The organism is Ruegeria sp. G5 (assembly GCF_056533365.1).
On sequence record NZ_JBQFOK010000006.1, the window covers coordinates 169,373 to 220,024 of the forward strand.

The 50,652-nt window shown below is 55.8% G+C and carries 47 protein-coding genes and 2 tRNA genes (1 of these 49 running past the window's edge); 24 read left to right on the plus strand and 25 right to left on the minus strand.

All coding sequences use genetic code 11. The features are described 5' to 3' along the window. Both ACR0BD_RS12660 and ACR0BD_RS12665 read left to right on the plus strand, forming a co-directional pair. Positions 1 to 425, plus strand: partial view of an N-acetyltransferase family protein gene (locus tag ACR0BD_RS12660; protein ID WP_480830931.1) — the 3' portion only. Its footprint begins 79 nt before the window's first position; the window shows 425 of its 504 coding nt (coding positions 80-504); its start codon lies beyond the left edge, outside the window; it ends in the stop codon at positions 423 to 425. Then, positions 419 to 721, plus strand: coding sequence for a putative quinol monooxygenase (locus ACR0BD_RS12665; protein WP_480830933.1), 303 nt, complete (start codon positions 419 to 421; stop codon positions 719 to 721). Before ACR0BD_RS12660 ends, ACR0BD_RS12665 begins: the two co-directional genes overlap by 7 nt. 2 nt (positions 722 to 723) lie before the next feature. Here ACR0BD_RS12665 and ACR0BD_RS12670 read toward each other — a convergent pair whose 3' ends face one another. Continuing rightward, positions 724 to 1,149, minus strand: a complete 426-nt coding sequence (locus tag ACR0BD_RS12670; RefSeq protein WP_480830935.1) for a VOC family protein — start codon at positions 1,147 to 1,149, stop codon at positions 724 to 726. Between the two features lie 31 nt (positions 1,150 to 1,180). Beyond that, positions 1,181 to 1,786 (minus strand): pseudouridine synthase, encoded by a 606-nt coding sequence (locus ACR0BD_RS12675; RefSeq protein WP_480830937.1) that lies wholly within the window; start codon positions 1,784 to 1,786, stop codon positions 1,181 to 1,183. A 210-nt stretch (positions 1,787 to 1,996) separates the two neighbouring features. Here ACR0BD_RS12675 and ACR0BD_RS12680 point away from each other — a divergent pair, with 210 nt between their 5' ends. Further along, positions 1,997 to 2,584, plus strand: coding sequence for an HNH endonuclease (locus tag ACR0BD_RS12680; RefSeq protein ID WP_480693637.1), 588 nt, complete (start codon positions 1,997 to 1,999; stop codon positions 2,582 to 2,584). Here the strand turns inward: ACR0BD_RS12680 and ACR0BD_RS12685 are convergent. Then, on the minus strand, positions 2,581 to 3,045 hold the full coding sequence (locus ACR0BD_RS12685; protein ID WP_480830939.1) for a disulfide bond formation protein B: 465 nt from the start codon (positions 3,043 to 3,045) through the stop codon (positions 2,581 to 2,583). The two genes, ACR0BD_RS12680 and ACR0BD_RS12685, sit on opposite strands and share 4 nt — an antisense overlap. Further along, positions 3,042 to 3,620, minus strand: coding sequence for a YqaA family protein (locus tag ACR0BD_RS12690; protein WP_480693635.1), 579 nt, complete (start codon positions 3,618 to 3,620; stop codon positions 3,042 to 3,044). Before ACR0BD_RS12690 ends, ACR0BD_RS12685 begins: the two co-directional genes overlap by 4 nt. Before the next feature lie 144 nt (positions 3,621 to 3,764). Between ACR0BD_RS12690 and ACR0BD_RS12695 the strand changes: the two genes are divergently transcribed. The 4 genes from ACR0BD_RS12695 to ACR0BD_RS12710 all read left to right on the plus strand — a co-directional run bounded on the left by ACR0BD_RS12695 (position 3,765) and on the right by ACR0BD_RS12710 (position 8,331). Continuing rightward, positions 3,765 to 3,850: transfer RNA gene (locus ACR0BD_RS12695), tRNA-Leu, on the plus strand. Between the two features lie 371 nt (positions 3,851 to 4,221). Next, complete coding sequence (locus ACR0BD_RS12700; RefSeq protein WP_480693634.1) at positions 4,222 to 5,190, plus strand: TAXI family TRAP transporter solute-binding subunit; 969 nt, start codon at positions 4,222 to 4,224, stop codon at positions 5,188 to 5,190. 103 nt (positions 5,191 to 5,293) lie between these two features. Continuing rightward, entirely contained in the window at positions 5,294 to 7,903 is a 2,610-nt protein-coding gene (locus ACR0BD_RS12705) for a TRAP transporter permease (RefSeq protein ID WP_480830941.1), read from the plus strand. Further along, positions 7,900 to 8,331 (plus strand): universal stress protein, encoded by a 432-nt coding sequence (locus tag ACR0BD_RS12710; RefSeq protein ID WP_480693632.1) that lies wholly within the window; start codon positions 7,900 to 7,902, stop codon positions 8,329 to 8,331. Before ACR0BD_RS12705 ends, ACR0BD_RS12710 begins: the two co-directional genes overlap by 4 nt. A gap of 6 nt (positions 8,332 to 8,337) precedes the next feature. On the opposite strand, the gene ACR0BD_RS12715 is transcribed toward ACR0BD_RS12710, so the two are convergent. From ACR0BD_RS12715 to ACR0BD_RS12725, 3 genes are read right to left on the minus strand one after another with little or no spacing between them, the layout of a single operon-like run. Continuing rightward, positions 8,338 to 9,378, minus strand: coding sequence for a lipocalin-like domain-containing protein (locus tag ACR0BD_RS12715; RefSeq protein ID WP_480830943.1), 1,041 nt, complete (start codon positions 9,376 to 9,378; stop codon positions 8,338 to 8,340). Continuing rightward, on the minus strand, positions 9,368 to 11,782 hold the full coding sequence (locus ACR0BD_RS12720) for an ABC transporter permease (protein WP_480830945.1): 2,415 nt from the start codon (positions 11,780 to 11,782) through the stop codon (positions 9,368 to 9,370). The genes ACR0BD_RS12715 and ACR0BD_RS12720 overlap by 11 nt, the downstream gene beginning before the upstream one ends. After that, positions 11,779 to 12,426, minus strand: coding sequence for an ABC transporter ATP-binding protein (locus tag ACR0BD_RS12725; RefSeq protein ID WP_480830947.1), 648 nt, complete (start codon positions 12,424 to 12,426; stop codon positions 11,779 to 11,781). Before ACR0BD_RS12725 ends, ACR0BD_RS12720 begins: the two co-directional genes overlap by 4 nt. A gap of 165 nt (positions 12,427 to 12,591) precedes the next feature. Here ACR0BD_RS12725 and ACR0BD_RS12730 point away from each other — a divergent pair, with 165 nt between their 5' ends. Continuing rightward, complete coding sequence (locus ACR0BD_RS12730; protein WP_480693628.1) at positions 12,592 to 13,026, plus strand: ion channel; 435 nt, start codon at positions 12,592 to 12,594, stop codon at positions 13,024 to 13,026. Here the strand turns inward: ACR0BD_RS12730 and cls are convergent. From cls to ACR0BD_RS12745, 3 genes are all read right to left on the minus strand, one after another. After that, the gene (gene cls, locus ACR0BD_RS12735) at positions 13,023 to 14,435 is read right to left on the minus strand and encodes a cardiolipin synthase (protein WP_480830949.1); all 1,413 of its coding nucleotides are present in this window, start codon (positions 14,433 to 14,435) and stop codon (positions 13,023 to 13,025) included. The two genes, ACR0BD_RS12730 and cls, sit on opposite strands and share 4 nt — an antisense overlap. 22 nt (positions 14,436 to 14,457) lie before the next feature. After that, entirely contained in the window at positions 14,458 to 15,432 is a 975-nt protein-coding gene (locus ACR0BD_RS12740) for an HAD family hydrolase (RefSeq protein ID WP_480830950.1), read from the minus strand. A gap of 61 nt (positions 15,433 to 15,493) precedes the next feature. After that, entirely contained in the window at positions 15,494 to 17,104 is a 1,611-nt protein-coding gene (locus ACR0BD_RS12745) for an arylsulfatase (RefSeq protein WP_480830952.1), read from the minus strand. Positions 17,105 to 17,303: 199 nt separating this feature from the next. Here ACR0BD_RS12745 and ACR0BD_RS12750 point away from each other — a divergent pair, with 199 nt between their 5' ends. Next, on the plus strand, positions 17,304 to 17,984 hold the full coding sequence (locus ACR0BD_RS12750) for a Crp/Fnr family transcriptional regulator (RefSeq protein ID WP_480830954.1): 681 nt from the start codon (positions 17,304 to 17,306) through the stop codon (positions 17,982 to 17,984). Between the two features lie 3 nt (positions 17,985 to 17,987). Here ACR0BD_RS12750 and ACR0BD_RS12755 read toward each other — a convergent pair whose 3' ends face one another. The 8 genes from ACR0BD_RS12755 to ACR0BD_RS12790 all read right to left on the minus strand — a co-directional run bounded on the left by ACR0BD_RS12755 (position 17,988) and on the right by ACR0BD_RS12790 (position 26,403). After that, positions 17,988 to 19,214, minus strand: coding sequence for a hypothetical protein (locus ACR0BD_RS12755; protein ID WP_480830955.1), 1,227 nt, complete (start codon positions 19,212 to 19,214; stop codon positions 17,988 to 17,990). After that, positions 19,211 to 20,716, minus strand: coding sequence for a VWA domain-containing protein (locus ACR0BD_RS12760; protein ID WP_480830956.1), 1,506 nt, complete (start codon positions 20,714 to 20,716; stop codon positions 19,211 to 19,213). The genes ACR0BD_RS12755 and ACR0BD_RS12760 overlap by 4 nt, the downstream gene beginning before the upstream one ends. Next, positions 20,713 to 21,663 (minus strand): VWA domain-containing protein, encoded by a 951-nt coding sequence (locus ACR0BD_RS12765; protein WP_480830958.1) that lies wholly within the window; start codon positions 21,661 to 21,663, stop codon positions 20,713 to 20,715. Before ACR0BD_RS12765 ends, ACR0BD_RS12760 begins: the two co-directional genes overlap by 4 nt. 29 nt (positions 21,664 to 21,692) lie before the next feature. Beyond that, entirely contained in the window at positions 21,693 to 22,166 is a 474-nt protein-coding gene (locus ACR0BD_RS12770) for a DUF4381 domain-containing protein (protein WP_480830960.1), read from the minus strand. Next, the gene (locus ACR0BD_RS12775) at positions 22,163 to 23,110 is read right to left on the minus strand and encodes a DUF58 domain-containing protein (protein WP_480830961.1); all 948 of its coding nucleotides are present in this window, start codon (positions 23,108 to 23,110) and stop codon (positions 22,163 to 22,165) included. Before ACR0BD_RS12775 ends, ACR0BD_RS12770 begins: the two co-directional genes overlap by 4 nt. Before the next feature lie 18 nt (positions 23,111 to 23,128). Continuing rightward, a complete protein-coding gene (locus ACR0BD_RS12780; RefSeq protein WP_480830963.1) occupies positions 23,129 to 24,106 on the minus strand; it encodes an AAA family ATPase in 978 nt (325 codons plus the stop codon). A 95-nt stretch (positions 24,107 to 24,201) separates the two neighbouring features. After that, entirely contained in the window at positions 24,202 to 25,314 is a 1,113-nt protein-coding gene (locus ACR0BD_RS12785; RefSeq protein ID WP_480830965.1) for an acetoin utilization protein AcuC, read from the minus strand. Positions 25,315 to 25,317: 3 nt separating this feature from the next. Further along, complete coding sequence (locus tag ACR0BD_RS12790) at positions 25,318 to 26,403, minus strand: AI-2E family transporter (RefSeq protein ID WP_480830967.1); 1,086 nt, start codon at positions 26,401 to 26,403, stop codon at positions 25,318 to 25,320. Between the two features lie 163 nt (positions 26,404 to 26,566). On the opposite strand from ACR0BD_RS12790, the gene ACR0BD_RS12795 reads away from it, so the two are divergent. From ACR0BD_RS12795 to ACR0BD_RS12805, 3 genes are all read left to right on the plus strand, one after another. Further along, positions 26,567 to 27,433, plus strand: a complete 867-nt coding sequence (locus tag ACR0BD_RS12795; RefSeq protein ID WP_480830968.1) for a YihY/virulence factor BrkB family protein — start codon at positions 26,567 to 26,569, stop codon at positions 27,431 to 27,433. Next, positions 27,430 to 29,328, plus strand: coding sequence for a multiheme c-type cytochrome (locus ACR0BD_RS12800; RefSeq protein WP_480830970.1), 1,899 nt, complete (start codon positions 27,430 to 27,432; stop codon positions 29,326 to 29,328). The genes ACR0BD_RS12795 and ACR0BD_RS12800 overlap by 4 nt, the downstream gene beginning before the upstream one ends. Before the next feature lie 98 nt (positions 29,329 to 29,426). Next, positions 29,427 to 29,615 (plus strand): hypothetical protein, encoded by a 189-nt coding sequence (locus ACR0BD_RS12805; protein WP_480830972.1) that lies wholly within the window; start codon positions 29,427 to 29,429, stop codon positions 29,613 to 29,615. A gap of 1 nt (position 29,616) precedes the next feature. Here ACR0BD_RS12805 and ACR0BD_RS12810 read toward each other — a convergent pair whose 3' ends face one another. From ACR0BD_RS12810 to ACR0BD_RS12820, 3 genes are read right to left on the minus strand one after another with little or no spacing between them, the layout of a single operon-like run. Next, on the minus strand, positions 29,617 to 30,333 hold the full coding sequence (locus tag ACR0BD_RS12810; RefSeq protein ID WP_480693612.1) for an RlmE family RNA methyltransferase: 717 nt from the start codon (positions 30,331 to 30,333) through the stop codon (positions 29,617 to 29,619). A gap of 30 nt (positions 30,334 to 30,363) precedes the next feature. Further along, complete coding sequence (locus ACR0BD_RS12815; protein ID WP_480830974.1) at positions 30,364 to 30,720, minus strand: hypothetical protein; 357 nt, start codon at positions 30,718 to 30,720, stop codon at positions 30,364 to 30,366. 13 nt (positions 30,721 to 30,733) lie between these two features. Further along, positions 30,734 to 31,846, minus strand: coding sequence for a Ppx/GppA phosphatase family protein (locus tag ACR0BD_RS12820; protein ID WP_480693610.1), 1,113 nt, complete (start codon positions 31,844 to 31,846; stop codon positions 30,734 to 30,736). Positions 31,847 to 32,086: 240 nt separating this feature from the next. Here ACR0BD_RS12820 and ACR0BD_RS12825 point away from each other — a divergent pair, with 240 nt between their 5' ends. The 5 genes from ACR0BD_RS12825 to ACR0BD_RS12845 all read left to right on the plus strand — a co-directional run bounded on the left by ACR0BD_RS12825 (position 32,087) and on the right by ACR0BD_RS12845 (position 35,503). Further along, positions 32,087 to 32,383, plus strand: a complete 297-nt coding sequence (locus ACR0BD_RS12825; RefSeq protein WP_480693609.1) for a virulence factor — start codon at positions 32,087 to 32,089, stop codon at positions 32,381 to 32,383. A gap of 26 nt (positions 32,384 to 32,409) precedes the next feature. Next, positions 32,410 to 33,336, plus strand: a complete 927-nt coding sequence (locus ACR0BD_RS12830; protein WP_480830998.1) for a methylenetetrahydrofolate reductase — start codon at positions 32,410 to 32,412, stop codon at positions 33,334 to 33,336. A 9-nt stretch (positions 33,337 to 33,345) separates the two neighbouring features. Next, positions 33,346 to 34,407 carry a methyltetrahydrofolate cobalamin methyltransferase gene (locus ACR0BD_RS12835; protein ID WP_480830976.1) on the plus strand — a complete coding sequence of 354 codons (1,062 nt, stop codon included), beginning with the start codon at positions 33,346 to 33,348 and terminating at the stop codon, positions 34,405 to 34,407. Positions 34,408 to 34,535: 128 nt separating this feature from the next. Next, positions 34,536 to 35,363, plus strand: coding sequence for a polyphosphate kinase 2 family protein (locus ACR0BD_RS12840; RefSeq protein ID WP_480830978.1), 828 nt, complete (start codon positions 34,536 to 34,538; stop codon positions 35,361 to 35,363). A gap of 66 nt (positions 35,364 to 35,429) precedes the next feature. Then, positions 35,430 to 35,503, plus strand: a tRNA-Gly gene (locus ACR0BD_RS12845). Position 35,504: 1 nt separating this feature from the next. Here the strand turns inward: ACR0BD_RS12845 and ACR0BD_RS12850 are convergent. Both ACR0BD_RS12850 and ACR0BD_RS12855 read right to left on the minus strand, forming a co-directional pair. Further along, the gene (locus ACR0BD_RS12850; RefSeq protein ID WP_480830980.1) at positions 35,505 to 36,362 is read right to left on the minus strand and encodes a class I SAM-dependent methyltransferase; all 858 of its coding nucleotides are present in this window, start codon (positions 36,360 to 36,362) and stop codon (positions 35,505 to 35,507) included. A gap of 23 nt (positions 36,363 to 36,385) precedes the next feature. Next, positions 36,386 to 38,431 (minus strand): ASKHA domain-containing protein, encoded by a 2,046-nt coding sequence (locus ACR0BD_RS12855; RefSeq protein ID WP_480831000.1) that lies wholly within the window; start codon positions 38,429 to 38,431, stop codon positions 36,386 to 36,388. A 217-nt stretch (positions 38,432 to 38,648) separates the two neighbouring features. On the opposite strand from ACR0BD_RS12855, the gene guaB reads away from it, so the two are divergent. The 3 genes from guaB (at position 38,649) to ACR0BD_RS12870 (ending at position 43,732) form a co-directional block, all read left to right on the plus strand. Beyond that, on the plus strand, positions 38,649 to 40,097 hold the full coding sequence (guaB, locus tag ACR0BD_RS12860; RefSeq protein ID WP_480830982.1) for an IMP dehydrogenase: 1,449 nt from the start codon (positions 38,649 to 38,651) through the stop codon (positions 40,095 to 40,097). Positions 40,098 to 40,178: 81 nt separating this feature from the next. Further along, a complete protein-coding gene (locus ACR0BD_RS12865) occupies positions 40,179 to 41,339 on the plus strand; it encodes an RsmB/NOP family class I SAM-dependent RNA methyltransferase (protein ID WP_480830983.1) in 1,161 nt (386 codons plus the stop codon). An 86-nt stretch (positions 41,340 to 41,425) separates the two neighbouring features. After that, complete coding sequence (locus ACR0BD_RS12870; RefSeq protein WP_480830985.1) at positions 41,426 to 43,732, plus strand: ATP-binding protein; 2,307 nt, start codon at positions 41,426 to 41,428, stop codon at positions 43,730 to 43,732. A gap of 4 nt (positions 43,733 to 43,736) precedes the next feature. Here the strand turns inward: ACR0BD_RS12870 and ACR0BD_RS12875 are convergent, their stop codons facing one another. Continuing rightward, complete coding sequence (locus ACR0BD_RS12875; RefSeq protein ID WP_480830987.1) at positions 43,737 to 44,330, minus strand: sulfotransferase family 2 domain-containing protein; 594 nt, start codon at positions 44,328 to 44,330, stop codon at positions 43,737 to 43,739. Positions 44,331 to 44,522: 192 nt separating this feature from the next. Between ACR0BD_RS12875 and recA the strand changes: the two genes are divergently transcribed. The 4 genes from recA to ACR0BD_RS12895 all read left to right on the plus strand — a co-directional run bounded on the left by recA (position 44,523) and on the right by ACR0BD_RS12895 (position 49,709). After that, a complete protein-coding gene (recA, locus tag ACR0BD_RS12880; RefSeq protein ID WP_480693600.1) occupies positions 44,523 to 45,587 on the plus strand; it encodes a recombinase RecA in 1,065 nt (354 codons plus the stop codon). A 176-nt stretch (positions 45,588 to 45,763) separates the two neighbouring features. Then, positions 45,764 to 48,433, plus strand: coding sequence for an alanine--tRNA ligase (gene alaS / locus ACR0BD_RS12885; RefSeq protein WP_480830989.1), 2,670 nt, complete (start codon positions 45,764 to 45,766; stop codon positions 48,431 to 48,433). A 1-nt stretch (position 48,434) separates the two neighbouring features. Further along, positions 48,435 to 48,722, plus strand: a complete 288-nt coding sequence (locus ACR0BD_RS12890) for a DUF1330 domain-containing protein (protein WP_480693598.1) — start codon at positions 48,435 to 48,437, stop codon at positions 48,720 to 48,722. A 363-nt stretch (positions 48,723 to 49,085) separates the two neighbouring features. Continuing rightward, complete coding sequence (locus ACR0BD_RS12895) at positions 49,086 to 49,709, plus strand: transglutaminase-like cysteine peptidase (RefSeq protein WP_480693597.1); 624 nt, start codon at positions 49,086 to 49,088, stop codon at positions 49,707 to 49,709. A gap of 130 nt (positions 49,710 to 49,839) precedes the next feature. On the opposite strand, the gene ACR0BD_RS12900 is transcribed toward ACR0BD_RS12895, so the two are convergent. After that, positions 49,840 to 50,652, minus strand: an 813-nt coding sequence (locus tag ACR0BD_RS12900; RefSeq protein ID WP_480830992.1) for a hypothetical protein, incomplete at its 5' end; no start/stop codon positions are given.

Genomic DNA, 50,652 nt, shown 5'->3' on the forward strand with positions numbered 1-50,652 from the left:
GGACGACCGCCTTTGAGACGCCATTCTCTGAGGCATTGTTTGCGCAGAGTTATCTGAACGGCGCGGATAAAATCTGTTGTCACGTCGCGCTTGACCCGCAGGGGGAAGTAGTTGGGTTTCAGTGGTTGGGAACAAATGAGGCTTTGCCCGACGATTGCGCCGATATCGCAACCTTCACCCGGCGAGATCCTGTGCTGAAAGGGGCCGGGCGCGCATTGTTCGCCGAGACATCAAAATATGCAGCCGCGGTTGGACTTACGTCGTTGAATGCAACCATACGGGCGGACAACAGAACGGGTCTGAGCTATTACGAGAAAATGGGTTTTCGCGATTTTTCAGTCTCTTACGGAGTACCCCTAAAAAACGGCACGCCGGTAGACAGAATTTCAAAGCGATTCCATCTGAGGAAGGAAACAGAATGCTAGTAGTAACTGGAACGGTTGAAGTTGCACCAGACGGCGTTGAAAACGCCATCAAAGCGGTTCAGGAAATGGTTGCCGAGACGGTGAAGGAAAATGGCTGTATCGTTTATGAGTTCAGCCAAGTTCTCGGAAAAGAAAACCTATTTCGTGTTTACGAAGAATGGGAAGACCAAGCTGCCTTAGAAGCGCATTTTGCAACGGAACACATGGCCAGGTTCCAATCTGCGTTGGGTGAGGTCGGCGTGATCGCCCGTGATGTCTATCGGGTTGTCGGTGGTGAAAAGCACCCGCTGAGGTAACCTTAGCCCCAAAGTTTGGGTTCAGCGAACTCTACCGAGTTTCCGGCGGGGTCGCGCACATAGACGGACTTTGCGCCATTGGGCCAATCGAACTCGGCGTCGATGGGAACATTCCAGTCGATCAGATGTTTGCGCATCACCTCGATTTTTGCCCGATCCATTGAGAGACAGACGTGTCCCGCACCGCGAGCACCATGAGGTGGCACCGGCAAGTCCGGATTGCCGGGCGGCTGTTCTGTTTCATCGGGGTTAAAGATCAGCAGAACGGATGCGCCGACGCGGTAAAACACGTGCCGATTTTCGACGCGTTGAATTTTGTCCAGCGCCAGAATCTCTCCGTAAAACTGTTCGGCCGCGTCAAGATCGTCGACGTATAACGCAGCTTCCAGAATGCCTTCCGGCGAAGGTATGCCCGGTGTGACTTTCATGGGGTAACCCTATCACAAAAGGGCGTTTTTGTCACCTGCGCTGGCGGCGGTCCCGCTTGCGGGGCGGTGGGGTGTTTAGCGCGGGTTCCGGAAGGCTGTCCCAATGTCCGGGCTCCAGCCCATCCAGTGACCATTCCCCGATACGAGCGCGTATCAGGCGCAGGGTCGGATGGCCGACAGCAGCCGTCATGCGGCGTACCTGCCGGTTGCGTCCTTCGCGTAGCGTCAGTTCAACCCAACTGTCCGGAACGGTTTGGCGTACGCGGATCGGGGGTGTGCGCTGCCAAAGGCCGTCAGGTTCGTCAATCAAACGGGCTTTGGCAGGGCGTGTCAGGCCATCCTTCAGCTCGATACCATCACGCAGCGCCTTCAGTGCGGCTGCATCCGGCAGACCTTCGACCTGAACCCAATAGGTCTTGGACATCTTATGTTTGGGGTCCGAAATCTGCGCTTGCAACCGCCCATTGTCGGTCAACAGCATCAGGCCTTCGCTGTCCCGGTCCAGTCGACCGGCCGGGTAAACGTTAGGCAGATCTATAAAGTCCGAGAGCGTACGGCGCGGCGAATCGGCGTTCGCGCGGTCCGTGAATTGCGGCAGCACATCGAAAGGTTTGTTGAATCGGATAAACCAGCCCATGCCTCGCCATAGCCCGAGGGACACGGTGTGTGCAACCTGTGGATATCTGTCACGATGCTGTTACGGATTCGGCTTAACCAATCCCGAGATATTGTGGAAACTCAGGGCTTGTCAGAGTTTTAACACGATATATAGTTAAGTGAAGGCCGGGGCGGGTGTTCCCCGCTCTGGTGTCATAACGGGCAGAGCAGAGCGAGGAGCGATTCAGATATGGATGGAGACTTCAGGACCGAATTTGTCAGGGAACCCGGTGCGCTAAAGCATCATCCGGCATTGGTTTTGAACGCTGATTATCGTCCCTTGTCTTACTATCCTTTGTCCCTGTGGCCGTGGCAGGAAGCGATAAAGGCGGCCTGGCTGGACAGGGTGGATATCGTGGCTGAATACGACGAAGTTGTCCGAAGCCCGAGTACCGAGATCCGAATACCTTCGGTCGTTGTACTCAAGGATTACGTAAAACCCAGAAAGCGCGTGGCCTTCACGCGCTTTAATTTATTTCTGAGGGATGAGTTCCGCTGTCAGTATTGTGGCAGTCGTGGTGATCTGACGTTTGACCATGTTGTACCGCGTGCTGCGGGTGGCGTGACCAGTTGGCAGAACGTTGTTGCTGCATGTAGCCCCTGCAACCTGCGCAAAGGGTCCAAGTCGCTTCGGCAGGCAGGAATGACACTACGCAAGCCTCCTCGCCAGCCTGCCGCTGAAGCATTGCGCAACATTGGGCGTAAATTCCCACCAAACCATCTGCACGACAGTTGGATTGATTTTCTGTACTGGGATGCAGAGCTCGACGAATTTTAACGGCTCGCCCGCCACGCGGCGAGCCAAATCAAGCACAGAACGCCCGAAATTACGGCGTTCCAGCCAGCCATTGAAAGGCCCAGCATTTCCCACGGGATGTCGTCGCAGCGGACCAATGGGGCAGACATGATCTGATCCATTAGTTCTTGTGTGGACAGCCCGCCAATGTCACCGGATGTGCAGCTTGTCGGTCCCTCCCACCACTTTTGCTCAACGCCTGCGTGGAACACTCCTATGGCAGCGGTTGCCAAAGCTGCGGCGGCCCCCAACAAGGGCAGCAGGTTTACGCGCGGCAGGGCGAGCGCGGTAGCACCGATCAAAACCGCTGCGCCGTGGGGGTAGCGTTGCCAAATGCACATCTTACACGGTGCCAGCCCGCCGATATACTGAAAGCCCCAAGCACCCAGTAGCAAAGCCGCTGAGCCTCCGGCGGCCAGCAATATCAAAGTGTTGCGTGTCATAAGTACTTCACCGCGACGAAGCCACCAAACAGCAGGATGATGAACAGGGTGAACATCAGCCCCAGTCGTTTTTCGATAAAGTCACGGATAGGCTCGCCGAACTTCCATAGCAACCCGGCCACCAAGAAGAACCGCAGTGCGCGCGCCAGAATGGACGTGGCGATGAAAGTTCCCAGCGGCATGCCTGTCCAACCGGACATGATGGTGATCACTTTGTAGGGGAAGGGCGTGACACCCGCGGCCAAAACGGCCCAGAACCCGAAATCGTTGAAGCGGGTGTTGAATTCTTCCATGGCATGCGCCTTGCCCATCGACTCCAGAATGGGCTGGCCGATGCTTTCATAAAAGAATGCTCCGATGGCGTAGCCAAACAGACCACCCAGCACCGAAGCCACCAAGGCAACCATCGCAATCAACCACGCGCGAGACGGCCGGGCGAGAATCATGGGAATCATCAGCACATCAGGAGGAATCGGAAAAAACGAGCTTTCGATAAAAGCCACAATGGCGAGCGCCCAAAGCGCGTGCGGATGTTCAGCCAGACGGATGGTCCAGTCATAAAGCGATCGCAACATAAAGCGTTTTTTCCTAATCTCTGACCGTTCCAGCCAAACCATGCGCCTGATGAGGCGTCAACCGCTCCAACCAAAACAAACTGGAATTAGGTTGGTTTTTGCCTCTGGACGTTCCCGGCTGTCGGCGCTAATCCAGTGTTCGTGGCCCAAGTGGCGGAATGGTAGACGCAGGGGATTCAAAATCCCCCGCCTTCACGGGCGTGAGAGTTCGAGTCTCTCCTTGGGCACCACATCAAGCTTTTCCGCTATCTTAGATAGATCCAAACCTCTGTATCGTAAGTTTTAGGATCTCGCTCGGAAACAAAGAGCAAACCGGATTCTGCTGTCAAAACTCAGTTGCTGTTCCCTGTGTGGCTAAGCGGTTTGCCTACGGGGAAACTTCGCAAAACACCATCAGATGTGAGGAACCGGCGCGTTCGATCCGGTGCGGGGGTTGACAAGTCGAGTATCTGAATGAAACGTCAAATGAGTTGGGAGATTTTTTAAATTCAAATGCTTGATCCTGTTGCATGACAGGCAGGCTTGCCGTACCGGCAAGGTCCCAGTTGAGGGGCCTGCAAAAGGTCTCTCATCCACAAAAAAAGTTTGGGAGTTCTCAAAAATGAAAAACAGCAGCAAGCTTAGCCTTGGCGCGGTAGTGACCGCAGCTCTGATGGCTCCGGCAGCGTATGCGGAAGAATTCATCACAATTGGTACCGGCGGCGTAACCGGCGTGTACTACCCGACAGGTGGCGCGATTTGCCGTCTGGTGAATAAGGGCCGCAAAGAGCACGGCGTGCGTTGCTCGGTCGAATCGACGGGCGGTTCTGTCTACAACATCAATACCATTCGCGAAGGCGAGCTTGAGTTTGGTGTCGCTCAGTCCGACTGGCAGTACCACGCATATAACGGCACCTCGAAGTTCGAGGATGCGGGCGCGTTTGACAAGCTGCGCGCGGTGTTCTCGGTCCACCCCGAGCCCTTTACCGTTGTGGCCCGTGCGGATTCGGGCATTTCCACCTTTGAGGACCTCAAGGGCAAACGCGTGAATATCGGCAACCCTGGCTCTGGTCAGCGCGGCACCATGGACGTTGTTTTGGAAGCGATGGGTTGGACGCTCGACGACTTTGAACTGGCGTCCGAGCTGAAAGCGGCCGAGCAGTCGGCGGCGCTGTGCGACAACCAGATTGACGCGATGATCTACACCGTTGGTCACCCGTCCGGTTCCATCCAAGAGGCAACCACTGCCTGCGATTCCGTTCTGGTTAACGTAACCGGTGACGCCATCGACGGTCTGATCGACGGCAATTCGTACTACCGCACCGCCACAATTCCCGGTGGCATGTACCGTGGGTCGGATGGTGAAACCACCACATTCGGCGTTGGTGCAACCTTTGTGACATCGGCGGATGTGTCGGATGACGCTGTTTACGCCGTGGTCAGCTCGGTCTTCGAAAACTTCGACGACTTCAAAAAGCTGCACCCTGCTTTTGCAAACCTCAAACCCGAAGAAATGATTGCGGACGGCCTGTCGGCGCCGCTGCATCCGGGTGCTGAGAAGTACTACAAAGAAAAAGGCTGGGTACAATAAGCCAGACCTGATGCAGGGCGCCTTTGGGCGCCCTGTCACTTAAGCCCGATTTGAACGGGTGCTGAATAAGGCCGCAAAGGCCAAAAAACGGGGAGACATTCCGATGAGTTCCGACACGCAATCCAATCGACCGTTATCCGAAGAAGAGCTGCAGGACCTTGTCGCGTCTTCTGATGCAGGTGGGCGAAACCCTGTTGGCAGTGTTGGGATTTTTCTGGCCGTAGTTGCCGCGATCTGGTCTATTTTTCAGGTCGTTCTGGCGTCTCCGATCTCAAATGTCGTGCTGCCGGGCAGTGTGGTTAATAACTCGCGCCAGATTCACTTGGCCTTTGCGATGTTTCTGGCCTTTGCGGCCTATCCTGCGCTGAAATCCAGCCCGCGTGACTATATTCCTATTCAGGACTGGATTATGGGGGCACTTGGGGCCTTCGTGGCGCTGTATGGGTATTTTTTCTACACCAAAATTGTGAACGCAGGCGGTCTGGCTGACGATACGGATAAATGGATCGCGCTGGGTGGCTTGTTGTTGCTGTTTGAGGCCGCGCGCCGCGCGCTTGGCCCAGCTATGGCGATTATTGCTACAATCTTTTTAGGTTACGTGTTCTTCGGGTCCTCAGAGTGGGTGCCAGAAGTCATTCGTTGGAAAGGGGCCAGCCTTAAGAAGGCGATGAGCCATATGTGGATTACATCCGAGGGCGTATTTGGCATCGCTCTGGGTGTTTCGACCAAGTTTGTGTTCTTGTTCGTGCTGTTCGGTGCGTTGCTGGATAAAGCCGGGGCCGGGAATTACTTTATCAAGATGGCCTTTGGTGCGTTGGGCCACCTGCGGGGTGGACCGGCCAAGGCTGCGGTTGTCGGTTCGGCGGCGACTGGGCTTATCTCAGGCTCTTCCATCGCGAATGTTGTAACCACCGGGACGTTTACCATCCCGTTGATGAAACGCGTGGGCTTTTCCAGCGAACAGGCCGGATCGGTCGAGGTCGCAAGCTCTGTAAACGGTCAGATCATGCCGCCAGTCATGGGCGCCGCGGCATTCTTGATGGTGGAATATGTGGGTATCTCGTATGTCGAGGTTATCACCCACGCTTTCCTGCCCGCAGCGATTTCCTATATCGCTCTGGTCTACATCGTGCACCTCGAAGCGGTGAAGCGGAACATGCCCACATTGGGTGATCGCGACGTGCATCTGGCGCGAACTGTCCTGGGTATGCTGTCTTTCTTCCTTGTCTTTGCCGGGCTCTGCTACAGCTCGCAATTTCCGGTCGAAGCAGTGACGAATTGGGCGCCATCGGCTGCCGGTATGATCCTGAGCCTGATCGTTTGCGCCGTTTACGTCGGATTGCTGTATCTGGCGTCTCAGGTGCCTGACCTTGAACCCGATGATCCGAACGCGAAAGAGGTTACGCTGCCTGTCATCGCGGATATCTACAAGGCAGGTTTGCACTATTTGCTGCCGATCATCGTGCTGGTCTATTTCCTGATGATCGAACAGAAATCGCCGGGTTTGTCTGCTTTCTGGGCGACGGCGCTGTTGTTTGTCATTCTGGTCACGCAAAAACCCCTTAAGGCTTTGTTCCGTGGTCAAAGCAACCTGTACGACAACTTCATTGATGGTGTTGCGGACCTTTGGCAAGGGTTGATCGACGGCGCGCGCAACATGATCGGTATCGCGCTGGCGACGGCGACTGCTGGCGTGATCGTGGGCACGGTGACATTGACCGGCGTTGGGCAGGTGATGGCTGACCTTGTCGAGTTCCTGTCCGGCGGCAACTTGATCCTTATGCTGGTTATGGTCGGGCTGCTCAGCCTGATTTTGGGCATGGGCCTGCCGACCACTGCGAACTACATCGTCGTCAGCTCTCTGATGGCCGGTGTTGTGGTCGAGTTGGGTGCGCAAAGCGGATTGATTGTGCCGCTGATCGCCGTACACCTGTTTGTCTTTTACTTTGGGATCATGGCCGACGTGACCCCACCAGTGGGGTTGGCCAGTTTCGCCGCCGCTGCGGTGTCTGGTGGCGACGCGATCAAGACAGGGTTCACGGCGTTTTTCTATAGTCTGCGGACCGTTGCGCTGCCGTTTGTGTTCATTTTCAACACCGACCTGCTGTTGATCGATGTCACCTGGGTCGAAGGCATCATAGTGGCGGTCTTTGCAACGATAGCGATCCTTGTCTTTACCGCAGGCACAATGGGGTATTTCCTAACGCACAGCCGTATCTATGAAAGCGTCGCGCTTATCGCTGTCGCGTTTGCGCTGTTCCGACCAGATTTCTTCATGGATCGGATTTCACCCCCATTTACGTCGGTTGAACCCGCAGCGCTCGTTGAAACGATCGGACAAACGCCACCGGGGACCGAGGTTCGAATGGTCGTGGCAGGGCCCGATTTCGACACGCTCGAGATGACAGACACAACCATCGTTGTGCCGGTTGGCAGTGAAGAAGGAGGCGAAGCGCGCCTTGAGGCTTTGGGCCTGTTGCTTCTGGAAGAAGATGGTCTGGTTAAACTCGAAGAGCCATTCCCAGGAACTCCGGTATCCGGCGATCTGGATATATTCGACTATTACGGGGATGAAGCGGTACGTCTGACCTCGGTCAGCTTACCAGCAAGCCAGCCTCCGAAACAACTGGTCTATATCCCGGCCTTGATATTGCTGGGTCTGATCGCCTTCCTGCAACGCGGCCGCGCCGCCAGACAAGAGGTGCTCGCATGACAAATTCCGTACTTTGCGCCGTAGATATCAGTAACGGTCGTCTGGACGTGCATGTGCTTGAGAAAGCCGCCGCATTGGCCGACTTAGAGAATGCGCAACTGGATGTTGTAACTGTCCTGCCGGATTTCGGTGAGAGCTGGGTATCGGGTTTCTTTGAGACGGACTTTCACGACAAAGCCCTTGAGAAAGCACAGACCGAGCTTTCTGAGCTATGCATGTCCACCTTGGGACCCGAGCGTAACGAGAAAATCCGACATGTTGTTGCGACAGGAACTGCGTATCAGGAGATTCTGAAGACTGCGGAAAGTGCCGGATCGGATCTGATCGTGATCGGCGCGCACAAGCCGGATCTAAAGGACTATCTGCTGGGGCCGAATGCGGCGCGTGTTGTACGGCACTCGAACGTTTCTGTGTACGTTGTGCGATAAACGCGGTTAGTAGCCCGTCATTTCAAGGTAGCCGCGCCCAGTGTGGCTGCCCGATACAATGACGGGTCCTTCCCAGTATTCAAAGCGCGTTGCCATCCACGCATTTGGGGTTAGGGCTGAAACCTCAACATCCACGTTGTGTTCCGGAAGAGTGACCTGCCAATGAACAGGAACTTCTCGTCCGGCGACTTGAGTCGTGTTCAGGGGCGCAATGCGCACTGAACCATCGGGCAGGGCGGTGGTTGTTCCGTCGGCGTTGATCCAGGTTGCGGCGGTAAAGTCCTGACGGTCCCCGCGCAACCGGAACGCCATCATTTTGTTGCCGTTCTCAAAGCTAAGCGAGAACCAATCCCAACCGTTTTGATCCGTTGCCAGTGGTTGTGAAGACCATTCACGATCCAGCCACCCTTGTCCCGAAACAGAAACCTCACCTTCGGGCAGACGAAGCGTTCCAGTCACTTCAAAAAACGGTTGAGAATAGTAATAGCTGGCCTGCCCATCGGCGGATTTGACCGAATATCCTGCTTCACCGTGAAACACCAAGGGACCGTTGGCGTTCAACGTCACCTGATACCCAAAATCGTCGGCATTGGCACGCAGGTCTAACTGATCTAAATCCGGGCCGCGCATGTACCAATCGTCGATCCACGCCTCAAACGGTTCGGCGTTGACACCCGCCTGACCGATCCCCCCGCGCGATAACCGTTCTGCAAAATAATGCGCTTCAGGCGTTGTGACTGCCGCGTGCCCCATCCATAGCTGAGGGCTTTGCCACCCGTCCGCTTCGTTGGGTTTGAGCGCCGAGCGAAAAAGCGTCCACTGCAGGCCATAAGATTGCCCATCATCGCCCGATAGATTTGCCGTCAGGTACCACCATTCGATCCGGTAGGCTGGGTGTGGGCCGTGATCTTGTGGAAATTGAAACTCATACCCTGCTTGCGGCACGTTGAAACCTTCGGCCGATCCACCCAATCCGGCATAGCCTTGCGCCCAGCCGAGGCCCGGTAGCATCAGGAAAAACGAAAGGACCAGCGATCTAACGTTCATTGGCAAACACTCTCAGCAAATCGGCAGGTGGAAGTTGAAGCAACCGAAGGGCGGGAACAGCAGCCGCGGCAACCCCCGCCAACAAAGTCAGGACAAACAGATACCCCCAGTCCGTCGGAAACAGATACATCGGCAAGCGCCAGCCAAAAGCCTCGACGTTAATAACCGCCAGCAAGGTCCACGCCAAAACAAGGCCAAGGGGTAGGGCAAATACTGCCGTCAGAGCGGCCAGTAGAACGCTGCGCAGCAGCTCGAGCCGCGCCAGCTGCGCGCGGGTCAACCCCAAGGCCCAAACCGGCGCAATCTGTGGCAAACGCTGGGTCCACAACGTCAAAAGGCTGGTTAGGATCGCAAACGCCGCAACGCCAAGGGTCAGAACGTTCAGGGCTGATGTCACAACAAAGGTTTTCTCAAACACGGCTTTGGACTGCGCTTTCATTGCCGCCTGTTGGATCACGGAACCGGGGGGAAGGCCAAATTCCTCCCGCAGGGCCTGTGCTAGTTCAGTGGCGCGGTTTGGATCGACCCGGACGCCAAAGCGTCGAGCCTCGGCCCCCGGTGCGATCGCATCCAGCTTTGCCATCGAAACAATCGCTTGCCCCGTGGGGTTGCCATAATCGGAATAGACGCCGGCAATGGGCAAGGTTTCATTGCTGGTAACGGCCAGAGTGTCACTGGGCCAAAGATCGGCGCGCCGTGCCAGTTGTTCATTGATAAGAATAGCGGTGCCACTCATGACCTGATCCCATACATCCGGCGCGGCAGCGATCAACGGCCAATAGTCCCGGTAGGTTTGGTCATCCACAATGCCGTATAAGAACAGCGGCCCGGTGTCGTGGCTTAGTTCGACACTACGAATGGGCAGTACCGCATCTGCGCGTGGGGTCAGCCATTGGGTGATTTCTCGGCCTTGCTGCTCGTCACGGGCCGTCAGGTAAAGCTCGGAGGTCAGGCGCTGGTCCAGCCAACCGGTGAAGGTCAGCCGAAAACTGGAAACCATTGTGCCGACGCCGATATTCGCGGCCAAGGCAAGCAGCAGAGCCATCATGGCCAGCGATAGCCCCGGTAATTGAGCGCGCATGTCGGACCAAATCCATTGCGCGACCACACCTTTGGCGCTGCGTTGCAAGAACCTGAGGGCATATGACAACAACACGGGCAGCAACAAGGCCCCTCCGATCAGCAGGCCCGCCAGCATTGCGAACCCGGCGATCAAACCTCCGAACAAGATTTGCGCCAAAGCTCCGACGATGATTGCGCCAATCCCGAGTATCGGGGTAAGCAGTCTTTCCGACGCTGCACCGCGCCATGCCTGAACGCCCGCGCCAGCTAACAGGGGCATTCTTGAAAGGCGGAACAGCGCATGTCCGCTGGCCAGCAGCGTTCCACCCAAGGCCATCGCCAGCCCTGCTGCAATCCATGTACCTTGTAAGGCGAGTTGCCCGCTAATTGATGCCCCGTACAGGCCGCGCAGGGTTGCTGCGACGTCCGGCAGCAGAGCGCCGGCGATGAAGTATCCCAGAACAAGGCCCAACATGCCTCCGATCAGGGCGAACACTGTCAACTCGGCCATGATCATCCAGACGAGGTGGCGCATGGATACGCCCAGCGCCCGTAACGTCCGGATCATCCCGCGCCGCTGCGCAAATGCCAGACCGACTGTGCCGTGCACTATGAACAAACCGACGGCAAAGGACAGCAGACCGAAAGCCGTCAGGTTCAAATGAAAGCTGTCTGTAAGTTGCGCCGTGTCCAGTTGCGAGGATGCGGCGACCCGTGTGAGCGAAGGGGTAACATCCTGCAGTTCCGGCAGGTTCGCGGGCTGGCTCGGCAATATGATCAACCGAGACACTTGCCCGGGTTGGTTGAGTAGTGTTTCAGCGACGCCGATATCGGTCAAAACAAGGTCCGGAGGCAGATTATCGGTTTCCAGAACCGGCGGCAGTCCTTCGACGTCGTTTAATACTTGCGCCAAAGCCGGGGTCGTCAGCAACCGACCCGGCGCGGTCAGGATATCCGCAGGCTCCAGAGGTGTCTCTGCTTGCTCGGCCTGAGTTACGGCGGGCAGGGCGGGGTAGGTGAGCATATCAATCCCCATCACCTGTACTGTTTGATTGCCGATGCGCAATGGACCTTCGAGAACCGCGGCAACCTGCCAACCGGCCCTGCGTAATGCAACGTATTGCTCGACCGGGAACAAACCGGAAGGATCGCGAAGCTCATCGTATTGTCCCAAGGCAAGCTGGTCATTTGCACGTTGATAGCTGGCGCGCGCCTCGGCGTTGATGGCCTGCACGGCGGACCAAAGTGCTGTGGCCAGCGCAAGGCCGATCAACAGAGTCGCCAATTGCAGCCGATGCGATCGCCAATGGGACCACAGCGCCTGAAGGATTGCCCGTGTCATGAGATCAGACCGCCTGTCAGATGCAGGCGCCTGTCTAACCGGGCCGCAATGTCTTGTGAGTGGGTCACCAGCAACAATGCGGTTCCAGATTCCTCGACCAAAGACAGCATCAGGTCCAGAACGTTTTTGCTGGCCGTTTCGTCCAGATTTCCGGTTGGCTCATCCGCCAGTAACAGTTTCGGGCGCGACGCAAGCGCACGACCTATGGCGACGCGCTGTTGTTGTCCGCCCGATAGGTTTTCGGGATACCGGTCCGTTAGCTCTGAAAGTCCCAGCCTAGCCGAAAGATGTGCATTCCAGGCTTCGTCGTCCTGTCCGGCCAAACGTGCATGAAAAGATATGTTCTGAGCCACCGTCAAAGATGGGATCAGATTAAATTGCTGAAAAACGATCGAAATAGTGTGGCGACGCAGCTTTGCCCTGCCCGGATCATCCAACCCGGACAGTTTTGTCCCGTCCAGAGTAATCTCACCTTCGTCAAAGCTGTCCAGCGCGGCAGCAAGGTTTAGAAGGGTGCTTTTGCCACTGCCGCTTTCACCGGTCAGGGCCAGTGTCTGCCCCTGATCCAGGTTGAACGAGACCCCGTTCAAAACGGGGCGTCCGCCGGGATAGGATTTGCGGACGTCTTCAATATTCAGCAGCATGCACAAGCCTCTTACCGTGTCCGCAACAATGTGTGTTCCGGGCATTCGGTGTCCAGTGCAGACGCGAATTCGTTTCCATTCGTCGCAGTGCATATGACGGGGTTGTAGCGCCGTACCTAACCAGTCATTGTTACAGGGATTTTTGCAAAAAGTGGCGGCTGACCGATGACCTTACTCGAGCAAATTCTTTGGGGCAGTATCTATCTTGGTATCTGTTTTGTGCTCGAAATTGCGCTTTTGACTTGGTGCACGCAAACGATCCGGGGGTTGTCGCTGCGGCTGGAAAACAGCAAGCGGTTCATCACGATTGCCACGCCCCTTTGTGTTGCGCTGTTCTTTATCGTGGCCATCCACACGTTTCAGGTTTGGTTATGGGCCGTGGTCTGGGTTTTGGGGGATGTTTTGCCTGACTGGAACTCGGCGCTGTATTTCTCGCTCGTGACGTTCACGACGCTTGGTTATGGCGACATCGTGCTGGGTGAGCAGTTGCGCATCTTTGGCGCGTTTGCATCGGTGACCGGTTTGCTGGCGTTTGGGTTGTCGACCGCGTTTATGGTGGCCTTGATGACGCAAGTCTTCAAGGAAGAGCTTATGAATTAAAGGATGGGCGCAAACAGCCGCGCAATCGGAGAGCCAAAGCGGATGTACACCGGCTGTTCCGGCAGGTTTTTGTTCAACTCGTAGCAATCTTTGAAATCAGCCTCCAACATCTGGGCAACCGCGTCAGCCGCGCGTTTGTTAAAGAACAGGGCCATCGCTTCGAAATTCAGACGGAAGGATCGGTTATCCAGATTGGTCGTGCCAACCCCTGCTAGTGTATCGTCGACCACAAATACCTTTTGGTGCATGAAGCCGTCGGTATAGCGAAAGACACGCGCGCCGCAGTCCCGGATTTCGTCAAAATATGCAAACGCAGCCAACCATGGCAGACGATGGTCAATAACCTCGGGCACCATAATTCGCACATCAACACCTCGTAGGGCTGCGTGTTGTAACGCTGTCATGATGTCTATGTCCGGCACGAAATAGGGCGAGGCGATCCAAAGGCGTTCTTTTGCCTCGGTAATCGCGGCAAAGAACATCATGGCTCCGGTTTCTGTTTCGTCGCCGGGGCCTGTTGCGACCAATAAGGCATTCATGTCCTGATCGGATTCGGTGCCTGCCCAGTCCAACTGGTCGATCAGATCTTCTTCGTGGGCCCAATGCCAGTCTTCTGTGAATATCAGTTGTAACTGGCGGACGATATGGCCGGTCATGCGGACATGCGTGTCCCGCCAATGACCGAAATACTTGCTCTGTCCCAGGTACTCGACCCCAACATTATGGCCGCCGATAAAACCGGTTTCACCATCTATGATCACGGTTTTTCTGTGGTTTCGATAATTCAGTTGGAACCTGTACTGAGGACCACGGCGATCACGCGGATTTGCAATCTCGATCCCCGCTGCGCGCAAGGTGTCGAGATAGGTCGTTGGTAGACCATAGCTTCCAACCGAGTCCGTCATGAAACGTACACTCACCCCGCGCTTGGAAGCAGCAATAAGTTTTTGCTGTAGCTTTTGACCCAGCGCATCGTCCCGAACGATGTAGAATTGGATCAGAATATAGTTTCGTGCTGCGTCGATGGCTTCGAATATCGCATCAAACGTGGCTTGCCCGTCGATCAGAAGGCTTACGCCGTTACCGCGCGAAACCGGCAGGTGGGCAAGCGCTTCGAACGGGCGCGGGTTAATCAGCATCGAATCCGGGTCAGGTTTGGAAAAGTCGGCAAAGGTTTTGATCCCTTCAACCACGGTCTCGCTTTGCTTGCGCGCTATGCGGTAGCCGCGAAACCGGTGGTGGCCCAGAAACAGGTACAGGGGCACTCCAAATACCGGTGCTGATATCAGGAAAACCACCCAGCCAACTGCACCCTGTGGTGTTCGTGCAGTCTGTGCTGCTCGTATCGCAAAGAGAACCGCCGCCACGTAAAGAAAAAAGATGGCGGCGGAAACAAAGACTGTCCACATGGGGTTAGGTGTCCCGATCTTTCTATTCGGAGCCAGTGTAGACGCGTTTCCAATCCTCGGCCATATCGACGATGACCCAGCCCATGTCTGGACCTTTGTCTAGCCCGTCGACTAGTTTTCCAATCGGGCTTTCCCGGTCATAGGCCCATTCCCGTTCACTGTCCGTGTGATGTACAAGAATACCCAATCGCGGCCCGTCACCGGCTGTGGTCCACTCGAGCATGGCAAAGTCTCCGTCCGAGTTGCCCCCGGCCAAAATCGGACGCCGACCAATCGTGCGTTCGATGTTTATCGGCTTGCCTTCCTTGTCGTCTATGAAAGCAATTCCCGGCGCTTTCACGATTGTGGGGGTGCCGTCGCTGGTGTTGTATGTTGAATCGCCGTAAGTGCCCAACACTTGTTCGGGGTGAATCCCATATGCCTCTTCTGCAAAAACACGCATGAAGTGCAGACCGCCCCCGGAAACGATGTACGTGCGAAAATCTTCATCCCTCAGATAGCGCAATAGTTCGACCATCGGCTGATACGTCATTTGGTCATACAGAAGCTCGGTTTGCGGGTGACGGGCCGTCATAAGCCAATCCGCGACTGAGACTTGAAAAGCTTCCACGCTCATACCCGAGTGGGAGGCGTTGATAACCTCTATCAAGGCGTCATGTCCTCCGTCCACGATCGCCTGGACGTCACCCTTGGCGGCGGTTTCAAGGGTCGGCGAACTAAGAATAGAGGGGTCCGCTTCGGCCAGTTCCGCCAGCCGTTCCATTGCAAAGATCATCTGAAAATAGACTGGCTGTTCGGCCCAAAGCGTACCATCGTTGTCGAATACGGCGATCCGCTCAGCAGGGGTCACGTAGTCCATGTTGTTGGGATCGGTGACACTTCTGACAAAGTCCATGATCCGCGCTTTGGATTCAACATCCTGCCAGCTGGGCAGCGGATCGGCGCAGACAGTGGCAGCAGTAATAGACAAAAGCCCTGAGAGTAGTGCGGCTTTCATATCAAATTCCTTTTGACGTAATGATGAAAGGGCCGCGGTTTTGCGGCCCTTTGTCTTTTTTTTAGTTGTTGGTCGGGGTCGCCAGCTTTTCCATAACCTGATCCAGGTTGAAGCTTGCCGCTTTTTGGCGCGGCGGGAATTCCTGGAAGGTCGCCAGGAAGTTGCCGACATATTGCTGCGCAGGCACCAGGAAATACGCACGATTCAACAGCCAATCATAATAGGTGTTGGATGTACGATAGGCACGCTCATAGGGATCGCGTCTTAGGTTGACGATCAGCGGGATACGCAGCTCTGTCCAGGGTTCCATCCAGGCACGCAGGGTTGCCCAAGCCTTCTGCTCAAGGAAGATCAGCTTCCAATCGTCGAACCGCAGCGCCGTCAGGTCGCCATCATCCGAGAAATAAAAGATTTCGCGGCGTGGGCCTTCTGTGGCTTCGCCGGTCAGAAGGGGCAGGATGTTGTAGCCGTCCAGATGCACCTTATAGTCGCGGCCCATTCCAGATGAGCTGTACCCGGCTTTCAGCTTTTCCTTGATGTCTGCGTCACCGGCGACGGCCAGATAGGTGGGCAGCCAGTCCATGTGGTGCACGATCTCATTGGTGACAGATCCAGCTTCGATCTTGCGCGGCCAGCGTACCATCGACGGGACACGCCATCCGCCTTCCCAGTTGGTATTTTTCTCACCCCAGAAAGGAGTCGACGCCGCGTCCGGCCATGTGTTCATGTGCGGGCCGTTGTCTGTCGAATAATGCACGATCGTGTTGTCTGCGATGCCGAGCTCATCCAGCAGGTCCAGCAACTGACCGACATGCATATCATGTTCGATCATGCCCGCTGTATATTCATCGGCCACACCACCAAAGATTTCGTTGGCCTGTGCACGCATTTCGTCTTTGACGTGGGTGCGGAAGTGCATCCGGGTGCCATTCCACCAGACATAAAACGGTTGCCCCTGCTCATGCGCACGCTTGATGAAGTCGATTGCGGCGGCAACGGTTTCCTCATCCACCGTTTCCATGCGCTTTTTGGTCAGCGGGCCGGTGTCTTCGATCGTACCATCGGCTTTGGATTTGATCACACCGCGTGGGCCGTAAGCTTCGCGGAAGGTCCGACCGTCGGCCAGAACCGCATCGCCCGGATAGTCTTCATTCTCGGGCTCTTCCTCAGCGTTGAGGTGGTAGAGATTTCCGAAGAATTCGTCAAAACCGTGGTTTGTCGGCAGGTGTTCATCTTTGTCACCCAGGTGGTTCTTGCCGAACTGACCGGTGACATAGCCGTGGTCTTTCAGAAGGCCAGCAATCGTTGGGTCCTCGACCTGCATACCAAGATCGGCGCCCGGCAGACCAACTTTTGACAAGCCGGTGCGGAAAACCGACTGTCCCATGATATAGGACGAGCGACCGGCGGTGCAGGATTGTTCACCGTAATAGTCGGTGAAAATCATGCCTTCTTTGGCGACACGGTCGATGTTCGGTGTCTGATATCCCATCAGGCCCATTGTGTAGGCCGAGATATTGGATTGACCGATATCGTCCCCCCAAATGACCAGAATGTTGGGCTTCTGATCTTGCGCCCAAGCCGGAAGCGCAAGCGCAACGGCGAATGTAGCCACGGCAACCTGACGTAATTTATTACGCCAGCCGTCTGTCCTCAAACGTGGTGGTGACATTGTGTTCTCCTGATCTAGTTCAGCCGAAACGGCCCGAGGATGTATTTGAAAGAAAAAGACGGTAAGTCGTTGAAATACCGCTTTTTTGAATGCATTCGATCAGGGCAGAAACTAAGTTCAGGCCGTAGAATCGAACTCTGCCAGTCTAAGATACGAGGTGGAATATGAATCTATCATATGATTATATTGGAAAGTACTAATGTTAGATAAAACCAATAATTTGAAGCTGTTGCAGAATACGGCTTGGTTCTCGAACCGATCTGAGCGGTTTCAGAACGATTTGTTGTCATGCGGTATGGCCAAAGCGTTCAAATGCGGAGAGCCGTTGTATCACTACGGCGATCCTGTGGACGGTGTGTACGCTGTTTTGTCCGGGGGTATTCAAGTGTCCGCGCCTGCGGATGATGGTCAGGAATTTGTGGTCCATCGGGCGGGCGCCGGTTTCTGGATTGGAGACTTAGCCCTGTTCGCCGAAGAGCTTAGGCTGGTCAGCGTTGTGGCGACCGAGGACACTGAAACGCTGTTCTTTCCAATTGCACGGATAAACCGACTGGTTCAGGACCATCCGGAGTACATTCGCGACTTTTACGAGATGTCTCACCTCAACATGCGAACAGCCCTGCGCATTATTGCTAACCTTGTGGTTACTGGCGCAGAAAAACGGCTTGCTTTGCGGTTGCTTCATCTGGACGAAGGAACATGCAAGCAAGACGGTTGGATTATCGTCTCTCAGGATGAACTGGCCGAAATGGTTGCTGTGTCGCGTCCGACCTTGCACAGAAACCTTCATCGCCTGGCGGATATGGGCCTGATTGACATTGGTTATGGGCGTATCTTGATCAAAGATCGACTGGCGTTGATCTCAAGCTGCCAAACTTGAATTCTAGGGGTTCAGTGGGGGAAGATCCCGAAGCGTTCGTCTGGGACGCGTTGTCAGTTTTTCGAGCGCAGCAATTGCACCGGGCCAGTCGGGCTCGGCCTCAGGAGGTTTGGCAGCGTATTTCGCAGCGCCGATCTTTGCGAGATGGGCTTCAAACGGCTCCAAATCGGTGGAACTTTCCATGCGTGATTTCCAGGTTTCCAGCGCCGAATAGGCGTCGGACAAACTGTGATCGGAGAGTGCTTTTTTAAGCTGCGCCAGCGCATAATCCGGAGACGCACGATAGGCGTTCGCTCGTTCAAAACGCCAGCTTTGGAACCTAGGCCAGATTACCTTGTACGCTGCGAAACTTAACAGCCCCAAGAGAACAATATAGGGCAGGGCGTTCAGCATTTCGCGTGGTTGAAATGCCTCCGGCGTGGGGCCGGTTAGCTGTAAATCCACCGCAGGAACGGTAATTTCTTCAATGCTGTTTGTGTTCAAATTGAACCAGCGCGCGGTAATCTCTGGCAGTGATGTCTGCCCTCCCGCTTGGACAAGGAAAGTCGTTTCGTCGACGCGTTTGCCGGATAACACACCACGATCTTCGGACTCTGAGAACCGTGGTTCCTTGGGATAGGCGCGTAGCAAAGGATCCGTCGCGTCCGGCAGCAGCGTGGGTATCAGAATGGGGCTGGTTCCCGAAATGCTTGCTGTCAGTCGACGTGTGATGGCATCTCCTGCCGTTAATTCAGTCGCGCCTTCGATCTCTTGCGTCAGTTCGAACCCGGTTGCGATGATCAGCGGATCAAGGTCGCGCGCGGCATCGGGAATGGTGGCCGTGAGGGAAATGGCCGGTATCGGTATGGATGCCTCAAGCGGGTCGTTTGTCTCTGGGTCAGCGTAAGTCACGGTCACGGTTTGAGGGGCAAATTCCAAAAGGCCGGGCGACAGCGGGTAGAGGCGGTAACTGCGTTGCACGCCGGACCATGTCTGCCCATCCAGAACTTCGCTTACAGGACCCGAGGCTCGCTCAGGTAAACGCACTAAAAGGTCTTCTTGCTCAAGCGTTGGGAACGCTGGAGGGTTTGGCATGTAAGTCGGGACGAGAACCTTGATACGGACAATGACAGGCTGCCCAACGATGACGGTTTCCTCGGCTACGTCGACCGAGACGACCGGCTTTGCAGCGGTCTGCGCGAACAGAAAACTCGGCAAGATGAACAGGGTTAATAAAACCGCGTATCTCATTGCGCCTGCTCCTGATTTTCCAACAAAAACCGGTTTCTCAGAAAATCCTGCATGTCCGTGTCTATTGCGCTGATCCACTGATCGGCCGAGAGAGGCTTTGAACCTTCTTGCGGGGCCTGTACCGTCGTGTCGTTGCCCCGCGCTGCATCGTTGTCAAAAACGATGTCGTCGGCACCGATCCCGGCTTCTTCGCCAGTATCGGACTGTTCGCGTGTAACTTCCACATACTCCAGAATAGCTTTGGAAACCTCAAGATTATGCTCGGCCTCTGGCCATCCGGGCCGGCGTTCCAATGCGGTCTCAAAAGCTGTAATCGCGGGGCGGTACTCTCTGTTTCGAATGCGCGCCATACCTTCCGCAAATGCCGCCTCCGGAGTTGTTAGCTCTGCCAGCAAGGCGGCAGCGTCCGGGTATTTTCCAGCTTTCAACAAAGCGTACCCTCGATGATAAGGGTCTTGGAACAAGTCTGCCGCACGTGCGTATTGCTTGCGGTTCATCGCGATTTGACCTTGTTGATCAGGCGTCAGAAACCAATCCTGCCAACCATCCGCCCGCGCAGGTGCTGCCGGGGACATGATTATTGCGGCCAGAAACAGCCAGCGGATCACCCAGCCTTGCCTAAACCACAGCAGTGTTAGCAAAGCTGCAGGCCAGGCCAGTATCCAGCCCCGGTCTTGCCATTCAACTCGTTCGTCATCATCAAGCGCGTTGCCGTAAGCTGTCTGGATGCTTCGGAACAGTCGATCCACGTCTTGATCGCCGTTCGAGAATGGCACGACGGTTGCATCGCTTAGCTTGTTCAACTGTACGATCTCGGCACCATTTGGGAGCATCGTCAGAAAGAAGAGCTGCGCTGCATTAGTGTTCATAGCTTCGATTTCTGACGGGGCTATGTCATCCAGAACGAATAGGATGGAACCCGGTGCTTGGCTGGTTTCCAGTACGTCCAATCCGACCGCCAGTGCATCGCTCGCAGCATCCCCGGGTTTTGGCATTACAGCAGGGGTCAGGCCTTCCAACAATGGTCGAAGGATGTTCGCATCTTCTGTCAACGGTGCCACGCGATGCGGTGTTCCGGCGTAAGCAATCAATGCAGTTTGAGCACCTGCGCGCGCATTGATCAGATCCGCTATCTTGAATTTCGCGCGTTCAAGTCGGGATGGCGCCAAATCCGCAGTTTCCATGCTCTCAGTGACTTTGAGGGCGATAACCAGAGGGGCGGCGTCCGCCAACAATGGATTTGGTGCGCGCGACCAAGTTGGGCCAGCGGCTGCCAGCGTAAGTAGGGCTGCCACTAACATCGAGACATCTGCTGGTGTGACCCGGCGCGCGCTATTGCTGCCGACTTGCAAAGCCTGTGCCAGATGCGGTGCAATACCGGCTTGCAAAGCCGACTGCTTTGTTGGTTTTGGTCTCATGACCCACCAAAGAAGGGCAATGGGTATCAACAGGACCAGCCATGACGGGCGGATAAAGTGAAATTCGGCAAGCGCTCCGATCATTGGACGCTCCTGCGGTGCTGGTTCACGTGCAGTACAGAGACGGCAAGTAGAACAAGGATCACGGCCGCCAAAAGCGGGTATTGGCCTAGGTTCTCGCGGGGGCGATAGCTTTGGGTCTCAACCACACGCGGGTTTTGTGCATCGATCTGCTGGTAAATTTGGGCAAGTGCGGCCTGATCATTGGCGAAGAAATACTGCCCGCCTGTGCGCGCGGCGATGTCCTGTAGCGCCTGCAGGTCGACCCGGTCTTCGCCACTTGCGTTCGGGTCTCCGACGCCAATTGTGTTTATGACAACACCCTTATCGGCGGCCACCGCAGCGGCGTTGACGGGCGTCATACGGCTGGACGTATCGGCACCGTCACTGAGGACGATCATCAGGCGTTGATCCACCTCGCTGGAGTCGAAGGTTCGCATCCCCAGCCCGATTGCATCGCCTAACGCGGTGTTGGGGCCTGCCATCCCAACAGCCGTCTGATCAAGAAAACCATTCAGGCTGTTTAGATCTTCGGTAAATGGGGCCTGAACAAAGGCGCGTGTTCCAAAAATGATCAGGGCCATCCGATCACCATCGCGCGCGGCAATAAAGTCACGCAGGACGTCCTTAACAGCCTCTAAACGCTGTGTTGGAGCGCCATCGGCCGCCGCAAAATCCCTTTGATCCATAGAACCGGAAATATCGAGCGCCAGAACAACGTCGCGGGCGGACTTTTCCACGATGATCGGATCCGCTAGCCTCTCTGGTCGCGCAAGGGCCGTTACCAGTAGACACCAGACCAAAACAACAACGGCAGTCGCAAAATCCGATCGCGACCGGATCATGGAACCGGACTGTGGCTTAATCCCGCTGGCTTGCGCGACATGGCGAAAGAACGGAATTCTGATTGCGGATGTTTGTTCGCGATAGGGGGGCGCCAACCAGTAGATCAAAGCCGGTAACGGCAGCATCAAGAACGCCCATGGTGCAACAAAGGAAATCAATTGGGTATTCCTTGCACTTGGTGGGTTCTGACCCAGACTTGGGCAGCTTGCACAACCTCTGTATTGGATACGGACTTTTTATAGGGCGCTTCTGTCAGCGATTGCCCCACCGCTGCGCTGAAAGACGCCTTGGATGTGCTGTTCAGAAAGTTCACCCAGTCCGGGCCATACAGACCAGCCACGCGCGCACGCGGGTAAGCGGCCAGTGCGGTGCGGCGCAGGATTTCAGCGATTTTACCGACGTCGCCATTGGCCTCTTCGATCTGCCTAAGAGCGCGATGTCGATAGGCATTTCTGTTGCGATGTCGCCTGAATAAGACAAAGGCAGCGGCCAGAGCACCCAATAGTAATACTAACACTAAAAGCCACCCTACCGTTTGGGGTGTCATAGGAATTGGTACAGGCGGCGGAGCGGGTTCGAGCATATCCAAAAGCTCGACAAGGGTTTTGCCTTCCACGTCGACGCTCATGTGCGCCCCCTGCGGTGGCCAAACAGCTGTAAGAGTTGATCTAGCGCCGGTTCTTCGGTGTTTAACGGAACGATCGGAAACCCATATCGCTTGGACCAAGCAGACAGGTTTGACAGTCTGCTGTGCAGGGCAGCTTCGATGCGGCTTGCTAATTGAGGGTCATTGCCGTCGATTTCGATTTGTCGCGCGCCGTCTGAAACGGTGAACTTCGCGCCCTGAGGCACGGCCTGAGCGCTTGGATCTGAGATATTGAATAATATCAGATCGTTGGAATGCGAAATTCGGCTCAATATCCTCTCAGAATCGTCGTTTAGACCATCGAAATCCGAGAACACGCAGACAAGACCGTTGGTATTAGCAAGACGCGCGGCTTGCTGCAGGACATTGTTGAGTGTCACCGTTGGGGCCGGGCGCATCTTGGCATTCAGGCTACAGTTCATCGCACCTATCGAGGTCAAAAACTGCATCAGGGCTTTGTTCCGCCTTTGCGGGCGATGCTCGGCAAGGGTTGAATCCCCGAAAACGATACCGCCAACCCGGTCCCCTTGCCCCAGAACACGGTGGGCGGCAATGGCCGCAGCCTCGGCGGCGATGACCGATTTCATGTACACCTTGGTTCCAAAGAACATCGACACACGCTGGTCCACCAGTAAAAGCGCAGGGCGGTCGCGTTCCTCGGTGTAAACGCGGACGTGGGGCTCGCCTGTACGCGCTGTCACCTTCCAATCAATCGTGCGAATGTCGTCTCCGGGTAAATACGTGCGAAGTTCCTCGAAATTCAATCCGCGTCCGCGCAGGCGCGAGGCATGGCGACCGTTTAGGATCGAACGGGCCGGCTGATGCGGTAAAAGAGTAATGGCCTGGGATCTGGATTCTAGTCGCAGCAGATGTGTCGCATCCACATGGATGCGTCGGTCATCAGAATATGTGGCGATTTGGGCCACTCAGCTGGTTCCTTAAGTTTAAGGTAACGCGACAAGGCGCAGGATTTCAGCGATAACATCATCAGGTGTTTTTCCGTCCCCCTGTGCCTCAAAGCTCAGGGTGATGCGGTGGCGGAAAACATCGTGCGCGATGGCGCGGATATCGGCCGGGTCAACATAATCGCGCCCATTTAACCAGGCATGAGCGCGACCGCATTTGTCTAACGTCAGCGAGGCGCGTGGGCTCGCACCAATCTCGATCCAACGACCGAGGTTTTCATCAAGCTTGTCGGGCGTACGTGTCGCTTGGACAAGGTCAGCCATGTACCGGTCCATCGCATCCGAGACGTGTATTTGCCCAATCTCGGAACGGGCGGTGAAGACAACCTCCTGAGGTATGGCGGCAGGCGCTTCAGAAGACGTCGAGGTGTTAGCCGCAATTTCTTCGCCGCGGACAAGGCGAATGACCTCGACTTCATCCTCGACCGGCGGGTACGTGATCTGGACATGCATCAAAAAGCGGTCCATTTGCGCCTCGGGCAGAGGGTAGGTGCCTTCTTGCTCAATCGGGTTCTGGGTGGCCAGCACTATGAACAGCGGCTCCATTTTGTGCGTTGTGCCCGAGACAGTGACCTGTCTTTCCTCCATCGCTTCGAGCAAAGCAGCTTGTACTTTGGCCGGTGCCCGGTTGATTTCGTCAGCCAGCACGATGTTCGCGAAAATTGGCCCCTGTTCAAATCGAAAGCTGCCACCGGATTCTGTCTGTTGATAGATCTCAGTCCCGGTCACGTCAGACGGCAACAGATCGGGCGTAAACTGAATACGGCTAAAGCTGGCATCCAGATTCCGCGCCATCGCCTTAACCGCGCGGGTTTTCGCCAGCCCCGGCAAGCCTTCGATCAAAAGGTTACCATTTGCCAGCAAGCCAATGATCAACCGGTCAATTACATCGGTCTGGCCGATAATTGCCTGTCCCATTCGCGATTTAAGATCAACTATCTGATTATGTGCATTCATTTTTCGATCCAAACCGTGTTAGTGGGCAAGTAGTGACGTCTTGCTGAGGATTTTCAGTTGCTTAGCCGAAGGTTAGCAGGTTTGTCAAAATCGATCTACCGTCGTATCCGCTGTTTCAGTTGCCTCAAATCCTCTCGCAGACGTGGTCGGATTTCGCCGTGGTTGGGAAAGTCGCGCAGCGTTGTCAGCCAATTGTCCGGCGGTGCTTTTCCGGCTTTTCGGTACCACGTGAGGTCGCGTAAAACGGCCTGTGCGTCCGGTCCCAACGCATCAGGAATCTCAATCCCATTCAGCGTGGCCCAGACACCGGTCCAAAGCCGAGCGACAGACCAAGGGTTATAGCCGCCACCGCCAAGTACCAGAAACCGCGATGTCAGGTCTTTCAACTGACGTACAGCGTTCCAGTGCGCGTTGTTGGATAAAGCCAATCTGGATAGGGGATCTTCGGCCACTGCGTCTGCGCCACATTGCAGAACTATGGCCTGCGGCACAAATGCTTCGGTCGCTGGTATGATCAACTCGTCCAAAATTGCGTAGAACTCATCATCGTTCAAGTTACGCGGAACTGGCAAGTTAAACGCTGCTCCATCCGCGTCATCATTCAGCAAACCGGTAAAGGGCCAGCGACGTTCTTCATGGATCGAGATCATTCGGACTTGTTGTGAGCCCCGAAATGCGACCTCGACACCGTCACAATGATGCGCGTCGATGTCGATATAGACGATCCGCTCTAACCCTGAATTCAATAGGGTTAGGATTGCCAGAACCGGATCATTTAAAAAACAAAACCCATTGGCCCGGTCCGGCATTCCATGATGTGTACCGCCTGCCGGGCTGTAGACGACGCCACCATCACGGATAAGTTCAGCCGCCAGCATCGAACCGCCAGCGGAGGTCGCGGGGCGCCGGTACATCTCAGCGAATACCGGGTTGGACAGAGTGCCCAGCGCGTATTTTTGTCGTGTATCTTCGGTGACAGACTGTTGAGCCTCAGCCTGTTGCAACGCATCTATATAGTCTGGGGCATGAAACGCGTGCAGTGCAGCGGGTTTTGCGCGCGGGCTTACACGGAAATTTCCGGCATCCAGCCAGCCAAGCGTTCGGCACAAATCCATAACCGTTGAAACCCTTGGAATGGCCAGAGGGTGCTTTGAGCCAAAGGTCGAGTTTCGATAAATCTCGGAACCGATGAAAATGGGGCGCTGCATTTCTTAGTTTATAGATCGCGGACTTTGGTCTTCACCCAATTTGCCGTCCAGCGACATCAATATCGCGATGGGACGCAGTGCAGGGATATGGCTGAACACGATCAGGATGCAGACAGTGAGGGGAACGCTCAGGAAAGCTCCGATCATGCCCCAGACGGTGGTCCAGAACATCAGCGCCAGAATAACCAAAAAGGTCGACATGTTCAGCGATCGGCCCAGCATTGCCGGGTCCACAAAGTTGCCAATCAGGAACTGAATGGTTCCGCATCCCAAGACGATGATCAAAAATGGCCCGATGGTTTCAAACTGCACAAGTGCGATCATCGCAGGAAACACCACGGCGATGATTGAGCCGATCGAAGGGATGAAGTTCAAAGCAAAGGTAAGAACCGCCCATGTCTCGGCATATTCCAGGCCAAGTAGCCGAAACACCGAATAGCTGATGCCAGCCGTGATCAGGCTGATAAACGTCTTTACCCCAACATAACGTTGCAAGCTGTATGAGATCGCTTCGATCACTGTTGCGAACTCAGCCCCGGTTTGCGGGTTTCCAGCGGCAAGCCGGATTTTCTTTCGAAAGGCCAGTCGCTCGGCCATCAGGAAGGCGACGTACAGGCTGATCAGAAAAAAGTGGTTGAGCAGCGACGTGGCGCTGCCCAGCATGATGCGCGCCACATAAGACATATCAATGTTGATCAGGTTATCGCGGATAAAGTTGGTAACATCATTGCCCACAAGGCCAGTTATCCGGTTTACGGCCCCGTCAAATTGGCTTTCGTAAGTGCTGATCGACCGGGCAAATTGTGTCGCCTGACTGCCGAGGATGTACATGATCATGAACAATCCGGCCAAAACGACTGTAACGCCGGCGATATTTGCCAGCCAAACAGGGGCGCGGGTGACCGAAATGACCCGGTCGCTCAGCGCCATAATCAGAACATTGATCAAAAGCGCCATGGTCAGCGGAATCAGAAACGCTGCTCCGGCATAAAGGGCAAGCACAATGAGTGTTGCGACAATCGCCGCGTCTCGTACGACCGACAGTCTCAGCCGGGGTCGAGAAGCGGTTTCGTCTGGGTCAATGGTCATCAACTAGCCTGTCGCAAAACGGGTGCGGAAACGGTGCCTGAATGCCTTGATCCTGCACAGCCTGCTGAATTATGCAATGCGTCCAACTATTTGACCAAGTTAATTTGCAGCCATTGGGGTTTTGACGGTTCTGTGATCGCGACGGTCAGGTTAGGCTTACCCCATGAATTCCAGTGTGATTCCTTCTCTGTGGCGACCATTGCAGGCGTTGTGGTTGGCGCTTGGGCGCTTCGGTGCCAAAAACGGCTTGGTGATGAGCAGCCACGTTGCGATGTCTTTGATGATGGCGCTGTTTCCTTTTGTGCTTTTTACAGTGGCGTTGGCGGGGGCGCTGTCACAAGGTTATGTGACCGAAGAACTGATCGAGCTGATTTTTGGCGCCTGGCCACGTGATGTGGCCGAGCCGATCGTCGCCGAATTGCGGGCGGTTTTGCAGCAATCAGGCTCGGGCGTCATCACGCTGGGCGGGTTGTTGGCGATCTTCTTTGCTTCGAATGGCGTCGTCGCCGTGCGGGCCGCAATGAACCAAGCTTATCATGACCACGATAGCTGGCCGTTTTGGAAAATAAGACTGCTGTGCCTTGGATTGGTGATCGTGGGGGGGGCTACAATTCTGGCCATTGCGGCCGTTGAAGTCGTCTTGCCGTTTTATACCAAACTGGTCTCGGAAAGAACGGATGTGAACGTATCCCAGTGGCTGTCAATAGATCGGCTGAGGTGGACATTCACGGTGGCCGTTCCGGCGGGCACTGTGCTGCTTGCGCATTTGATTTTACCGACCCGACGACACTCAATACTGCAAATTTTGCCCGGCGTTATCCTGACCCTTGCACTTTGGGCAGCAGGCGGTTGGGCGTTCTCGATTTATATAAGTCAATTCGCATCATACAGCACGACATACGCAGGTTTGGCAGGGGCAATGGCGGCTTTGATCTTCCTGTATCTCTGCGCAGCTATCCTGATCCTTGGGGCCGAGTTCAACGGCGCGTTGATGGATTTACAAAATACCGATAGTGGGAGTTCGTTTTGAGGCTGCTTTGGCTCTTATTAGGCTTGGTCACGCCTGCTCTGGCGTTTGCTCAAACCCCTTCGTATATCGGATCGGATCAATGTTCTGACTGCCACGAGGCCGAGGCAGCAGCCTGGGCGCAATCGCACCACGCTTTGGCTTGGACGCAATCAGACAGCGGAAGTCTTGAGGCTGACTTTGACTCGACGCGGTTCGACCATGATGGGATGTCCGTCACCTTCAATAACGATGATGGTTTACGCGCACAGGTGACAGAAAAGGACGGGGTGACAACCGAATACGGTGTTCACTCTGTCGTGGGAATTGCACCGCTTCAGCAATACCTTTTCGAAACCGAACCCGGACGTTTGCAAAGCTTTGACGTCGTTTGGGACACGGAAGAAAAGCGCTGGTTTCATTTATATCCGGATCAGGATTTACCACCTGATGACGGATTGCACTGGACTGGGCCTTATAAAAACTGGAATGCGCGCTGCGCCGAGTGCCATGCGACCGGTTTTGAGAAGAAATATGATCCTGTGTCGCGATCGTATAGTTCGCAGCAATCTGAAATCGGCGTGGGCTGCGAAGCTTGTCATGGCCCCGGTTCTGCGCATGTCGATTGGACAAAAGGTCAGTCTGTCGCTGACGGCTTGACCGAATATGGCTTTACGATGGAATGGGGGCAGGGAAAGACCGAAGCCGAAATCCAGCAATGCGCCGGTTGTCATTCACGTCGCGAAGCACACGGAGACGGCAATCCGGTGCCGGGAACGCCTTTCCACGATGCCTACAACCTCGCCGTGCTGCGACCAGGGCTGTATCACCCGGACGGACAGATCCTGGACGAAGTTTATGTTTATGGCTCTTTTCTGCAATCCAAGATGTACGCGCAAGGCGTCGGTTGCATGGATTGTCACGAGCCGCACAACGCGACGCTCAGGGCGGATGGAAACGGCGTCTGCACCCAATGCCATTCGCCTGCGGGGAACCCTCGGTTCCCGACGTTGGCAGCAAAAGAATACGACACAGCTGCGCATCACCATCATCCCGAAGACAGCGAGGGCGCGCAGTGCAAGTCATGCCACATGATCGAGCGTGTCTATATGGGGGTTGATGGTCGCCGGGATCACAGCTTTCGCATACCGCGTCCTGATCTGGCACTGGGCGAAGATGCATGCACCGATTGCCATCGAGACCAAGGGCAGGGATGGGCTGCAGCGCAGTTGGAAGAATGGTTCCCCGAGTCCGTGGAACGGAAGCCGCACTACGGAACTGTCTTTAACCAGTTTTTGACCGGAGCAACCACCGATCCGGCGGCGCTTTTGGACGTGGCTAAGGACACCAATCGGGCAGGAATAGTACGGGCAACCGCTGCTTATTTGCTGCAGGAGTTCGGGTCGCCGGAAATCGCCGCGCAAACCACCGGTCTTTTGTCCGATGAGGACCCGCTTGTGCGCGCGAACGCCGTTGTTTTGCAACGGTTCGCGTCGGTGCCAGAGCAGGTGCAAAGACTTACGCCATTATTGTCGGACCCTATGCGAAACGTGCGTATTTCGGCCGCAAAAGAGTTTCTGACCATCCCCCCGCAAGCGATGAGCGCGCAGCAGCAAGAGGCGTCTGGACAAGCGATGTCCGAGTGGCAGGGCGCATTGTCCAACCGCCTCGACTTTCCGGAAACCCACATGGTTTTAGGAGGAATGGCGCTGACATTTCGGAACGCAGAAGCGGCCGAGCGTGCCTTTAGCGAGGTTGTCCTGCTGGACCCGCAGCGCGCTGAGGCTTGGCCGATCCTGGTTCAGCTTGTGCAGCTTAACAAAGGAACAGGCGCCGCGCTTAACGTGTTGCAGCAAGGCTTGTCGCGGGTCCCTGACCACCCGGGTTTGTTGCAGTTGCAAGACCAGTTGAGCCGCTGAAACGGCATGGCAACGCCTGTTTTCAGCCATTTTCAGGGCAAATTTCACCTTTAACACATATGGCAGGGCGCAATGCCTGTCTTGTTCAAAGGTGACCCATGTTCGACAAACCGGTACATTCCTCGCAGCTCCAGCGACCCTTATCCTTGTCGCAACGGATCGAGGATTTGCGGACCCGCCAACCCGAATACCTCAACCACGGCGAGGCTTTGCTGATGCAGGGAATAGCGTCTGCATCCCTTCGTGAGCAGGTTCTGGCTGGTGATCAGATCTCGCTTGACGATTAAGTCAGCCGCGGAACCCTGTCGCGACCACGAACTTTTCGGAACTGTCGGAGCGTGAGGCCGGGGGCTTCACGTTCGAAACCTTGTTGAACTTCTGCTTCAACAGCTTCTGCAGGTCTCCTTCTGCACCGCCAGCAAGGACCTTGGCGACAAATGTACCGCCTTCCTCAAGCACATCGAAAGCGAAGTATGCTGCTGTTTCACACAAAGCCATGATCCTGAGGTGATCTGTTTGCTTGTGTCCAGAAGAGGCAGCGGCCATGTCGGACATGACAACATCCGCCTTACCGCCCAGCCACTCTTTTACCTTGGCATCTGCATCGTCTTCCATGAAATCAAGCTGGTGCACTTCGGCACCTGCAACAGGTTCAACCTCTTGCAGGTCAACACCCAAAACGGTTCCGATCCGCTTACCGCTTTTCTCACCCAGCGCGTTCACACGCTTAACAGCGACCTGAAGCCAGCCGCCGGGTGCACAACCAAGGTCGACGACGCGCGCGCCGGGGACTAAAAAGCGAAACTTGTCGTCCAGCTCCAGTATCTTATAGGCAGCACGGCCGCGATACCCGTCGGCTTGTGCGCGCTTGACATACGGGTCGTTCAACTGACGCTCCAGCCAGCGCGTCGAGCTAAGCTTGCGACCACGTGCGGTTTTTACCTTTACCTTCAGGTCGCGCTGCCCGCGGCCAGAGGTGTTTTTGCCACTGGGTTTTTTGGCCATGAAATCGGTCTCCTGAAGGCTGGAGCGCCCTTAGCGGTTCACCTCGTCGGTATCAAGGCATTGGCGCGGCATATCTTTCAATAACAGATCGGGCCAAGGTGAAGAAACACCAAAGGCCAGCCATCCCAACCCATTCAGGGCTTTGTAGCGAATTGTATCCGGGTCAGTCTGTGGCGCAGAAAAACTATGTAGCAATGTCAGCGCGTCTGTTGCCTGAGGGCCCGGGACGGCGATAGCAATGCCACCAATGCCAAGCGCGTAATGCGGCAGGGTATTTGCGACATGAAACCCAGGGCAGAACACATTAAAACCGGCAGATTCCAGAGCGCAGATCGCGGTCGCCGCAGTAGAGGTCCGGTATGCGATGGCAACGGTTGTCAGGGGCATGCCGGACCAGGCCTCAGAATGGTCCGTCTTCCAACACACCATCCGCGCTCATTTGCGCGTAAAGAAGGCCTTCCCTTAGCCCTCGGTCTGCGACGGAAAGACGATCGGTGGGCCAGCACCGCAACAGCGCCTGCAAAATAGCCGAACCCGACATGATCAGGGCCTGTCTGTCGTCCCCGATGCGCGGATCGCGACGGCGTCCCTGTGGGCCAAGCTCGAGGTAGCCGCGGATCACCTTGTCAATCTGATCGCTGGTCATACGCAGGCCATCGACCTTGGTCCGGTCATAGCGTTTGAGCCCCAGATGGGATGCGGCGACAGTCGTGACAGTTCCACTGGTGCCAACGATCTGAAAGCCTTCTCGGGCCTGTTCGTCCTTGTAGGGGGCGAAATCAGCCAGATTTTCCTCGAAAAACCAGCTCATCAATGCAAAACGCGCCGAGTCGTCCTCGACATCGTTGAACTGGTCGCGCAGCGTTGCGACGCCCAGCGGAACGCTGATCCAGTCCACAACTTTGGCGGCAGGGAAGGGGCTTTCTGCGGCGTGAAATCCATGGTGCAGACGCATGATCGCTGCGGGTCGGTCACGACGCGGAACGGATGAGATGTCTATCCAAACCAGCTCGGTCGAGCCGCCACCGATGTCCACGACAAGCAGCTGCTCGGTTTTGGTCGATACCAAAGGCGCGCAGGATATGACGGCAAGGCGCGCCTCTTCCTCAGTCTGGATGATTTCCAGGTTCAGCCCCGTCTCGCGTTTGACCTGGCGGATGAATTCGCGCGAGTTTTTGGCACGCCGACAAGCCTCGGTCGCGACCAGGCGCATCCGTTTGACTTTGTTGCGTTTTAGCTTTTGCTGACAGATGCGCAAAGCCTGAATGGTGCGCGCCATCGAAGACCGAGACAAACGTCCCGTCCTTTCCAAGCCAGCGCCCAACTGGACCGACTTGGAGAAACTGTCGACCACATGAAATCCACTGCCCTTGGGTTGGGCAATCAACATGCGGCAGCTATTTGTTCCCAAATCCAGTGCCGCATACAACGCGTCTGGATCGGGCCTTGCCGGCGCGGGGCTTTCGACCGCCTTCGGGAACGCGCCCGCACCTTTGGGACGCTTGGGCGCCATCTTTAACGCCCTCCGATTTTCGAGTTACCCCGACCATAGGTCGCGCACCTGAATCGCGCAAGACGCTCATTAAAGTGATGAGAATTTTGATGTGGGTGTTTGCACATAGTTCGTTACAAGGTTGGTATTCCATTGTCGGCAAAAAGGTCGCTTGAAATACCCCGTGTGTCGAAAATCGACCGACGCTTGCCCATATAGATGTTTAGAACCAGCCCATCTGGTTAGGAGGAATCAAAGGCGATGCCTGACGTCACCATTGTTTATTGGCGCGACATTCCCGCTCAAGTCATCGTCGGCAAAGGCCGTCGCGGTGCAAAGCGGCAGTTGGAAGAACGGTTTGAACAAGCAATCGACCGTGCCGCCATGAAGGTGAATGCCAAGGACAGCGATGCCTACCTGGCCGAATGGCGCAAAGCCGAACCCTTTGCCGTCGAGGGCGATCCGTCCGAGATAGCCGAGGCAGAAGCGACGCGCCTTGAAACGGAATATGATCAGGACCGGATAAAGGCGCTGATCGCAAATGACGGTTGGGCATGAGCCCTAAATCTTTATGGGAGGCCGCGATGGCTTTGCTGAACTTCAAGAAACGTGATGCAGTAGAAAACACCCCGGTAAACCCGACTGTCGAAGCCTTTTTGCAGGGCTATTCGATCGAGGTAATGCCGCGCACCGCCGAAAAGGTCGAAGATTTCCGCGCGCTGCTGCCCGAAGGCACCCGCGTATACATCGCCCATATCGAGGGCACTCCTATCGAAGACATGGTCAAAACGGCCAAGCGTCTGGCCGCCGACGGATACCCTGTTATGCCGCATTTCCCTGCGCGGATCATCAAGGATGCCGCGACGCTGGAAAACTGGATTTCCATGTATCAGGGCGAAGCAGGTGTGGATCAAGCATTGTTGCTGGCTGGTGGTGTGGACAAGCCGCATGGCGATTTCGACAGCTCGATGCAGTTGCTTGAAAGCGGTCTGTTCGACAAAGCTGGCTTTAAACGTCTGCACGTCGCGGGCCATCCCGAGGGCAACAAAGACATCGACCCGGACGGCTCGACCAAGAATGTCGACGACGCGCTGCGTTGGAAGCAGAAATTCTCTGAGACCACCGATGCCGAAATGGCGCTGGCGACACAGTTCGCATTCGACGCCAAGCCGATCATCGAATGGGCCGATGGCTTGAAGGCCGCAGGCATCGACCTGCCAATCCACATCGGTATCGCGGGTCCGGCCAAGCTGCAGACACTGATCAAGTTCGCAATCGCTTGTGGTGTTGGGCCATCGCTGAAGGTCCTGCAAAAACGTGCGATGGACGTATCCAAACTGTTGCTGCCCTATGAGCCGACAGACGTTCTGACCGAGTTGGCAAACCACAAGGCGGCGAACCCGGACTTCAACATCACAAACGTGCACTTCTTCCCGCTTGGCGGCATCAAGACCAACGCCAACTGGGCAATTAACAACGGCGGCGCCTCGGCAAAGCCTGCAAACTCCTAAGGAACGGACATGACCCGTACAGTCGTAGAATCAAAAACAAAAACCGCCGTTCTGGGCTTCGACGAACCGTTCTGTGTGATCGGCGAGCGGATCAACCCGACCGGGCGCAAGAAACTGGCGGCAGAATTGGAAGCGGGCGATTTCTCAACCGTAGAAAAAGACGCGCTGGCACAGGTCGCAGCAGGCGCAACCGTTCTGGATATCAATGCGGGTGTTGTCTACAACTCGAACCCCAACCCCAATGAAACCGAGCCGCCGCTTATGACCAAGATCGTCGAGCTGGTTCAGGGTCTGGTCGATGTACCGCTGTGCATCGACTCGTCGGTACCGGGCGCACTGGAAGCGGGTTTGCAGACTGCCGAAGGACGTCCGCTGCTGAACTCGGTCACCGGTGAAGAAGAGCGGCTTGAGCAGATCCTGCCGCTGGTCAAAAAATACAACGTTCCGGTTGTTGCGATTTCGAACGATGACACCGGTATCTCGGAAGACCCCGATGTTCGTTTCGACGTCGCCAAGAAGATCGTTGAGCGCGCCGCTGATTTCGGCATTCCTGCGCACGACATCGTGGTAGACCCGCTCGTTATGCCGATCGGTGCGATGGCAACCGCTGGTCAGCAGGTTTTTGCCTTGGTCCGTCGTCTGCGCGAAGAGCTGGGCGTGAACACCACCTGTGGTGCGTCCAACATCTCGTTCGGTCTGCCGAACCGTCACGGCATCAACAACGCGTTCCTGCCGATGGCTATGGGCGCAGGTATGACCTCGGCGATCATGAACCCGGTTGCGCTGCCGGTCGGCCCCAAGAAATTGGCCGAGAAAAAAGCAGAGGTCGAGGCCAAGGGTATCGTTCTGCCTGCGGACATGGATGACGAAGCGTTCTGCCAGTTGTTCGGACTAGGGTCGACCAAACCGCGCGCGGGTAAGGAAATGGAAGCCATCCGTGCGGCCAACCTGCTGACGAACAACGACCCTCATGGTGGTGAGTGGATCAAGTTCAACAAAAGCCCGGATGAAGCAGGTGCAGCTGGTGCTGCAGGGGGCCGTCGGGGTGGTGGTCGTCGCCGCCGCGCTTAAGCGATCTGACAGTTGCGATTTTAAGGCCGGGCATATTGCCCGGTCTTTTTTGTTTGATACCGATCAATGCCGGAAGCTGCGGCATAAGGGACACTCGGTCTTTATTCACCATCGCAACCGAGTTTTTCATGAGCGCACACCATTCCCCGAAACTTGCCGATGCAGACCTGACAAAGCGGTTGGGAAAGAAAGCGTATTTTGAAAAGCTTGTTTCGCTACAGGCGCAATTGGCCTTGATCCAACAGGCGTTTTTGTTTCACGGCCTCAAAGGCGTTCTGGTGTTCGAAGGCTGGGATGCCGCAGGCAAGGGCGGCACGATACGCCGTATCAGTCAGGCACTGGACCCACGCAGCTTTAAGGTTTGGCCGATTGGCGCGCCCCGAAACTACTATCTGAACCGGCATTACCTGTTGCGGTTTTGGGAACGGCTGCCGCCTGCGGGCGCGATCTCGGCCTTTGACCGCAGCTGGTATGGCCGGGTCTTGGTTGAGCGTTTGGAACAGTTCACACCGGAGCACCGCTGGCGGGCCGGGTATCGCGAAATCAATGAATTTGAACGAATGCTGGTGGATGATGGCACCCGCATCGTGAAACTGTTTTTCCATATCTCGGAAGACGAGCAAATGGCACGGTTCACGGAACGCCTTCAGAACCCGATGAAACGTTGGAAACTGACCTATGAAGATTTCAGAAACCGAGAACGCTGGGCCGCGGCCGAAGTAGCGGTGGATGAAATGCTCGCACGGACTTCAACTGAAATTGCACCGTGGCATGTCATCCCATCGAACAACAAGAAATATGCGCGGATCACTGCAATGCGGGCGATCGTCGACGCTTTCTCGGAAGGTGTCGACCTAAGTCCGCAGCATCTGGATCAGCGTACGTTGGATGCGGCATCCGAGGCGTTGGATGTCGAACAATCATTGATCGACAGTCTGCGTGCCCGAACAGAATAAACCAAGCTGGAGACAGGGAAAGGCGCTTGAAGTTCAGCAACTCGGAATGCTATTTCGAGCAGCAGCGCGGGTATGGTGAAAAGGTATCACACGAGCTTCCCAAGCTCTTGTTACGGGTTCGATTCCCGTTACCCGCTCCAGCTACGCGGAACGACGCGCCTGAAACAGGTTGATGACCGCTGGTATTTCTACAACGTCGCCCTGCACATAGGGACTGAACTGCCCGGCTACGGCTTGGCGGATAGCCGCGATATCGTCCTGTGTGCCATCGAAATGTGCGATGACGCGCGCGGCGGGGCCAATGCGCGTGCAAAGCGCTGCGCATTCATCGATTGTTCCGTGAACCGGCAAAGACAAGGGCACGGCGTCAACCTGAATTTGGGTCAGTTCGGCCTGTTCAAGCAAACCGCAAACCCGATCCCGGTCGTGAAAAGCCAAAGGTCCGGGGGCGTTTCTGTCCATTTTGGGCGGTGTTCCAAGTCGTTCGGTCGCCGCGATATGGGGCAGTCGGAACCAAGGGTTGTCCGACAAAGGCCCCCAAGCAGCAAAAGTCATCCTCCCGCCCGGTTTAAGCGCCTTGGCCATGTTGGCAAAGGCGGCAACGGTGTCTTCAAAAAACATGACGCCAAAACGCGAGATCATCGCGTCACAGTCGCTTTCGGGAAACGGATAGGTTTGGGCGTCGGCGTATTGAAAAGTGATGTTGCTTTGCCCGGCGTCGGATGCCCGTTGTGCCGCCCGATCCAAAAACGGTTGCGAAAAGTCCGCGGCTAGAACGTGACCGTCGGGTCCTACAGCCTGTGCCGCCAGAACAGAGCTTGCCCCCGTGCCGCACCCGATATCCAATACACGTTGTCCGGGGGCAAGCGAGGCGCGCTGCATGACCAAATCAAGAACCGGGGCCAGAAGGGTGTCCATCTGGCCCTCATAGGTCAGCCACTTTGCGCCCGAAGGTGATTTACCCCAAAACTCGGCCTGTTCTTCGTTCGCTAATGACATGACGCCTCCGTTCGTTACGGTGACTATGACCTTCTGCGGCGACGACGACCAGATTTTTCCTCATCTCCGCCGCCCGTGTTGAAGGACGGTGAGGGCAGGGTGACCACTTGCGCCAACTCTGGGAAAGGATCCGTTTTGTGGGGGATCGCGTTTGCAGCCACGAAGTGATCTTGGAATTTGGGCTCGATCGCGGTTTCAACTTTGGTGATTTCACGCACAACCCGTTCGATCTCGACACGTGATCCAATGTTGCACAGCGCGATACGCGCGCCGGTTCCAGCCGCGTTGCCCGCGCTTGAGACCTTTTCCAGCGGTGCGTCGGGGATCATGCCCAGCACCATTGCGTGTTTGGTCGAGATATGCGCACCAAACGCGCCAGCCAGAACAATCCGATCCACCGTGTCGACATTCATTTCGTCCATCAACAGGCGGGCACCGGCGTAGAGCGCTGATTTCGCAAGTTGAATCGCGCGGATATCGCCTTGGGTCACTGTAATGCGTGGGCCACCGTCGGCACTTGCATCGTGGATCAGGTAAGCGTGGGTGCGGCCTTCGGGTATACAGCGCGCTGTACCGGTTTGCTCGGCCGAACCGATAAGGCCGCTTTCGTCCAAGAGGCCCGCAATGCGCATTTCGGCCACGGCTTCGATAATGCCCGACCCGCATATGCCTGAAATGCCGGTTGTCGCGACATCCTGATCAAAGCCGTCTTCGTCCGACCATTTGTCCGAGCCGATGACGCGAAAGCGCGGCTCTTTGGTTACAGGATCGATCTCAATCCGTTCGATCGCACCGGGGGCAGCACGCTGACCCGAGCTGATTTGCGCGCCTTCAAAAGCAGGGCCGGTGGGAGACGAGCACGCAAGAACGCGGCTGGTATTGCCCAGCAGGATTTCGGCGTTGGTGCCCACGTCCACAATCAGAACAAGGTCTTCGGATTTGCCGGGTTCCTCGGACAGCGCAACGGCGGCACAGTCGGCACCGACATGACCCGCAATGCAGGGCAAGATGTAGATCTGCGCGCGCGGGTTCATTTTGGTCAGATCCATTTCGCGCGCGGGCAGGGACATGCTTTCAGAAGTAGCCAGCGCAAATGGCGCTTGCCCCAGTTCAACCGGGTCGAGGCCCAGCAGCAGGTGGTGCATCACCGGGTTGCACACAAAAACAGTCTCGACGATCAGCGCGGCGTCAATTCCGGCCTCATCCGCGATCGAAGTGGTCAGATCATTTATCGCCTCGCGCACGGCCTTCGTCATTTCTTGATCGCCACCGGGGTTCATCATGGCGTAGGAAACCCTGCTCATCAGGTCTTCGCCAAAACGAATCTGTGGGTTCATAAGTCCCGATGACGCTTTGACTTCACCGGTTTCCAAATCGGTCAGGTGAGCCGCGATAGTTGTCGAGCCGAGGTCGATTGCCAGGCCGTACAAGCCGTTTTCGTGCAGGCCGGGCCAGATTTCGACGATACGGCCTACGGTGTCTTTGTGACCCTTGTGGACGGCGACCGTAACCTCCCATTTGCCTTTGCGCAGAACAGGTTGCAACTTGGACATCAAAGACAGGTCTGCTGTGACGGCATCAATGTTCCATTGCTGACGCAAGGCGCGTTCCAACCGCTCGAGGTCACCTGTGGGCGAATGCATGTCTGGCTCTTCCACCACTACGAAATACAGGCGCGTGGCCGGATCCATGGTAATCGCGCGGGCAGCTGCAGCTTTGCGAACCACTTGACGGTGCACTTGGCTTTCTGGTGGTACGTCGATGACGACGTCACCCTGCACCGATGCCTGACATCCCAGGCGACGGCCCGGTTTCAGGCCGCGCTTGTCGTCATAACGCTGTTCGACCGCGTTCCACTCGCTCAGGGCATTCTCAGCTACTGTGACGCCATGCTTTGGAAACTCGCCATAGCTGGGTGTGATCTGACATTTCGAGCAGATCCCACGTCCACCGCAGACCGAGTCCAGATCGACGCCCAATTGCCGGGCTGCCGTTAGAATCGGAGTGCCAATGGGAAAATGCCCTCGTTTGCCGGATGGGGTAAAGACGACAAGTGGTTCGGTGGTCATCAGGGACATACCTTTTTGTATTCGCGCGTATGCGGTGCAAGATATGAGTTTAGGCTCAAAGGGAAAGGGCATTTAGCGGCACGATTTGCACGGCGAGCGTCGTTTTCTGCCGCGGGATTGGCGCGCTGGGGCAGTCTCGGTTTGGAAGGGGCTTTCCCTTCTGGTCAATCCATGCAATAGGGTCACCGCCAAACGGGCTTTTGCATGGGGTTAGTAGATGCAGATTCGTGAGGCACTCACCTTTGACGACGTTCTTCTGGTTCCGGGCGCATCTTCTGTGCTGCCCGCAACGGCAGATACGACCACGCGCGTGACGCGTGAAATCACCATGAACATCCCGCTGCTAAGCTCGGCCATGGATACGGTGACCGAGGCGCGCATGGCCATCGCCATGGCACAGGCAGGTGGGATCGGTGTAATCCACAAGAACCTCTCGACCGAGGAACAGGCCCGCGAAGTACGCAGGGTCAAGAGGTTTGAATCCGGTATTGTCTATAATCCGGTCACATTGCGGGCGGAGCAGACGCTGGCTGACGCAAAGGCTTTGGTCGAACGGTACAACTTTACCGGCTTTCCCGTCGTAGACCCCGAGGGACGCGTCGTAGGGATCGTGACCAACCGAGACATGCGGTTTGCGACCTCGGATGACCAGCCGATCAAAGCAATGATGACGACCGAAAATCTGGCGATGCTTCAGGAACCCGCTGATCTGGAAGAGGCAAAAAGCCTCATGAAAGCGCGCAGGATCGAAAAGTTGCTGGTTGTCGACGGGTCGGGCAAGCTGACCGGGTTGTTGACCCTGAAAGACACTGAGCAGGCTGTTTTGAACCCGACTGCATGTAAGGACCGACTGGGGCGCCTGCGGGTCGCTGCAGCAACCTCGGTCGGCGATGCAGGTTTCGAACGGTCCGAGCAGTTGGTGGATTCCGGTGTGGATATCATTGTTGTCGATACCGCGCATGGCCATTCGCAAGGCGTTCTGGATGCGGTTAAGCGGGTCAAGACACTGTCCAACGAAGTGCAAATCATCGCGGGTAACGTCGCCACGGGCGAAGCCACCAAGGCGCTGATCGACGCTGGTGCCGATGCGATCAAAGTTGGGATCGGACCGGGTTCGATCTGTACAACGCGGATGGTCGCGGGCGTGGGTGTACCTCAGTTGACGGCGATCATGGATTGCGCGTCTGCTGCCGGAGATGTGCCGGTCATCGCAGATGGCGGCATCAAGTTCTCAGGCGATTTTGCTAAGGCGATCGCCGCTGGTGCATCCTGCGCCATGGTTGGATCGATGATCGCTGGTACGGATGAAAGCCCCGGAGAAGTCATCTTGTATCAGGGTCGGTCATTCAAATCTTACCGTGGAATGGGCAGCCTTGGCGCTATGGCACGCGGTTCTGCGGATCGGTACTTTCAGAAAGACGCGGCGAACGACAAGCTTGTGCCAGAAGGCATCGAAGGGCAGGTGCCCTACAAGGGTTCAGCCAGCGCAGTTGTTCACCAGTTGGTCGGCGGGCTTCGCGCAGCAATGGGATACACCGGTTGCGCGACTGTGGAAGAGATGCGGCGCAACTGTAGCTTTGTCAAAATCACCGGCGCTGGCCTGAAAGAGAGCCACGTGCACGATGTTCAGATCACGCGCGAAAGCCCGAACTACCGCATTATGTGATACCTGACCCGTCTGGAACGGCGCCCTCATATTTTGGGCGCCGTTTTTGCTTTTTTTGCCGCATCCGAAACGGATCTTTCCATGACACCCGCCGCACGCGTACAAGCCTCGATCGAAATTCTTGATGAAATCCTGAACGGCGCTCCCGTAGAAAAAGCCCTGACGGGATGGGCCAGGCGCAGCCGGTTTGCCGGATCCAAGGATAGGGCAGCCGTCAGGGACCACGTGTTCGATGCGATCAGGTGTCGACGCTCGTTCGCCGCGCTGGGTGGGGGTGAAACCGGGCGTGGGTTGATGATCGGATCATTGCGCGCTGCCGAAATTGAACCCGGCGACTTCTTTACTGGTGAGCGTCATACACCAGCGCCGGTAAAGCCAGAAGAAGCCAGTTCAGAATTCACGTCAGACGCCGCGCGATACGATATTCCTGAATGGTTGTGGCCCCTGTTCTGTAACTCTCTTGGTGACGAAACCATTCCAGTTGCACGCGCCTTGCAAAATCGGGCCCCTGTGCATTTGCGGGTCAATCTTCTCAAGGCAGGAAAGGCAGATGCGATTCATGCCTTGCAGGCAGACGGTATTGCTGCTCAACCGCACCCTGCATGTGAAACTGCGCTGGAGGTTGTCGAGGGCGCGCGCAAAATCGCGCGCAGCGCTGCTTATCTGGGCGGCTTAGTCGAGCTTCAGGATGCGGCCAGTCAAGCCGTCGTTGAAAAACTTGACCTACGCCCGGGGTTTCGCGTTCTGGACTATTGTGCAGGTGGCGGGGGCAAGTCCCTTGCCTTGGCCGCGCATAAGGATGTGCATGTATTCGCCCATGATGCGAATGTCGCCCGGATGCAGGACTTGCCTGCGCGGGCTGAAAGGGCAGGAGCCCAAGTAACGATTCTTGAGCCGGGTACACTACAGCACCAAGCACCCTTTGATGTTGTTTTAGTCGATGCGCCCTGTTCGGGCAGCGGTTCGTGGCGGCGTGCGCCTGCGGGTAAATGGGCCCTGACCCAAGATCGGCTGGATGAACTGTGTGCCTTGCAGTTGCAAATCCTGAAACAGGCCACCCAAATGGTCTGCGAAGGTGGGGTTTTAGCCTATGCCACGTGCTCGATGCTGAACCCGGAAAACGCTGGCGTCCTAGAAGCGTTCGCGACGTCGCGCCCCGAATGGCGCGAAACGTTCCGAAAAACGTGGCTTGTTTCGCACGGAACGGATGGCTTTTTCTCTTCACACTTGACGCGGCAGTGAATCAAAAAATAACAACCTCAGGTAAATTTGCCCGCATAAACTTAAGCGGTCATTAACCAATTTTGGGCTCAGTACCAGAAAGCCCGATGACCCGAGTTGTTATGCCCGAGACTACTGAATTCTTTCCTTATCCATCATTTCGAAAATTTCCTGACTTGGCTCGCTTGGCGTCCACAACCGTTTTGGGAATACTCATCCTTTTGGCCGCCTACGCGGGCGCAATTCCATTAGGATGGGTGCCGGAATTTACAGTCGCAGCGATCTCGTTGCTATGCGCCTGCATTTTGCTTGCGCTCAAGGGGTGGTTGTCAGAATGGTCTGCGGCACGCGAAGTCAGGGTAATGGCGATCTTTGCGGAACAAGATTCGTTTCCCTGCTTGCTTGCTGATGCAGATGGTCGGATTTTGTCGGCAAATTCCGAGGCTCAAAACCGGTTCCAAGCTCGTTTGGGATCAAGTTTGAATACGTGTTTGAAAACCACAATCGCCAATCCGGCTGCTGTGCTTCTCCGTTTGCAGTCTTTGGCTGAGATTCACGGCAAGGCGAGTGAAGAGATCGTGAGCGTCGGAGCCTCTATTCCCGTCTCTGTCTTTGCCGTTGGTCAAAATGTGTTCTGTTGGCGTTTTCATCTGGACGCTCAAAGTCAATGGACCGGCATGTCGGCCCCGGTTTTGACTCTTGGAAGAAATGGAACGGTGCTGCGCGCCAACGCAATGGCTGAACACGTTCTGGGCTGCCAACTGGTCGGTGAAAAACTTGCGTTGGGAGAAAACCCTCCGTCGTCCGGAGAAATCGCTCGGATCAAAACGGCACAGGGCACAACGTCGGTCGTTTTTTATGAATTATCCCGAGCAGGAGCGGCCAGAGATGTTCTCATTCTGCCGTTAGCCGGAGCGGACAGCCCTACGTCAGAGACCCCGTTCGCTGAACTGCCCGTGCCCGTTATGTGCCTGTCACCCGAAGGTTTAGTGTTGGATGCCAACAAGTTGGCGACCAAATTGGTGGGAGGGGTAACACCTTACGAAACCAATGTTGCCGAGGTCATGCAGGGTTTGGGTTATCCCATCCATGACTGGCTGACACGTGCGGCGTCGGAAAATGCTGTGGCTGGCTCGGAATTCTTGCGACTTTCCAGACAGGACAAAGAGGTATTTGTACAGGTCACGCTAAACCGAATTGTCAACGATGGGCAGGTGTCGTTGATCGCTATTCTGAACGACGCGACCGAATTAAAGACGCTCGAGGCGCAATTCGTCCAGGGCCAGAAAATGCAAGCAGTCGGGCAACTTGCGGGCGGTGTTGCACATGATTTTAACAACTTGCTCACCGCCATTTCGGGGCATTGCGATCTTTTGCTGCTAAGACACGACCAGAATGACCCAAATTACAGTGATCTTGTTCAGATCAATCAAAACGCAAATCGTGCGGCGGCCTTAGTCAGCCAGTTGCTGGCATTTTCCCGAAAACAAACCCTTAAGCCCGAAGTTCTGGACCTGCGCGATACAATTTCCGACCTGATCCATTTGCTGAACCGACTGGTTGGAGAAAAGGTAAGGTTAACGCTGAGCCACGATCCTGTGCTCAAACCAGTGCGCGCCGACAAACGGCAGCTTGAGCAAGTATTCATGAACCTTGTGGTGAATGCCCGCGATGCCATGCCTGAGGGTGGCGAGGTGCGGATTGAGACCGAGGTTGTCACATTAACCCAACCGCTTCGTCGGGACCGTGCCGCCGTTCAGCCGGGTGAATACGTGACTGTCAAAGTAATCGACAGTGGCACCGGTATACCTGCCGACAAACTGCAAAAAGTGTTTGAGCCTTTTTATACGACCAAAAGAACGGGTGAGGGCACGGGGCTCGGCCTGTCCACCGTATACGGCATTGTCAAACAGACAGGCGGTTTCATCTTTGTCGATAGCATCGTGGGGAGGGGTACAGAATTCACGGTATTCTTGCCGGTGTCGACCCAGCCGCAAACTGTGGAAGTGCCACATGACACGCCGCATGCTGCGCAAACGGGTCGGCAGGGTGAGGGTGTCGTTTTATTGGTCGAAGACGAGGCTCCGGTCCGTGCTTTCGCCACCCGCGCGCTGCGGCTAAAGGGGTACACGGTTCTGGAGGCCGACTCGGGTGAAGAGGCATTGCGCCTATTAGAAGACAGCTCTCTGCATGTGGATGTTTTCGTTACAGACGTCGTTATGCCAGGCCTTGATGGCCCAACCTGGGTGCGCCAGGCGTTGACGAACCGCCCGGATGTTCAGGTTATTTTCATGTCTGGCTACACTGAAGGCGCGTTTGGTGATTCTGGGCCTGAGGTCGCCAATTCTGCGTTTTTGCCCAAACCGTTTTCGCTGACACAGCTGACAGAAACCGTTTTTCGCCAGCTGAATTGATCCGCTATAGCGCAGCTTCGTGACATGAAAACTCTGCCGCATATTGTTGGTGGAATTTTTGCCTGGTGTGGTCACTCAAGAACATATCCCGTTTCGGAGAAACGTTTTCCCGAGCGAGTGAGATTTTCATTTCCAGGCGGTTTTCAAGAAATTCCAGTATCTTGTCCTGGTTTTCATATTTGAACACGTGATCGGCCCCACGGCCGTTGTTGCGTGTTCGGAAGAATTGGCTTTGGCTGCCAACGTCGGCAAACTCGGGTCTTGGGTTTTGCATGTAAGCCAGAACAAAATCATCAAAGCTCATGTCATGGGTCGAATGAGGGTGCCCGATGCGCGCGTCACGACCGCGAAACCTGTACCAGCTTCCCAGCCAATCAACCGGTTCCCGCACCACTGCCATGACCTCAAGCTCGGTGTCATACATTTTTCGAAAAATATTCTGAAAAAATCGGTCAAACCGTCGAACCGGCGCATGTTTCAGATCGGGTGGGCCTGAAATGACGAAATCAGCTCGATCTTTTAGGGCTGTGTGATAGGCTGTGCTACCCGTTTTGGGAACAGACAGAAACGCAAGGCGTTCCTTATAGAAAACAAGCATTTACCCACCCGTTCTGGACATATTTGACCGTGACAGATTGGCGTAAACGACTCTTTAACACAATTGCCCAACAGTAAGTATTGTAAGTTTTAGTTGAAATGTTCTCTTTTTGGTCCCATAAGGAACAAGAGGCGAACAAAGCAGTGATTGCCGCCCGTTCAAGGGTGTGACACAAGAGAAGGCGACAGGACAATGGCGGATCTTCTGACAATGAACGACAAGAAAAGCGCGGATAAGCAAAAGGCGTTGGATAGCGCATTGGCGCAGATCGAACGGCAGTTCGGTAAGGGCTCGATCATGAAGCTGGGCGAAGACGCCAAGCAGGATATCGATGCCAGCTCGACCGGATCTCTGGGTCTGGATATTGCGCTGGGAATTGGTGGCTTGCCGATGGGCCGGATTGTCGAGATCTACGGCCCTGAAAGCTCGGGTAAAACCACGCTGACTTTGCATTGTATCGCGGAACAGCAGAAACGCGGTGGTGTCTGTGCGTTCGTGGATGCGGAACACGCGCTGGATCCGCAATATGCACGCAAGCTGGGCGTTGATCTGGATGAGCTGCTGATCTCACAACCTGACACCGGCGAACAGGCGCTTGAGATCACCGATACTCTGGTGCGGTCGGGTGCGGTGAACATGGTTGTGGTCGACTCGGTTGCAGCGTTGACGCCGAAATCAGAGCTTGAAGGTGACATGGGCGACAGCAATGTCGGCGTTCAGGCCCGCTTGATGAGCCAGGCTATGCGTAAACTAACCGGCTCGATCAGCCGTTCGAACTGCATGGTCATCTTTATCAACCAGATTCGGATGAAGATTGGCGTTATGTTCGGCAGCCCGGAAACCACCACTGGTGGTAACGCGCTGAAATTCTACAGCTCGGTCCGTTTGGATATCCGCCGTATCGGCGCGATCAAGGACCGTGACGAGGTTGTGGGCAACCAGACCCGTGTGAAAGTCGTCAAGAACAAGGTGGCGCCGCCGTTCAAACAGGTGGAATTCGACATCATGTATGGCGAAGGTATTTCAAAAATGGGTGAGCTTTTGGACCTGGGCGTAAAAGCTGGTGTGGTCGAAAAATCGGGCTCATGGTTCAGCTACGGCGATGAAAGGATTGGGCAGGGGCGTGAGAACGCCAAGCAATACCTACGCGACAATAGCCGCGTCGCGCTTGAGATTGAGGATAAAATCAGGGCTGCACACGGTCTGGACTTTGATATGCCGCCGCAAACCGAGGATGACGATATCCTGGAAGCGTGAAGCGCGGCTGAAGGGAACAAATGAAAACTGTGCCGGATAGACGGCGCTAAGAATTCTGCAACAAGGCGGTCCATTGGGCTGCCTTGTTTCGTTCTGTGGTGCCTGACCTGTGGACACTTCCGGGGCGCAGGGCTAAACCTTTGCAAACCCAAACGACTGCGCGCTGAGAGAGCCTGATGCCCACGCTGAACGATATACGATCGACCTTTCTGAACTACTTTTCCAAGCAGGGGCACGAGGTGGTTGCGTCCAGCCCATTGGTTCCACGCAACGATCCGACGCTTATGTTCGTGAATTCCGGAATGGTGCAGTTCAAAAACCTGTTCACCGGCCTCGAAACGCGGGACTATTCGCGCGCGACCACGGCACAGAAATGTGTGCGTGCTGGCGGTAAGCATAATGACCTCGATAACGTGGGCTATACGGCTCGCCATCACACATTCTTTGAGATGCTGGGGAACTTCTCATTTGGGGATTACTTCAAACATGAAGCCATCCCCTTTGCATGGGAGCTGATCACCAAAGAATTCGGGATTGATAAAACACGTTTGCTAACGACCGTTTACCATACCGATGACGAGGCGTTCGATATCTGGAAAAAAGTTGGTGTTCCCGAGGACAGGATCATCCGCATCGCGACCAACGACAATTTTTGGCAGATGGGGCCAACAGGGCCTTGTGGTCCATGCACAGAAATTTTCTACGACCACGGTGACCATATTTGGGGAGGCCCTCCGGGTTCAGCCGAAGAGGATGGCGATCGTTTCATCGAAATTTGGAACGTCGTTTTCATGCAAAACGAGCAGTTCGAAGACGGCTCGATGGTGGAACTCGACATGCAGTCGATCGACACGGGCATGGGGTTGGAACGCATAGGTGCGCTGCTTCAGGGCAGCCACGACAACTATGACACTGATCTGTTCAAGACTCTGATCGAGGCGTCGGCGGATGTGACCAATATTGATCCTTACGGGGATCAGAACGTGCATCACCGTGTGATTGCGGATCACCTGCGCTCGACCTCGTTCCTGATCGCCGATGGTGTAATGCCCAGCAATGACGGTCGTGGATATGTTTTGCGCCGGATTATGCGGCGCGCCATGCGTCATGCGCATCTACTGGGGGCCAAGGATCCGGTTATGCACCGCCTGGTTCCGACGCTGGTTCAGCAGATGGGCGCGCATTACGCAGAGCTAGGCCAAGCTCAGGCACTGATCGAAGAGACTCTGTTGCTCGAAGAGACCCGGTTCAAACAGACTCTGGATCGCGGTCTCAAACTGTTGGACGACGAAGTCGCCGGTTTGGCGGATGGGGCCGCATTGCCCGGTGATGCTGCGTTCAAACTTTATGACACTTATGGGTTTCCGCTGGATCTGACGCAGGATGCTCTGCGCGAAAAAGGTCGGACCGTTGATGTGGATGGCTTCGATGCAGCCATGGCGGAACAAAAGGCCAAGGCCCGGGCTGCTTGGGCAGGGTCCGGAGAGGCCGCCGATCAGGCCGTTTGGTTCGATGTTCTCGATGCAGCAGGTGCGACAGATTTCCTTGGATATGAAACTGAGAAAGCCGAAGGACAAATCGCTGCGCTGGTTGTTGACGGTGCTTTGGTCGACACGATTGAGCAAGGCGGCACCGGTTGGGTCGTAGTGAACCAGACACCGTTCTACGCCGAAGCAGGCGGGCAGGTCGGTGACTCGGGCGAACTTCGCCGCCTGGAAGAACGCAACGATGTTTCACGCGTCGAAGACACGCGTAAATTTGCCGAAGGTAAGGTTTATGCCCATAAGGTAACGGTCGATAAAGGAACCCTGTCCAAAGGGGACGCGGTCGAGCTTGAGGTTGATCATGCCCGTCGTTCTGCGATCCGGGCTAACCACTCGGCAACACACCTGCTGCACGAAGCACTGCGGGAAACGCTGGGTGACCATGTTGCGCAGCGCGGTTCGCTGAACGCTTCTGACAGGCTGCGCTTTGACTTCAGTCATTCAAAGGCTTTGACTACTGAGCAAATTCAGACGGTCGAGCAAGAAGTCAACGCGTTCATCCGCCAGAACTCAATGGTTGAGACCCGGATTATGACCCCGGACGACGCGCGTGCCCTTGGTGCGCAAGCGCTGTTCGGCGAGAAATACGGCGATGAGGTCCGTGTTGTTTCGATGGGTAAATCTCCGACAGGCAAGGGTCAGGATGGGGAAACTTGGTCGATTGAACTGTGCGGAGGAACCCATGTCCGTCAGACTGGCGATATTGGAACCTTTGTTGTGCTGGGTGACAGCGCAAGTAGCGCGGGTGTGCGCCGGATCGAAGCTTTGACCGGTGACGAAGCTTTCCGGCATTTGTCTGCACAGGATCAACGGCTGGGCCAACTCGCGGCTGAGTTAAAAGCGCAACCAGATGACGTGGTAAGCCGAGTGAAATCCTTGTTGGATGAGCGCAAGTCGCTTCAGAACGAGGTGGCGCAGTTGCGCCGTGATCTGGCGATGGCTGGTGGTTCCGGTCAGGGGAGTGTTGAGGCCAAGGATGTAAACGGAGTTCCGTTCCTTGCGCAGGCGCTGACAGGCGTTTCAGGCAAGGACTTGCCCGCCTTGATTGATGAACACAAATCCCGCCTCGGATCAGGTGCTGTTCTTTTGATCGCGGATGCTGGCGGAAAGGCCGCCGTGGCTGCAGGCGTGACGACCGATCTGACTGACAAGGTCTCAGCGGTTGATCTTGTTCGGGCCGCAGTTGCAGAGCTTGGCGGCAAAGGCGGCGGTGGACGTCCGGACATGGCGCAAGGTGGCGGCAAGGACGCTTCGAATTCGGATGCGGCGATCAAAGCCGCAGAACAAGTGTTGGAGGGGTAAAATGGCTGCACTTTGGATTGCTCATGTCACGGTAACAGACACAGAAGCCTACGGAAAATATGCCGAACTGGCCGGACCAGCTATTGCCAAGCACGGGGGTGAGTTCATCGCGCGCGCGGCAAGATATGTGCAGTTGGAAGGAAAGGAGCGCCCTAGAAACGTCGTGGCGCGCTTCCCTTCTGTTGAAGCGGCCGTGGAATGCTATAATTCCGACGACTACCAAAAGGCATTGGATTTTGCCCGCGGCGCCAGTGAGCGCGAATTGGTGGTTGTGGAAATTACCGAGTAGAATCATTCGTTTTGCCCGAGCGGTGACGGTCGGGCACAACATCAGATGGGCGGATTTCGGCCAAGTTCAAAATTGTGAATTGTGGCCGAATCCACTGAGATGCCTGTAGATTGAAATTCTATTTAAATCAAAGCCTTATATTCTTGGGTTCAGCTGACTCTTCGTAAGCCGGGCCGCAAATGTGGCTATCGTCCCATAATTCCTGCGCGAAATGGTCATATTGAGTGACGAATTTCCGCCTTTTTTCCCACGCATCGTTTCCTCAGATTGCGCTGCCGCACCCGTTTACCGATAGTTTCCTAAATGGGGATACGGTCCGGCCTGTTGGCAATCGCACACAGAGGCTAGGATCGAGGGACAGGCATGAATCCGGTTGAAGGCGTACTAAGAACTGTCATTGGGCATGCGTTCCCAATTTCAGGGAAGATTGCGAGCGTTACGGCTATTGTTTTTGCTGGCTTTTTGGCGGGAACAAACGCCCAAGCAAGCGAAGGCAACTTTATCGAAAGTGTGGTGTCTACCCCGCCTCCGGCCGGGGCTCGTCAACTTTGCCATAAGTATTCATGGGCATGTTCAACTGGCGCTTCGGTCGTTTTGACCAGCCACCAGGAAATGCAGATTGTTAAGCGCGTGAACCGCAAGATCAATCGGACAACGCGCGAGGTTACTGACCAGTCACAGTATCGCACGATTGAACGGTGGGCCTTGCCCACCCGTCGCGGCGGCGATTGCGAAGATTTTGCGCTGCTAAAGAAACGAGACCTTATCCGAGCGGGCATTGACCCGAGCAAGCTGCTGATCGCGACTGTGCTCGACACAAGACGAAATGCGCATGCCGTATTGGTCTATCGGTCAGCAGCCGGCGATCTGGTTTTGGACAATCTTACCAACTCGATCAAACCCTGGTCCGATACACGCTATCTTTTCCTTCGTATGCAGGATCCAAGACAGCCCGAAAATTGGGTAGGTGTCTATCGTAAGAGCTGATTTTCCAGGGATCATTTTGCCAACGCAACGCTAAAAAAGGGCGCCGTAAAGGGCGCCCTTATGTTTTTGAAACGTTGGATGATGGTCAGATCACGTGTTTCATGAGGTAGGTGTATAGACGGCCGTTACGTTAGTTAATCGTCCCGCCTTTTCCACCTTTGCCGCCACCGACGCCGCCGGAATTTCCACCGTTTCCAGAGCCACCGTTACCGTTTCCATTTCCGTTATTGCTGCCGCCGTTGCCAGATCCTTGACCGGATCCGCTGGTGTTCCCACCGCCGTTCCCAGAGTTAGGACTGTTTCCATTGCCGTTTCCGGGGCCGCCATTGTTGCCGCCGTTACCGTTTCCGCCTTGGCCGCCATTACCTCCGTTACTGCCACCGTTGCCGGAACCGCCGCCGCCGTTTCCGTTACCGTTGTTTCCGCCACCGTTGCCAGTTCCCGGTCCTGAGCCGCCGGTGTTTCCGCCGCCGTTGCCAGGGTTGCCACTATTCCCGTTGCCATTCCCTGGGCCGCCATTGCCGCCACCGTTTCCGTTGCCGCCTTGGCCGCCGTTTCCACCATTGCTGCCGCCGTTTCCGGAACCACCGCCGCCGTTGCCGTTACCGTTGTTTCCGCCACCGTTGCCAGTTCCCGGTCCTGAGCCGCCAGTGTTTCCGCCGCCATTGCCAGGGTTGCCACCGTTTCCGTTGCCATTCCCTGGGCCGCCGGTTCCGCCACCGCCACCGCCGGTTCCACCACCGCCGCCGCCGGTTCCGCCACCGCCACCGCCGGTTCCACCACCGCCGCCGCCGGTTCCACCGCCGCCGCCGCCGGTTCCGCCACCGCCGCCGCCGGTTCCGCCACCGCCGCCGCCGCTTCCACCACCGCCGCCGCCGATTCCACCACCGCCGCCGCCGGTTCCACCGCCGCCGCCGCCGGTTCCACCACCGTCGGTTCCACC

Coding starts and splice junctions, on each gene's coding strand:
- ACR0BD_RS12895 (WP_480693597.1), top strand. CDS start 49,086: ATGAATCCGGTTGAAGGCGTACTAAGAACTGTCATTGGGCATGCGTTC.
- ACR0BD_RS12745 (WP_480830952.1), bottom strand. CDS start 17,104: ATGTCACCACCACGTTTGAGGACAGACGGCTGGCGTAATAAATTACGT.
- ACR0BD_RS12730 (WP_480693628.1), top strand. CDS start 12,592: ATGACCTTACTCGAGCAAATTCTTTGGGGCAGTATCTATCTTGGTATC.
- ACR0BD_RS12665 (WP_480830933.1), top strand. CDS start 419: ATGCTAGTAGTAACTGGAACGGTTGAAGTTGCACCAGACGGCGTTGAA.
- alaS (WP_480830989.1), top strand. CDS start 45,764: ATGCCCACGCTGAACGATATACGATCGACCTTTCTGAACTACTTTTCC.
- ACR0BD_RS12785 (WP_480830965.1), bottom strand. CDS start 25,314: ATGCAGCGCCCCATTTTCATCGGTTCCGAGATTTATCGAAACTCGACC.
- ACR0BD_RS12820 (WP_480693610.1), bottom strand. CDS start 31,846: ATGGCGCCCAAGCGTCCCAAAGGTGCGGGCGCGTTCCCGAAGGCGGTC.
- ACR0BD_RS12690 (WP_480693635.1), bottom strand. CDS start 3,620: ATGTTGCGATCGCTTTATGACTGGACCATCCGTCTGGCTGAACATCCG.
- ACR0BD_RS12725 (WP_480830947.1), bottom strand. CDS start 12,426: ATGCTGCTGAATATTGAAGACGTCCGCAAATCCTATCCCGGCGGACGC.
- ACR0BD_RS12720 (WP_480830945.1), bottom strand. CDS start 11,782: ATGACACGGGCAATCCTTCAGGCGCTGTGGTCCCATTGGCGATCGCAT.
- ACR0BD_RS12755 (WP_480830955.1), bottom strand. CDS start 19,214: ATGAGATACGCGGTTTTATTAACCCTGTTCATCTTGCCGAGTTTTCTG.
- cls (WP_480830949.1), bottom strand. CDS start 14,435: ATGTGGACAGTCTTTGTTTCCGCCGCCATCTTTTTTCTTTACGTGGCG.
- ACR0BD_RS12780 (WP_480830963.1), bottom strand. CDS start 24,106: ATGAATGCACATAATCAGATAGTTGATCTTAAATCGCGAATGGGACAG.
- ACR0BD_RS12715 (WP_480830943.1), bottom strand. CDS start 9,378: ATGAACGTTAGATCGCTGGTCCTTTCGTTTTTCCTGATGCTACCGGGC.
- ACR0BD_RS12805 (WP_480830972.1), top strand. CDS start 29,427: ATGTTCGACAAACCGGTACATTCCTCGCAGCTCCAGCGACCCTTATCC.
- ACR0BD_RS12675 (WP_480830937.1), bottom strand. CDS start 1,786: ATGGGCTGGTTTATCCGATTCAACAAACCTTTCGATGTGCTGCCGCAA.
- ACR0BD_RS12750 (WP_480830954.1), top strand. CDS start 17,304: ATGTTAGATAAAACCAATAATTTGAAGCTGTTGCAGAATACGGCTTGG.
- ACR0BD_RS12830 (WP_480830998.1), top strand. CDS start 32,410: ATGGCTTTGCTGAACTTCAAGAAACGTGATGCAGTAGAAAACACCCCG.
- ACR0BD_RS12855 (WP_480831000.1), bottom strand. CDS start 38,431: ATGACCACCGAACCACTTGTCGTCTTTACCCCATCCGGCAAACGAGGG.
- recA (WP_480693600.1), top strand. CDS start 44,523: ATGGCGGATCTTCTGACAATGAACGACAAGAAAAGCGCGGATAAGCAA.
- ACR0BD_RS12680 (WP_480693637.1), top strand. CDS start 1,997: ATGGATGGAGACTTCAGGACCGAATTTGTCAGGGAACCCGGTGCGCTA.
- ACR0BD_RS12835 (WP_480830976.1), top strand. CDS start 33,346: ATGACCCGTACAGTCGTAGAATCAAAAACAAAAACCGCCGTTCTGGGC.
- ACR0BD_RS12890 (WP_480693598.1), top strand. CDS start 48,435: ATGGCTGCACTTTGGATTGCTCATGTCACGGTAACAGACACAGAAGCC.
- ACR0BD_RS12765 (WP_480830958.1), bottom strand. CDS start 21,663: ATGCTGCCGTTACCGGCTTTGATCTACTGGTTGGCGCCCCCCTATCGC.
- ACR0BD_RS12840 (WP_480830978.1), top strand. CDS start 34,536: ATGAGCGCACACCATTCCCCGAAACTTGCCGATGCAGACCTGACAAAG.
- ACR0BD_RS12770 (WP_480830960.1), bottom strand. CDS start 22,166: ATGAGCGTCGACGTGGAAGGCAAAACCCTTGTCGAGCTTTTGGATATG.
- ACR0BD_RS12875 (WP_480830987.1), bottom strand. CDS start 44,330: ATGCTTGTTTTCTATAAGGAACGCCTTGCGTTTCTGTCTGTTCCCAAA.
- ACR0BD_RS12850 (WP_480830980.1), bottom strand. CDS start 36,362: ATGTCATTAGCGAACGAAGAACAGGCCGAGTTTTGGGGTAAATCACCT.
- ACR0BD_RS12795 (WP_480830968.1), top strand. CDS start 26,567: ATGAATTCCAGTGTGATTCCTTCTCTGTGGCGACCATTGCAGGCGTTG.
- ACR0BD_RS12825 (WP_480693609.1), top strand. CDS start 32,087: ATGCCTGACGTCACCATTGTTTATTGGCGCGACATTCCCGCTCAAGTC.
- ACR0BD_RS12670 (WP_480830935.1), bottom strand. CDS start 1,149: ATGAAAGTCACACCGGGCATACCTTCGCCGGAAGGCATTCTGGAAGCT.
- ACR0BD_RS12815 (WP_480830974.1), bottom strand. CDS start 30,720: ATGCCCCTGACAACCGTTGCCATCGCATACCGGACCTCTACTGCGGCG.
- guaB (WP_480830982.1), top strand. CDS start 38,649: ATGCAGATTCGTGAGGCACTCACCTTTGACGACGTTCTTCTGGTTCCG.
- ACR0BD_RS12790 (WP_480830967.1), bottom strand. CDS start 26,403: ATGACCATTGACCCAGACGAAACCGCTTCTCGACCCCGGCTGAGACTG.
- ACR0BD_RS12760 (WP_480830956.1), bottom strand. CDS start 20,716: ATGATCGGAGCGCTTGCCGAATTTCACTTTATCCGCCCGTCATGGCTG.
- ACR0BD_RS12740 (WP_480830950.1), bottom strand. CDS start 15,432: ATGAAAGCCGCACTACTCTCAGGGCTTTTGTCTATTACTGCTGCCACT.
- ACR0BD_RS12810 (WP_480693612.1), bottom strand. CDS start 30,333: ATGGCCAAAAAACCCAGTGGCAAAAACACCTCTGGCCGCGGGCAGCGC.
- ACR0BD_RS12865 (WP_480830983.1), top strand. CDS start 40,179: ATGACACCCGCCGCACGCGTACAAGCCTCGATCGAAATTCTTGATGAA.
- ACR0BD_RS12685 (WP_480830939.1), bottom strand. CDS start 3,045: ATGACACGCAACACTTTGATATTGCTGGCCGCCGGAGGCTCAGCGGCT.
- ACR0BD_RS12705 (WP_480830941.1), top strand. CDS start 5,294: ATGAGTTCCGACACGCAATCCAATCGACCGTTATCCGAAGAAGAGCTG.
- ACR0BD_RS12870 (WP_480830985.1), top strand. CDS start 41,426: ATGACCCGAGTTGTTATGCCCGAGACTACTGAATTCTTTCCTTATCCA.
- ACR0BD_RS12700 (WP_480693634.1), top strand. CDS start 4,222: ATGAAAAACAGCAGCAAGCTTAGCCTTGGCGCGGTAGTGACCGCAGCT.
- ACR0BD_RS12710 (WP_480693632.1), top strand. CDS start 7,900: ATGACAAATTCCGTACTTTGCGCCGTAGATATCAGTAACGGTCGTCTG.